62 protein-coding genes, 1 tRNA gene and 3 pseudogenes (1 of these 66 running past the window's edge) are annotated in these 54,020 nt (G+C 62.9%); 26 read left to right on the top strand and 40 right to left on the bottom strand.

The features are described from left to right. Both C486_RS05405 and C486_RS05410 read left to right on the top strand, forming a co-directional pair. Positions 1-277, top strand: a pseudogene (locus C486_RS05405) (MFS transporter); the annotation flags it as partial. Positions 278-359: 82 nt separating this feature from the next. Continuing rightward, the gene (locus C486_RS05410) at positions 360-1,445 is read left to right on the top strand and encodes an alpha/beta hydrolase (RefSeq protein WP_008453910.1); all 1,086 of its coding nucleotides are present in this window, start codon (positions 360-362) and stop codon (positions 1,443-1,445) included. A 39-nt stretch (positions 1,446-1,484) separates the two neighbouring features. Here C486_RS05410 and C486_RS05415 read toward each other — a convergent pair whose 3' ends face one another. From C486_RS05415 to C486_RS05450, 8 genes are all read right to left on the bottom strand, one after another. Further along, positions 1,485-2,309, bottom strand: a complete 825-nt coding sequence (locus C486_RS05415; RefSeq protein WP_008453912.1) for a hypothetical protein — start codon at positions 2,307-2,309, stop codon at positions 1,485-1,487. A gap of 77 nt (positions 2,310-2,386) precedes the next feature. Continuing rightward, on the bottom strand, positions 2,387-3,160 hold the full coding sequence (gene dph5, locus C486_RS05420; RefSeq protein WP_008453914.1) for a diphthine synthase: 774 nt from the start codon (positions 3,158-3,160) through the stop codon (positions 2,387-2,389). 70 nt (positions 3,161-3,230) lie between these two features. Continuing rightward, complete coding sequence (locus C486_RS05425; RefSeq protein ID WP_008453917.1) at positions 3,231-3,620, bottom strand: RidA family protein; 390 nt, start codon at positions 3,618-3,620, stop codon at positions 3,231-3,233. A gap of 81 nt (positions 3,621-3,701) precedes the next feature. Continuing rightward, entirely contained in the window at positions 3,702-4,169 is a 468-nt protein-coding gene (locus C486_RS05430) for a Rieske (2Fe-2S) protein (protein WP_008453919.1), read from the bottom strand. 94 nt (positions 4,170-4,263) lie between these two features. Next, positions 4,264-5,172: an FAD-dependent oxidoreductase gene (locus C486_RS05435; RefSeq protein WP_008453921.1), complete on the bottom strand. Its 909-nt coding sequence runs from the start codon at positions 5,170-5,172 to the stop codon at positions 4,264-4,266. Next, positions 5,169-6,347, bottom strand: a complete 1,179-nt coding sequence (locus tag C486_RS05440; RefSeq protein WP_008453923.1) for an ABC transporter substrate-binding protein — start codon at positions 6,345-6,347, stop codon at positions 5,169-5,171. Before C486_RS05440 ends, C486_RS05435 begins: the two co-directional genes overlap by 4 nt. Next, the gene (locus tag C486_RS05445; RefSeq protein ID WP_083866001.1) at positions 6,344-7,537 is read right to left on the bottom strand and encodes an ABC transporter substrate-binding protein; all 1,194 of its coding nucleotides are present in this window, start codon (positions 7,535-7,537) and stop codon (positions 6,344-6,346) included. Before C486_RS05445 ends, C486_RS05440 begins: the two co-directional genes overlap by 4 nt. Before the next feature lie 219 nt (positions 7,538-7,756). Next, positions 7,757-8,887: a FecCD family ABC transporter permease gene (locus tag C486_RS05450; RefSeq protein ID WP_008453926.1), complete on the bottom strand. Its 1,131-nt coding sequence runs from the start codon at positions 8,885-8,887 to the stop codon at positions 7,757-7,759. A gap of 509 nt (positions 8,888-9,396) precedes the next feature. Between C486_RS05450 and C486_RS05455 the strand changes: the two genes are divergently transcribed. Both C486_RS05455 and C486_RS05460 read left to right on the top strand, forming a co-directional pair. Beyond that, complete coding sequence (locus tag C486_RS05455) at positions 9,397-10,389, top strand: class I SAM-dependent methyltransferase (RefSeq protein WP_008453928.1); 993 nt, start codon at positions 9,397-9,399, stop codon at positions 10,387-10,389. Between the two features lie 109 nt (positions 10,390-10,498). Further along, positions 10,499-10,572, top strand: a tRNA-Thr gene (locus C486_RS05460). Between the two features lie 968 nt (positions 10,573-11,540). Here C486_RS05460 and C486_RS05465 read toward each other — a convergent pair. The 3 genes from C486_RS05465 to trxA all read right to left on the bottom strand — a co-directional run bounded on the left by C486_RS05465 (position 11,541) and on the right by trxA (position 13,584). Next, on the bottom strand, positions 11,541-11,834 hold the full coding sequence (locus C486_RS05465) for a PadR family transcriptional regulator (protein ID WP_008453932.1): 294 nt from the start codon (positions 11,832-11,834) through the stop codon (positions 11,541-11,543). 356 nt (positions 11,835-12,190) lie between these two features. After that, positions 12,191-13,228 carry an NAD(P)/FAD-dependent oxidoreductase gene (locus C486_RS05470; RefSeq protein WP_008453934.1) on the bottom strand — a complete coding sequence of 346 codons (1,038 nt, stop codon included), beginning with the start codon at positions 13,226-13,228 and terminating at the stop codon, positions 12,191-12,193. Beyond that, on the bottom strand, positions 13,225-13,584 hold the full coding sequence (gene trxA, locus C486_RS05475; protein WP_008453935.1) for a thioredoxin: 360 nt from the start codon (positions 13,582-13,584) through the stop codon (positions 13,225-13,227). The genes C486_RS05470 and trxA overlap by 4 nt, the downstream gene beginning before the upstream one ends. Positions 13,585-14,114: 530 nt before the next feature. On the opposite strand from trxA, the gene C486_RS05480 reads away from it, so the two are divergent. Then, complete coding sequence (locus C486_RS05480; RefSeq protein WP_008453937.1) at positions 14,115-14,498, top strand: DUF302 domain-containing protein; 384 nt, start codon at positions 14,115-14,117, stop codon at positions 14,496-14,498. Positions 14,499-14,564: 66 nt separating this feature from the next. Here C486_RS05480 and C486_RS05485 read toward each other — a convergent pair whose 3' ends face one another. Both C486_RS05485 and C486_RS05490 read right to left on the bottom strand, forming a co-directional pair. After that, positions 14,565-14,990 (bottom strand): universal stress protein, encoded by a 426-nt coding sequence (locus tag C486_RS05485; RefSeq protein WP_008453939.1) that lies wholly within the window; start codon positions 14,988-14,990, stop codon positions 14,565-14,567. A gap of 130 nt (positions 14,991-15,120) precedes the next feature. Further along, entirely contained in the window at positions 15,121-16,269 is a 1,149-nt protein-coding gene (locus C486_RS05490) for an MBL fold metallo-hydrolase (RefSeq protein WP_008453941.1), read from the bottom strand. Positions 16,270-16,583: 314 nt separating this feature from the next. Between C486_RS05490 and C486_RS05495 the strand changes: the two genes are divergently transcribed. Both C486_RS05495 and C486_RS05500 read left to right on the top strand, forming a co-directional pair. Continuing rightward, positions 16,584-16,874: a YgaP family membrane protein gene (locus tag C486_RS05495; RefSeq protein WP_008453943.1), complete on the top strand. Its 291-nt coding sequence runs from the start codon at positions 16,584-16,586 to the stop codon at positions 16,872-16,874. Between the two features lie 143 nt (positions 16,875-17,017). Continuing rightward, positions 17,018-17,467: a pyridoxamine 5'-phosphate oxidase family protein gene (locus C486_RS05500; RefSeq protein WP_008453944.1), complete on the top strand. Its 450-nt coding sequence runs from the start codon at positions 17,018-17,020 to the stop codon at positions 17,465-17,467. A 244-nt stretch (positions 17,468-17,711) separates the two neighbouring features. On the opposite strand, the gene C486_RS05505 is transcribed toward C486_RS05500, so the two are convergent. Next, complete coding sequence (locus tag C486_RS05505) at positions 17,712-17,900, bottom strand: hypothetical protein (RefSeq protein ID WP_049888512.1); 189 nt, start codon at positions 17,898-17,900, stop codon at positions 17,712-17,714. A gap of 227 nt (positions 17,901-18,127) precedes the next feature. Between C486_RS05505 and C486_RS05510 the strand changes: the two genes are divergently transcribed. Then, entirely contained in the window at positions 18,128-18,772 is a 645-nt protein-coding gene (locus C486_RS05510) for an SOUL family heme-binding protein (RefSeq protein ID WP_008453948.1), read from the top strand. 15 nt (positions 18,773-18,787) lie between these two features. On the opposite strand, the gene C486_RS05515 is transcribed toward C486_RS05510, so the two are convergent. From C486_RS05515 to C486_RS05525, 3 genes are all read right to left on the bottom strand, one after another. After that, positions 18,788-19,228 (bottom strand): universal stress protein, encoded by a 441-nt coding sequence (locus C486_RS05515; protein WP_049910190.1) that lies wholly within the window; start codon positions 19,226-19,228, stop codon positions 18,788-18,790. Positions 19,229-19,391: 163 nt separating this feature from the next. Next, complete coding sequence (locus C486_RS05520) at positions 19,392-19,811, bottom strand: universal stress protein (protein ID WP_008453953.1); 420 nt, start codon at positions 19,809-19,811, stop codon at positions 19,392-19,394. A 66-nt stretch (positions 19,812-19,877) separates the two neighbouring features. Next, positions 19,878-20,288 carry a universal stress protein gene (locus C486_RS05525; protein ID WP_008453955.1) on the bottom strand — a complete coding sequence of 137 codons (411 nt, stop codon included), beginning with the start codon at positions 20,286-20,288 and terminating at the stop codon, positions 19,878-19,880. A 195-nt stretch (positions 20,289-20,483) separates the two neighbouring features. Here C486_RS05525 and C486_RS05530 point away from each other — a divergent pair, with 195 nt between their 5' ends. Then, on the top strand, positions 20,484-21,365 hold the full coding sequence (locus tag C486_RS05530; protein WP_008453957.1) for a universal stress protein: 882 nt from the start codon (positions 20,484-20,486) through the stop codon (positions 21,363-21,365). A gap of 42 nt (positions 21,366-21,407) precedes the next feature. Here the strand turns inward: C486_RS05530 and C486_RS05535 are convergent, their stop codons facing one another. Continuing rightward, positions 21,408-21,965, bottom strand: coding sequence for a hypothetical protein (locus C486_RS05535; RefSeq protein WP_008453960.1), 558 nt, complete (start codon positions 21,963-21,965; stop codon positions 21,408-21,410). 162 nt (positions 21,966-22,127) lie between these two features. On the opposite strand from C486_RS05535, the gene C486_RS05540 reads away from it, so the two are divergent. The 3 genes from C486_RS05540 to C486_RS05550 all read left to right on the top strand — a co-directional run bounded on the left by C486_RS05540 (position 22,128) and on the right by C486_RS05550 (position 24,214). Further along, positions 22,128-23,048 carry a universal stress protein gene (locus C486_RS05540; protein ID WP_008453962.1) on the top strand — a complete coding sequence of 307 codons (921 nt, stop codon included), beginning with the start codon at positions 22,128-22,130 and terminating at the stop codon, positions 23,046-23,048. Positions 23,049-23,152: 104 nt separating this feature from the next. Beyond that, entirely contained in the window at positions 23,153-23,578 is a 426-nt protein-coding gene (locus C486_RS05545) for a universal stress protein (protein ID WP_008453965.1), read from the top strand. Between the two features lie 186 nt (positions 23,579-23,764). Then, a complete protein-coding gene (locus C486_RS05550; RefSeq protein ID WP_008453967.1) occupies positions 23,765-24,214 on the top strand; it encodes a universal stress protein in 450 nt (149 codons plus the stop codon). Positions 24,215-24,306: 92 nt separating this feature from the next. Here the strand turns inward: C486_RS05550 and C486_RS05555 are convergent, their stop codons facing one another. Continuing rightward, positions 24,307-24,903, bottom strand: coding sequence for a VIT1/CCC1 transporter family protein (locus C486_RS05555; RefSeq protein ID WP_008453969.1), 597 nt, complete (start codon positions 24,901-24,903; stop codon positions 24,307-24,309). After that, entirely contained in the window at positions 24,900-25,193 is a 294-nt protein-coding gene (locus C486_RS05560) for a DUF211 domain-containing protein (protein WP_008453971.1), read from the bottom strand. Before C486_RS05560 ends, C486_RS05555 begins: the two co-directional genes overlap by 4 nt. A gap of 288 nt (positions 25,194-25,481) precedes the next feature. On the opposite strand from C486_RS05560, the gene C486_RS05565 reads away from it, so the two are divergent. Continuing rightward, complete coding sequence (locus C486_RS05565) at positions 25,482-25,964, top strand: pyridoxamine 5'-phosphate oxidase family protein (RefSeq protein WP_008453973.1); 483 nt, start codon at positions 25,482-25,484, stop codon at positions 25,962-25,964. Between the two features lie 138 nt (positions 25,965-26,102). Here the strand turns inward: C486_RS05565 and C486_RS05570 are convergent, their stop codons facing one another. Beyond that, entirely contained in the window at positions 26,103-28,688 is a 2,586-nt protein-coding gene (locus C486_RS05570; RefSeq protein WP_008453975.1) for a calcium-translocating P-type ATPase, PMCA-type, read from the bottom strand. 153 nt (positions 28,689-28,841) lie between these two features. Here C486_RS05570 and C486_RS05575 point away from each other — a divergent pair, with 153 nt between their 5' ends. Together C486_RS05575 and C486_RS05580 are read left to right on the top strand one after the other, a co-directional pair. After that, complete coding sequence (locus tag C486_RS05575; protein WP_008453982.1) at positions 28,842-29,915, top strand: CNNM domain-containing protein; 1,074 nt, start codon at positions 28,842-28,844, stop codon at positions 29,913-29,915. Positions 29,916-30,060: 145 nt separating this feature from the next. Further along, entirely contained in the window at positions 30,061-31,620 is a 1,560-nt protein-coding gene (locus C486_RS05580) for an ABC1 kinase family protein (protein WP_008453985.1), read from the top strand. A 36-nt stretch (positions 31,621-31,656) separates the two neighbouring features. Here the strand turns inward: C486_RS05580 and C486_RS05585 are convergent, their stop codons facing one another. Further along, positions 31,657-32,916 (bottom strand): cation:proton antiporter, encoded by a 1,260-nt coding sequence (locus tag C486_RS05585; RefSeq protein WP_008453988.1) that lies wholly within the window; start codon positions 32,914-32,916, stop codon positions 31,657-31,659. Positions 32,917-33,092: 176 nt separating this feature from the next. Between C486_RS05585 and C486_RS05590 the strand changes: the two genes are divergently transcribed. Beyond that, a complete protein-coding gene (locus C486_RS05590; protein WP_241432468.1) occupies positions 33,093-33,458 on the top strand; it encodes a hypothetical protein in 366 nt (121 codons plus the stop codon). A gap of 11 nt (positions 33,459-33,469) precedes the next feature. On the opposite strand, the gene C486_RS05595 is transcribed toward C486_RS05590, so the two are convergent. The 4 genes from C486_RS05595 to C486_RS05610 all read right to left on the bottom strand — a co-directional run bounded on the left by C486_RS05595 (position 33,470) and on the right by C486_RS05610 (position 36,514). Next, entirely contained in the window at positions 33,470-34,378 is a 909-nt protein-coding gene (locus C486_RS05595) for a universal stress protein (RefSeq protein ID WP_008453992.1), read from the bottom strand. Positions 34,379-34,862: 484 nt separating this feature from the next. Next, positions 34,863-35,363 (bottom strand): hypothetical protein, encoded by a 501-nt coding sequence (locus C486_RS05600; RefSeq protein WP_008453994.1) that lies wholly within the window; start codon positions 35,361-35,363, stop codon positions 34,863-34,865. Beyond that, complete coding sequence (locus C486_RS05605) at positions 35,356-36,036, bottom strand: nucleotidyltransferase domain-containing protein (protein ID WP_008453995.1); 681 nt, start codon at positions 36,034-36,036, stop codon at positions 35,356-35,358. The genes C486_RS05600 and C486_RS05605 overlap by 8 nt, the downstream gene beginning before the upstream one ends. A gap of 259 nt (positions 36,037-36,295) precedes the next feature. Further along, on the bottom strand, positions 36,296-36,514 hold the full coding sequence (locus C486_RS05610) for a YgaP family membrane protein (RefSeq protein ID WP_049888216.1): 219 nt from the start codon (positions 36,512-36,514) through the stop codon (positions 36,296-36,298). A 346-nt stretch (positions 36,515-36,860) separates the two neighbouring features. On the opposite strand from C486_RS05610, the gene C486_RS05615 reads away from it, so the two are divergent. The 3 genes from C486_RS05615 to C486_RS05625 all read left to right on the top strand — a co-directional run bounded on the left by C486_RS05615 (position 36,861) and on the right by C486_RS05625 (position 38,294). Next, positions 36,861-37,121, top strand: coding sequence for a hypothetical protein (locus C486_RS05615; protein ID WP_049910191.1), 261 nt, complete (start codon positions 36,861-36,863; stop codon positions 37,119-37,121). A 169-nt stretch (positions 37,122-37,290) separates the two neighbouring features. Next, positions 37,291-37,731 carry a DUF302 domain-containing protein gene (locus C486_RS05620; RefSeq protein WP_008454001.1) on the top strand — a complete coding sequence of 147 codons (441 nt, stop codon included), beginning with the start codon at positions 37,291-37,293 and terminating at the stop codon, positions 37,729-37,731. A gap of 2 nt (positions 37,732-37,733) precedes the next feature. Continuing rightward, entirely contained in the window at positions 37,734-38,294 is a 561-nt protein-coding gene (locus tag C486_RS05625) for a class I SAM-dependent methyltransferase (RefSeq protein ID WP_008454002.1), read from the top strand. Positions 38,295-38,326: 32 nt separating this feature from the next. Here the strand turns inward: C486_RS05625 and C486_RS05630 are convergent, their stop codons facing one another. Then, positions 38,327-38,584, bottom strand: coding sequence for a hypothetical protein (locus C486_RS05630; protein WP_008454004.1), 258 nt, complete (start codon positions 38,582-38,584; stop codon positions 38,327-38,329). Positions 38,585-39,119: 535 nt separating this feature from the next. Between C486_RS05630 and C486_RS05635 the strand changes: the two genes are divergently transcribed. Continuing rightward, positions 39,120-40,148, top strand: coding sequence for a hypothetical protein (locus C486_RS05635; protein ID WP_206536968.1), 1,029 nt, complete (start codon positions 39,120-39,122; stop codon positions 40,146-40,148). Continuing rightward, the gene (locus tag C486_RS22765; protein ID WP_008454008.1) at positions 40,145-40,516 is read left to right on the top strand and encodes a type II toxin-antitoxin system PemK/MazF family toxin; all 372 of its coding nucleotides are present in this window, start codon (positions 40,145-40,147) and stop codon (positions 40,514-40,516) included. The genes C486_RS05635 and C486_RS22765 overlap by 4 nt, the downstream gene beginning before the upstream one ends. 386 nt (positions 40,517-40,902) lie before the next feature. Here the strand turns inward: C486_RS22765 and C486_RS05640 are convergent, their stop codons facing one another. After that, positions 40,903-41,169, bottom strand: a complete 267-nt coding sequence (locus C486_RS05640; protein ID WP_008454011.1) for a PhiH1 repressor-like protein — start codon at positions 41,167-41,169, stop codon at positions 40,903-40,905. 228 nt (positions 41,170-41,397) lie between these two features. Between C486_RS05640 and C486_RS05645 the strand changes: the two genes are divergently transcribed. Both C486_RS05645 and C486_RS05650 read left to right on the top strand, forming a co-directional pair. After that, on the top strand, positions 41,398-42,183 hold the full coding sequence (locus C486_RS05645; RefSeq protein WP_008454012.1) for a zinc ribbon domain-containing protein: 786 nt from the start codon (positions 41,398-41,400) through the stop codon (positions 42,181-42,183). A gap of 177 nt (positions 42,184-42,360) precedes the next feature. Then, positions 42,361-43,257: a hypothetical protein gene (locus C486_RS05650; RefSeq protein WP_008454014.1), complete on the top strand. Its 897-nt coding sequence runs from the start codon at positions 42,361-42,363 to the stop codon at positions 43,255-43,257. A 172-nt stretch (positions 43,258-43,429) separates the two neighbouring features. Here the strand turns inward: C486_RS05650 and C486_RS05655 are convergent, their stop codons facing one another. After that, the gene (locus C486_RS05655; protein WP_008454015.1) at positions 43,430-43,693 is read right to left on the bottom strand and encodes a hypothetical protein; all 264 of its coding nucleotides are present in this window, start codon (positions 43,691-43,693) and stop codon (positions 43,430-43,432) included. Between the two features lie 259 nt (positions 43,694-43,952). Here C486_RS05655 and C486_RS21895 point away from each other — a divergent pair. Continuing rightward, positions 43,953-44,166 (top strand): annotated as a pseudogene (locus C486_RS21895) (hypothetical protein); the annotation flags it as partial. A gap of 66 nt (positions 44,167-44,232) precedes the next feature. On the opposite strand, the gene C486_RS20045 reads toward C486_RS21895, so the two are convergent. Both C486_RS20045 and C486_RS20050 read right to left on the bottom strand, forming a co-directional pair. After that, positions 44,233-44,883 carry a LysE family transporter gene (locus C486_RS20045; protein WP_008454021.1) on the bottom strand — a complete coding sequence of 217 codons (651 nt, stop codon included), beginning with the start codon at positions 44,881-44,883 and terminating at the stop codon, positions 44,233-44,235. Next, positions 44,880-45,629 carry a YqcI/YcgG family protein gene (locus C486_RS20050; protein WP_008454023.1) on the bottom strand — a complete coding sequence of 250 codons (750 nt, stop codon included), beginning with the start codon at positions 45,627-45,629 and terminating at the stop codon, positions 44,880-44,882. The genes C486_RS20045 and C486_RS20050 overlap by 4 nt, the downstream gene beginning before the upstream one ends. Before the next feature lie 127 nt (positions 45,630-45,756). On the opposite strand from C486_RS20050, the pseudogene C486_RS22185 reads away from it, so the two are divergent. Further along, positions 45,757-46,086 (top strand): annotated as a pseudogene (locus C486_RS22185) (hypothetical protein); the annotation flags it as partial. Between the two features lie 376 nt (positions 46,087-46,462). Here the strand turns inward: C486_RS22185 and C486_RS05665 are convergent. The 3 genes from C486_RS05665 to C486_RS21590 form a co-directional block, all read right to left on the bottom strand. Beyond that, a complete protein-coding gene (locus C486_RS05665; protein ID WP_008454024.1) occupies positions 46,463-46,870 on the bottom strand; it encodes a helix-turn-helix domain-containing protein in 408 nt (135 codons plus the stop codon). Positions 46,871-46,972: 102 nt separating this feature from the next. Further along, positions 46,973-48,016 (bottom strand): sulfite exporter TauE/SafE family protein, encoded by a 1,044-nt coding sequence (locus C486_RS05670; RefSeq protein ID WP_008454026.1) that lies wholly within the window; start codon positions 48,014-48,016, stop codon positions 46,973-46,975. Then, positions 48,017-48,163 (bottom strand): DUF7512 family protein, encoded by a 147-nt coding sequence (locus tag C486_RS21590; protein WP_008454028.1) that lies wholly within the window; start codon positions 48,161-48,163, stop codon positions 48,017-48,019. It lies immediately after the preceding gene. 360 nt (positions 48,164-48,523) lie between these two features. On the opposite strand from C486_RS21590, the gene C486_RS05675 reads away from it, so the two are divergent. Continuing rightward, the gene (locus C486_RS05675; protein WP_008454029.1) at positions 48,524-49,369 is read left to right on the top strand and encodes a universal stress protein; all 846 of its coding nucleotides are present in this window, start codon (positions 48,524-48,526) and stop codon (positions 49,367-49,369) included. A gap of 118 nt (positions 49,370-49,487) precedes the next feature. Here the strand turns inward: C486_RS05675 and C486_RS21900 are convergent, their stop codons facing one another. From C486_RS21900 to C486_RS05705, 6 genes are all read right to left on the bottom strand, one after another. Beyond that, entirely contained in the window at positions 49,488-49,802 is a 315-nt protein-coding gene (locus tag C486_RS21900) for a hypothetical protein (RefSeq protein ID WP_049910195.1), read from the bottom strand. Next, the gene (locus tag C486_RS05685; protein WP_008454034.1) at positions 49,763-50,029 is read right to left on the bottom strand and encodes a hypothetical protein; all 267 of its coding nucleotides are present in this window, start codon (positions 50,027-50,029) and stop codon (positions 49,763-49,765) included. Before C486_RS05685 ends, C486_RS21900 begins: the two co-directional genes overlap by 40 nt. Next, positions 50,029-51,030 carry a cytochrome d ubiquinol oxidase subunit II gene (gene cydB / locus C486_RS05690; RefSeq protein ID WP_008454036.1) on the bottom strand — a complete coding sequence of 334 codons (1,002 nt, stop codon included), beginning with the start codon at positions 51,028-51,030 and terminating at the stop codon, positions 50,029-50,031. Before cydB ends, C486_RS05685 begins: the two co-directional genes overlap by 1 nt. After that, on the bottom strand, positions 51,023-52,444 hold the full coding sequence (locus C486_RS05695) for a cytochrome ubiquinol oxidase subunit I (protein WP_008454038.1): 1,422 nt from the start codon (positions 52,442-52,444) through the stop codon (positions 51,023-51,025). Before C486_RS05695 ends, cydB begins: the two co-directional genes overlap by 8 nt. Positions 52,445-52,637: 193 nt before the next feature. Continuing rightward, on the bottom strand, positions 52,638-53,810 hold the full coding sequence (locus C486_RS05700) for an inorganic phosphate transporter (RefSeq protein WP_008454040.1): 1,173 nt from the start codon (positions 53,808-53,810) through the stop codon (positions 52,638-52,640). A 44-nt stretch (positions 53,811-53,854) separates the two neighbouring features. Next, a protein-coding gene (locus tag C486_RS05705) for a YeeE/YedE family protein (protein WP_008454042.1) crosses the window boundary here: on the bottom strand, positions 53,855-54,020 show its 3' portion. The gene runs 293 nt beyond the window's last position; only the last 166 of its 459 coding nucleotides appear in the window; its start codon lies beyond the right edge, outside the window — the gene reads right to left on this strand; it ends in the stop codon at positions 53,855-53,857.

The following is a 54,020-nucleotide window of genomic DNA, read 5'->3' on the forward strand; positions in this document are numbered from 1 at the left end:
CCTCGCGCCATCAGAGATGTGTATAAGAGACAGGGAAGCGATCTCGGCGTACACGCCGGCCGACGCGAGGGGACTCTCCTTCGGCTACACGTACACCGCGATCTTCGGGGTCGGGGCGCTCGGATCGTCGCTCGCGGGGCTGCTTCTGACGCGATCGACGCCGACGGCGCTGTTCGCCGTCGTCGCCGCCTGCGCCGTGATCGCCGCCGTCATCGGCGGGACGCTCCGTCGCCGCTCCGCGCGGCGGCCTCGAGACGGCGTCACCGCGGACGATTGAGCCGTCGCAGTGGGTCGACCGACTGGCTCAGCCACCGAGCCTCGGCCCGGGAGTTATCAGGGGAGCCGTAGTACCGGCGGCCATGCCTCGAGACGACACCCTCGCCGGGGTCGACTCGCGAACCGTCGACACCGGCCGCCTCGACACGCACTTCCTCGAGTCGGGCGGTCACGGTCGAGCCACTGACGGTGGCCGGACGATCGTCTTTCTCCACGGCAACGTCTCGTCCTCGCGGTTCTTCGAGGACGTACTGGCGGCGCTCCCGGGGCGTCACCGCGCGATCGCGCCCGATCTACGAGGGTTCGGTGATTCGGAGCCGAAACCGGTCGACGCGACGAACGGGCTCGGCGACTTCGAAGCCGACGTTCGTGCGCTGGTCGCCGAACTCGGCCTCGAGAGGCCCGTCGTTCTCGTCGGCTGGTCCAACGGCGGCGGGGTCGCCATGCGGTACGCGATCGACCACCCGGCCGATGTCGCCGAGCTCGTGCTCGTCAATCCGCTCTCGCCGTACGGCTTCGGCGGGACGAAAGACACTGTGGGGACACCGTGTTTCGACGATTACGCCGGCTCCGGCGGCGGGCTCGGTAGCGACAGGTTCGTCGCGGGGCTGGCGAACCGCGACCGGAGCGAGGAGGGCCGCGCCGCGCCGCGAAAGGTACTGCGAACCTACTACGTCGATCCGACCTACGAGTTCGACGACAATCGGGAGGAATCGTATCTGACGGGGATGCTCGACACGGCGACCGGTGACGCGCACTATCCGGGCTCGTGGGAGTCGAGCGACAACTGGCCCGGCATCGCACCGGGTGAAACCGGCGTGAACAACGCCATCTCGCCCAAATACTGCGATCTCGAGGCGATTACCGAAATCGATCCCGACGAGAAACCGCCCGTGCTGTGGCTCCGCGGCGATTCGGACCAGATCGTCTCGAACGCCTCCCTGTTCGATCTCGGGACGCTGGGCCGAATGGGTGAACTACCCGATTGGCCCGGCGAGGACGTCTTCCCGCCCCAGCCGATGGTCGACCAGACCCGCGCCGTCCTCGAGACCTACGCGGATCGCGGCGGCGAGTTCGAGGAGGTCGTCTTCGGCAACACGGGCCACACACCGCATCTCGAGGTCCCTGGCGACTTCACCGACCGGCTCGAGGCCGTCCTGCACGGCTGAGGGGATTTGACACGCCCGTGTTCAGATTTCTGGCCGGCGCTACGGGCGGGCGTTTCGCGCCGGCGTCGCGTCCCGTTCTGCTTCCGCTTCTGCTTCGTCGGTCGCTCCCTCGCTGCGCATCGATCGCAGGGTCGACAGGCCGCCGTTTCGGGTCACCCCCTTCGAGATTCTGACGCCGTCGAACGTCCCCTCCCAGCGGCTGTCGCTCGCGCCGAGGTGATCCATGTAGTACGCGAACGCACTGAGCCACAGGAGGACGGCCGTGAGTGCGAGGAAGGCGATCCCCGAGACGATCGGGGACGGGCCGACCGCGCCGACCGCGATGCCGGCGACGACGTAGACGAACGCAGCGATCACCATGAGGACGGTGATCGTCGCGAACATGTCGTTGACGGCCGTCACCCGAGCGTTGTGCTCGATCCAGCGCCCGTAGCTGCGAAGCAGTCGCACTTCGAACCGATCCGCGTCGGCCGCGGGATCGGCTCGAGCCGTCGCGAGGGCGACATCGACCGCATCGCCGTCGATGCCGCCCCTGAGGTTCGAGGCAGTGTACGTCACGCCGGCGAGTCCAGTCGACGCAAGCAGGAGGAGCGCGCTGGCGATCGTAAAGAGGTTGATGAAGGGATCGACATCGAGTTGCGTCTGGACGACGATCGAACCGCCCGTGACGACCAGCCCGATCAACAGGAGGTTCGCCTTCAGGATCTCGATCGCTTTCTCGTCGATCTCTTGGATGCGCTCGACCTGATAGTCGAACGTGAGTCGAAGTTCTTCCCGGGCCAGCTCGAGGGGCTCTCGGTCGAGGTCATCCCCCGCCATCGGCGATCCGTTGGGATCGGGCTCCCCGTCGTCCCGACTATTCATCGGTCATCGTTTTTCACTCCGATGGTAAATAACCGCCTCCGATCCCGATCGAACCACCGCCGTCCGACGGATCGATTTCAGGCGATCTCGAGGGCGTCCCGATCGGCCCCCGCCAGTTCGACCAGTGCGTCGGCCTCGAGCAGGTGACACTCGCCTGGCACGACGAGCAGATGCAGCGGATCGCCGAACTCCCGAGTCGCCAGTTCGGACATCGTCCCGGCCTCGACGAGCGGCTCGGGACTGCCCGCACGGGCGACGACGACGCCCACGAGGTCGGGATAGTCGGTCGCGAGTAGTTCCGCACCGACATCGGCAGTCATGAACTCCCCGCGCTCCGCTTTGATGTCCAGATAGACGACCGTATGCAGGCCGTCGGCCCGGTTGTCGTCGATCGTCTCCGTCACGCTCGCGGGGAGGCCATCGGCCCCGTGGGCGTAGGGAAACGGCAGCGTCGTCGCCGGTCCGAAGCGGTAGTTCTGCAGGCCGGTCAGCGCGCTGGTAGCCGTCTGGGCGGTGACGCCGTTGATCACGCGGGTCTCGATCCCGCGGTCGTGGGCCCGCAGGCGGAGGTCGACGTGGGTCGTCGAGATCATCGTGTCGCCCGCGGTGAGGAACGCGACGTTCTCGCTCTCGGCCGCCTCGAGCATGTCGTCGGGGTGTTGTTCGACGCCAGCGCGGTCCCGGGTCTCGATCTCGATGTCGTGGTAGGACTCGAGGTCCTCGATGGTCGTTCCGATCAGTTTACTCGTGTAGAATTCGGCGTAGACGCGGTCGGCCGCCCGAAGCGCCTCCCGTCCCTCGACGGTGATCGAGCGCTCGTCGTAGAGACCGAGACCGATGAAGGTGAGCATAGGCGGTCGTACTGCCAGCACCCGGAATACCCTTTCGAGACGACTCACGATCCCCCGGCGTTCGGACTCGCTACTCGTCGACGGTTGCGACCGCTTCGATTTCGACCAGGTGTTCGGGATCGATCAACCGCTGTACCTCGACCATGCTACACGCCGGACGAACGTCCGCGAAGAACTCGCCGTGTGCCTCGCCGACCGCCTCCCAGTCCTCGATGTCGGTCACGTATATGCGCGTGCGGACGACATCCTCGAGCGTTGCACCCACCTCCTCGAGTGCGTCCTCGATGAGCTCGAGCGCACGGACGGTCTGGGCGTACGGATCCCCGGGAGCAACGACGGTACCGTCCTCGGCGGTCGCCGTCGTTCCCGAGACGTGTACCTGTGACTCGGTGCGGATAGCGCGGGAGTACCCGACTCGCGGTTCCCACTCGGTACCACTCGAGACCGTCTCTCTGTCCATGTGCTAATCTCGAGACAAAGCGTGAAAAACACCTGCCAGACGCCGTGGCCGCGCTCGTCCTCGATGGCCGGTTGGTTCGAGTCAGAAGCCGATGTGCGATGTCGATGCGGGACCGTCGTCGTTTCCGTCGTCCCCGTCGTCGATCCCGCCTGCGTGGGCGAACGTCAGGTCGTCGTCGGTCAGGTAGACGACGCCGTCATCGACGCTGATATCGACGGACGGCAGCGTCGTCTCGGCCGCCTCCCCGTTATCGCAGTAGCCCGAACACGCGTCGAACATCGAGCCGTGTTTCGGACAAATGAGGTGGCCGTCACGCATCGCGACGCCACGTCCCGTATCGAACCGCTGAGCTTCGTGGGTGCAGCGATTGATCCACGCTGCGACGCCGTCGTCCCCGGACCGACTGCTCGTCGAGTCGTGCTCGACACTGTCCTCGCAGGGGACGAGGACTGCTTCGTCCGGTTCACCGTACTGATCCCGAACCGTAAACAGCCACGATCGATTCTCGGAGACCGTCTCGACGGTCGTGAGTCGCGTCCGGTCGTTCATCTCGAGCGAACAGTATGGGCGTCGAATAGAAAACGCTCCCGGCGGCGTCACAATCACAGCACCCCCGGCCGGACGACGACCCCGTACCGATCGCTCACTCGCTCTCGATGTCCCGTGCCGCCTGGCGGATCAGGTCGTCGTCGATGTGCTCGAGCAGTCGTTTCTGCCCGCGCTCGGTCCGGCGCTCGATCTCGGCCGCGGAGAGATGCGTCGCGAGCCTGCGGTCGACCTCCCGCTCGCGGAGTGCGGCGAGTCGCGCCGCCTCGAGGCCGTGATCGTCGGGCAATCGCTCGTCGAAACGCTCGCCCACCTGCTCGCGGTCGCTCCGCTCGTCGTCGAACTCCGCCGCTCGACGCATCCAATCGTAGTGGTTCGCTATCGGGTCGGGATAGCCCCGCTCTCGTCGAACGGCCTCGACGACGGTGATTCCCACGCGCGTGCCGCGTCCGGCGGCCATACTCGCCTGGTAGCCGGTCTCGCCGTACGGTGACGCGACGAAGAGCCCGTCGACCGGCGTGGTCCCGTCGCTCTCGGCGTAGCGCTTGTCGAAGTGCTCGCGTTCCGCGCCGCCGTACTCGACCGTCTCGAACATCGCCGTCTCGTCGTCGAGTCCGCGCATGTACTCGCCGTCGTAGCGCGTTGCCGCGATCACCCGGCGAGCGGTGACCCCATCCCCGTCCTGCGTGCGAACGCGGAACCCCTGGTGATCCTCGGCGCGCTCGAGTGACTCGACGAGGTCGGCGACGATCTCACACCCCGCCTGCTCGGCGTGGTCGTGTATCAGTCCATACAGCGTCTCGATGTCGATCCCCGCCGGGAAGCCGAGGTAGTTCTCGAGGTAGGCACAGCGCCGAATCGAGGACCGCCCGCGGTCGAAGACGACCGTGTCCAGACCGTATCGAGCGGTGACGACGCCGGCTGCACAGCCCGCGGGACCGCCGCCGATCACGACGACGTCGTGATCTACCGCCTCCGCCGCATCGCCCGTCTCCGACGCCCTCATGGTTCGAACGCTCCGGTGACGATATCCGCGACCGCCTGGCGGTCGAACAGGTCGTTGTTACTGGTGACATCGCCGAACGTTTCCGGGTAGAGTTGTTTCGCCCCGCGTTCGGTCAGGAAGAGATTGTGGATCGGTCCCTGACGGAGATAGCCACCCCGATAGACGCGGCCGTTCCTGACGGCCGTCAGTTCAGTAGCGATGGGGTGGTCTCGCATGTACTCGAGGACCGTTTCGCGGAACGCCGACGCTGACTTTTGTTCGTGCCCGCGAACGAGGAGGACGTCGGGATCGATCTCGAGAAGGGTTTCGTAATCGAGCTCGCTGCGGTTCTCGGTGCTGAGATTCTCGATGCCGGTGCCGGTGAGCGCGTCCGCAACGCCGAGGTCGGTCCACTGTTTTTTGCTCGTTCCCCCATCGTTGAGTCGGTAGGGCGAGAACGTCTCCGGTTCGTCCGTTCCTTCGTACGTCAGCAGGACGTTCGGGCGCTCGTCCGCGGGCGGAATTCGCGACCGAATGTCGGCGATAAACTCGTCGTGAAGTCGTTTGAGGGCCTCGAACCGCTCTCTCTCCTGAAACAGTGTCGCCATCTTTTCGAACGCCTGGTACAGCGTGTAGTATCGGTACTCGTGCCAACTGTCGGACTGTCTGAAAATCATGTTCCCGACGAACGGGCCGACCGCGTCGCTGAGTTCGTCGATATCGGATCGCTCCCAATCGAACCAGTTGCGTAGCATTCCGGTATCGATGACGTGGACATCGCTGTCCATCTCGTAGAACAGTTCTTTGTCCATCCCCGCCTCGACCAAGTCGTTCGTCGCGATCCGCTCGCGATCGACGCTCACTCCCGGGAGTTCATCATAGATCTCGGTATAGTACTCACTGGCCTGACCGATCCCGGTCAGTCCGTCCGCCTGCCCCAGCGCAACACCCATATCGGCGTAATCCCCGCCGTATGGAACCCATTTCGTCGGGACGGATTTGAACGTCACCTCACCCATCGGTTCCATCGTTACCGAGTGCGAGCCGTTCGTGGTCGTGGATCGGGCAGGCTGTTCGCGCTGGCCAACGAGGTCCGAACAGCCTGCGAGGGACACGCCGGCCACGAGCGTCCCGCCGTATTTGAGTGCGTCTCTGCGCGTCGGTACCGCGGTCGTGTTAGTGCTTTCGTCGGTCATGCGTTGCTGTCTCCGGTGATGATGTCGGCAACCGCTTGTCGGTCGAACAACTGTTCGTCAGCGGGAATCTCGGGATACGGACCCTCGGAATAGGCCGGCCACTCGCCGAACTGTTCGGGATAGAGCTGTTTGGCCGTCATCTCGAGTTGGAACAGGTTCAGGATCGGCCCTTGATACCGCGCCCCCTGGGCGTAGACTCGATCGGCGTCGACCGCGGCGAGGTGCTGTCCGACAGCGTGGGACCGTAACCCCGCTCGGATCCCGGACATATCCGTTTCTGGGTGCATCCCGCCCAGTGTGAAGATGACGTCCGGATCCGCCTCGAGCAGCATCTCCATGTCGACTACGTCACCGGAGGAAACCTCGTCACCGAAGGCATCGGTCGGCGCGAGCGGACGGATGTGTGCGGTCAGGAAGCCGGGCGTATCAACAGTGTAAACGTACGGCCTCTCGATGTCGCTGAACCCAGCCAGCACCGCGGTCGGACGGTCGCGTTCCGGGGGCAGGTCTGCTTCGATCGTCTCCAGCAGGTTCGTGTGGATCGTCGAGAGCGCCTCGTACCGTGACTCCTCTCGGAATACTGTCGCGACCTTCTCGAACATCCCCCAGAGGGTATAATACTGGTAGCGGTCAACCCAGTCGGCTGGCGGCTGGGCACGTCTATCGCTGAATTTGTTCCCGAACCACGGTGCAATGCGTTCTCGTACCTCCTTGATGTCCGCGGCGTCCCAGCTACCCAGGGCGGTCACGCTCGCCGGGTCGGCGAGATGAATATCGCTGTCGAGTTGGTAGAGCGTCTCCTTGTCCGGTTCCCAGGACGAGTACAACCCGCTCCAATCCACCGTGACACCGGGAAGTCGGTCAGTGAATTGGGCCCACAATCGATCGTAGTACTCGGGTGCGTGCATCGCGTTCACGTCGTCCCCGCGTCCGAGGGCGAACGCCATCCCCGCCAGGTGGGTCAGACGCGTGAATATACTCACTGGTGGCGAGTCGAACTCGACGGCTCCCATCGGGGCCATTGTAACCGAATACGAACCGCCGCTGGACTGTCCCGCGGTCTCGTCTCCCTTGTCCTGACCGGCTAGATCCGAACATCCCGAGATGGTGACACCGGCTGTGAGCGTCATGCCGTATTTGAGTGCATCCCTGCGCGTCGGTGGCTCGCGTCTCGTTTCGCCTCCCATCATGGTTTAGGTTCGCCTAAAATCTAATAAACTCTCTGTTTTAGGCCATCCTAAATCAATGGGTCGCAATCGTCCGCTCCACGAGGGCGGATCGACGATCGTCTCGACTGTCTTGACAGTTCGCACGTTTTGGGCAAGCACCAGCGTCGTCCGGTCGGCGGGTTTCGAAGGGAGCCTCGGCCAGGTGATCCGTTGGTATGCTCGCCTGACACCCGTTCACCGTCAGATTTCACCCATGTTTTCCTGTTTTCGCATCAGATAGAGGAAGTACGGACCACCGAGGAGACCGGTGACGATGCCGACGGGGACCTGGGTGGGATTCAGTGCGAGTCGCGCGCCCACGTCGGCACTGACCATCAGCGCCGGACCGACGAACAGACAGCCGACGATCAGCTTCTTCGAGTCGCTTCCGACGAGGTTTCGCACCATGTGCGGGACGATGAGGCCGACGAAGCCGACGATGCCAGCGACCGCGATGCTCGCCGCCGCCGCGAGGACCGCGACGCCGGACAGCGCGAACCGGACCTTCTCGATCGACATCCCCAGCGATTTCGCCGTCCGTTCGCCAAGAAGGAGGACGTTCATCTGGCGCGACCCCGCGATGGAGAGCAAGACGACTACGACCGTCCACGGAAGCACGAGTCGGACCTGTTCCCAGTCCGTCCCGGTGAGCGACCCCGTGGTCCACGCGATGGCCGACTGGACGATGCCGATATCGTCCGCGAAGAAAAACAGCGCCGTCTGGAGCGAACCGAAGATCGTCCCGACGATGACCCCTGCGAGGACCAGCCGAACCGGGGAGGTGCCGTTCTTCCAGGCGATCACGTAGACGATGAGAAAGGCACCGGCTCCTCCCAGAGCGGCGATCAACGGAAGAAACGCCGTCAGACTCCCGAACACGACGAGCGTGAGTAGGATCAGCAATCCCGCACCGGAAGAGACACCGAGAATGAACGGGCTCGCGAGTTCGTTCCGAGTGACGGCCTGGAAAATCGCCCCGGAGACGCCGAGGTTCACTCCGACGAGGGCCCCAACCACGACCCGTGGAAGCCGAATGTTCCAGACGATGAGACTTTCCTGGCTCATCTCTGGCATCGCCTCCCCCAGCAAGAAAGCGTCCCAAGCCTGCGGATTGAACACGACATTCGGGTTGAATACCGCACGCCACGCATCGAGGAACGTCATCGAGTACGTACCGAAACTCACCTGGATCAACCCCCCGGCGACGACGATAGCGAGACTACCGAGCACCACCGAAAGGAGTGCCGGATCGAAGAGCCAACCGACCCGCGTCTCGTTTCGCGCCGATGTCGCGGTTCGATCCGTCTCGACGTGCGAGCGTTCCCCACTCATCGCGAATCCCCATCGAGTGGTTCGACTGGGATCGTGTGCGAGACTCGGTCTCGTCTTCGGTTTGCCGCCCCGTCGTCACCGGAAGACGCCGAACACCTCGAGAGCGACACGCCACCAAGGACTGGCGTGTCGTATTTTCGGTGGTGTCGACCAGCCGGTGTACTGATATCCCCGAATTCGATCATCGTGTTGGTTTTAGGCCAACCTAAAGAATAAAACCGTTCCGGTTTTAGGCCAGCCTAATACGGGTTTTCGCAGCGGGGACTACCGTATCGCGGCCACACTGACGATCCCGGCCGGAAGGGCACAGCCACACTGGGACATTCGTCGTCGGGTACGGTGCTCTCGTGGACGATTTCGTCGGTTCGGATCGACTCGGCCGTCCGAACTTGGCCGCCGCCGGCCGCGGGCCGATTTGGTCTCGCAGTAATTGATTTCTGCAGAGGGCTGTGCTCTTACAGTGCCGGCGCAAACGTCAGCGTTACGGCGACTCGCCGGTCAGTTCGGGTATGGATGTCCCGTGCGTTCGCGTCGCTCCCGAAGCTGGGGAAGCGACGCGTTCGACGCTCGCCGACGCGGATCTGATCGACGACGAATACGAGATCGCCGTCGACGACGGCTGGCTCTACGTCCCAGTCGTCGATCCCGACGCTGCCCGGACGACGCTCGCCGACGATGTCGAGATCGTTTCGCGGACGGTATCGGCCCGCGACCAGCAGACCATGCCCGCGGACCTCCTCGAGGTCGACCCCTCCTACGAGCGCCTCGGACGGGCTGCTCTCATCGACGAGGACGACGCCGACCGTGCGCGGGCGATCGCGGATGCGGTCCTCGAGTCGGACCTCCCCGTCGAGACGGTCCTGAACAAGGCCTCGAAGGTCAAAGGTGAGACTCGGGTTCGGGACTGGGAGTTGCTCGCGGGCGACAACACCGAAGTCGTCCACCGGGAGTACGGCTGTGAGTTCCTGTTGGACCTCGCCGCGGTGTACTTCTCGCCACGGCTCGCGACCGAACGACACCGCGTGGCCGAGCAGGTCGCCGCAAGCGAGCACGCCTTCGATCTGTTCGCCGGCGTGGGCCCCTTCGTGATTCCGTTCGCGAAACGCGGCGCGGAGTGTGTCGGCGTCGATATCAACGCGGACGCGATCGACTACCTCCGCGAGAACGCCCGCCGAAACGGCGTCGAGGACCGGGTGACCGCGATCAACGACGACGTCCGTGCCGTCGCCGCCGAGTACGAAGGCTGGGCCGACCGACTCGTGATGAACCTGCCCCACAGCGCCGACGCGTTCCTCGCGTCGGCCGTGACCCTGGCGGGCGACGACTGTACGCTCCACTATTACGACATTCAACACGAGGACGACCCCTTCGGACCGGGCGAACGCGCGATCCGTGCGGCCGCGGAACCGGCGTACGAGGTCAGCGTCGAAACCCGCCACACCGTCCGGTCGTACGCCCCACACGAACTGAACGTCTGTCTCGACGTTCGACTCGAGCGATAACGGGACGTTCCGGTCGCGGGCATCCGGACGCGTAACTCCGTCACACGACCGGATCGATTCGCAACCCTTATGCAGGGTATCGTCCCTACGAATAAACGCGAACGAGCGTGCCGGTGTAGCTCAGACTGGCAGAGCGAATCCTTCGTAAGGATTAGGTCGAGGGTTCAAATCCCTCCACCGGCTTACCTCCTCCATCTCAAAGTTTCTACCTGCAGGAATCTCAACTTCCGACGGTTCCGACACTGCTAACGATCTGAACGCGAGTTCGAAGACGCTTTTTGCGGCCCAAACGGGGTGTTGCAGCGTGAGTTCCGCGATCGACGGGTTCGGCCCTTCTGCGGAGCGCTCGGCTGCACGGACGATTCCGCCCTTGTCCACACTGAACGCGGCGAGGTGTACACCTGTGACGGCTGTGCTAAGGGCCACGAGGTGAATCCGGTATGTCCGCCTCGAGGACGGATATCTCGAGATCACGACCCACGACGAGCGTCCCCCAGAAGGCTCGAGTCCGAGTTCGGATGGGGTACCAGACGAGATTCCGTCTTGCAGTAACTAGTCAACTAACCCTCATCTCCCGTGTTGATAACGTTTCAGACAATTCACAATCGAAACTACTATACACGGAACATTGACTATATCTGGACATGTCTTCACCCTTTGACAGTCCAGTCGTTCGATACGGAATGGGCGCGAGTAGTGCTCTTATTCTGGTCTTTGTTGGGTTTTCGTTCCTTGACGGGTTAGCCCGATGGGTCGTACTTGGCTTTGCAGTTCTGGAGATCGTTGTCGCCCCGCAACTGATGAAATTGGCAACGTAGAATAACGTCTACGCGTTCTGAGGAGTTCTTGTAATCTCACTCAAGAGTACAATTTAGTAATGAGCGACCGCCGATGGCCCGGAGAAAGCTTGAACAGTTCGTACACTATTGCAACCGTCAGAGGCAACACCGAACGCTCGGTGGACAGACACCGCTCGAGGCGGTGCAGAACGAAACGGTGCCTGCCGATGGCCCGTCTCTTCTGGCTGACAATTGACCGCTAGAGTATAGGCGACATCCCCTGGCTCATCGAGAAAACCCGGAAGGACGGTCAGTCAACGGAGCAGACGGGTGAGACACGCTCAGTATTCGAGTCCCGGAGGGCTTGGTCGATCACTCCGAATCCGAAAACAACTCGCCGACGTACTGGTCTTCCCACTCCCGACGGGCCTCGAGTTCGCGCCGACCCCGAGCGGTGATCGTGTAGTAGTTCGTCCGCTGGTCGAGTTCGCCTTTCTCGACGAGGCCCTTGTCGACGATTTCGTCGAGATTCGGGTAGAGTCGTCCGTGGTGGATCTCCTTTTCGTAGTAATCCTCGAGTTCTTCCTTGATCGCGAGTCCGTGTGGATCATCCTGTCCCGCGATCGTGTACAACAGGTCGCGCTGAAAGCCGGTGAGATCGTACATATCGGACTTTCTGGTTACCGGCAGATAAGCATTCCGAGACCAGACGACAGAAAGAATATAGCGGATGGAACTCGCGTTCGGTCACGTATCGATGGGCGAAGAGCCGTCGAGACGGGGCCTCAAGCGGGGCTGTAAGCGCCATCCGTCACGAAGCAGCGTCCGCCCCGCTACCCGAACTGGTAGCGCGGACTGTCCGACGGAGTGATGGCGGTTCTGACGGCGTCGTGACTGTGTTACGGCTCGTGGGCTGCAGTACGGCTCACCGACCACACCCCGCTGTGATCGACCGATCGGTCAAGTACGTAACAGAGGCGTAATACCAGTCACAACAGCGAGTCCGAAGGGGCGAGAGACGGTTACGGCGAGCCCTCGACTGTGGCCGCGTCCGTGTGGGCGAGCGTTTCGAGATATGCCTCGGCATCCAACGCCGCCATACTCCCGGTGCCGGCGGCGGTAATCGCCTGCCGATACCGGGGGTCGGCTCCGTCTCCGGCGACGAAGACGCCCGCGACCTGCGTTTCGGTCGTCGCCCGGCCGGCGGCGTCCGATCGAGGCCGGAGATAGCCGCGCTCGTCCCGTTCCACGTCGGTTCCCGCGAGGAACTCGGTGTTCGGCGTGTGACCGATCGCATAGAACACGCCGCCGACGTCAACGGTTTCCCGCGCGAGATCGTCGTCGGCGTCGGCCTTGTCGCTGGGATGGCCGTCGGGGTGTGAAACGAGGGTCGCGCCGGTAACGCCCGCCTCCCGTGAGCCGTGAAGGGCCTCGAGCTCCGTGTTCCAGCGGAATTCGATGGCGTCGTGGTCGCGGGCGCGATCGGCCATGATCGCGGACGCGCGCAACTCCTCGCGGCGGTGAACGATCGTGACGCTGTCAGCGAACTTCGCGAGGAAGAGCGCCTCTTCCATCGCGCTGTCGCCGCCGCCGATGACGAGAACGTCGTCGCCGCGGTGGAACGCGCCGTCACAGGTCGCACACGTCGAGAGGCCGTAGCCCATCAGTTCGTCCTCGCCGTCGGCGCCGACCCAGCGAGCGCTCGCGCCGCTCGCAACGATCAGCGTCCGCGTTCGCAGGGTCGTCCCGTCGGAGAGTTCGAGTTCGAACGGGCGCTCCGCGAGCGTCGCGTTCTCGACCGTCCCGTGCGTGAATTCGGCCCCGAAACGCTCGGCCTGCTCCTTCCCGTTTCCGATTAGCTCCATCCCACCGATACCCTCGGGGAAGCCCAGGTAGTTCTCGATGTCGGTCGTCAGCGTCAGCTGGCCGCCCGGTTCGGGTCCCTCGAGCACCAGCGGCTCGAGGTCGGCTCGTGCGGCGTAGACGGCCGCCGAGAGGCCGGCGACGCCGGAGCCGACGATCACGACATCGTGCACAGTCGCGTCGGGTGGCCCACTCATTCAGTGTATCCCTCGATCAGGGTGCGGAGTCGGTCCGCCGGCAGCACGCCGGTGTGTTGTTCGACCTGCTCGCCGTCCGCAAAGAGGGCGAGCGTCGGGACGCCGCGAACGCCGAAGGCTCCCGCGAGCTGCTGGTGGTCGTCGACGTCGACTTTCGCGATCACGGCAGCCGTCTCGCCCGCCAGTCCCTCGAGAACCGGCTCGAGCATCTGACAGGGCCCACACCAGTCGGCGTAAAAGTCCACGAGGACGACATCGTGCGCTGCCGTGACGTCCTCGAGATGGGTCTCGCCCTCGATGGAGACCGGTTCGTCGATCGACTGTCCGGGAGTACCGCTGTCTGCATCAGTTGCCATCACGTCATCGTAGGAGCCAACGCCGTTTAAATGTTTTGTGCGTATTGCACAATACCACCACGAAGAGATAATCGAGTTCTCGACGAATAGCGGCCGGGATACGAGAGATGACCGTTCCATGCCGTTGACTCGAGTCACGTTCCCCGCGGCGATCAGAGCACGACTCACACAGTCGGGTGTGTGCTGTTCGCCAACTACTGGTTGCAAGATCCGGTCGACGCTCTCGAGGCGCGGACAGCACGGCAGAATACCCCGCCCGTGCTCCGACGTGATCGTCGGACGCGAGTCCCCGTCACCGGGAGTGCGGACACGGCAATGGGTTCGATCGCCACCGGAGCGCGTCTCCGCGTCCGGGGATCGCGGCGAGTCAGCGCGGGAAGGCGGCATTCGGACGGCGCGACGAGAAATCATGAGGATCGTCTTTCCTGCGGAGATGCGACGGTCTCGCCCCGACCCGATCGAACGGCCACTCGGTACGAACTTGCCGGTGTCGCCCCAACTATCTCCGTCGTTCGGAGTGACCTGACGGTATGTCGTATACGCTCCAGACGCGTGTCCACGGCGAGTTCGATGATGTCGTTTCGACGACGATCGACGCCCTCGAGGACGAGGGGTTCGGCGTTCTCTGTGACATCGACGTGCAGGAGACGCTACAGCAGAAACTCGACGAGAACTTCCGACAGTATCGGATCCTGGGCGCGTGCAATCCGGGGTTGGCCCACCAGGGACTCGAGGCCGACCTCGACCTCGGGACCTTACTCCCCTGCAACGTCGTCGTCTACGACGATGCCGACGATATCGTCGTCAGTGCGGTCGACCCGCAGCGGCTACTCGGTGTCGCTGACGACGACGCGCTCGACCCGATCGGTGCGGCTGCGTTCGAGCGCTTCGAGCGCGTTCTCGAGTCCCTGTAGCATCGCGGCCCGACCAGCGCACAGCAGACCGACCGCCGCTCGTGTCCGTTCCGCCCCCGGTCGCCACTACCGGACCACGAGGACGGAAACCGGTGAGCGGCGAACGACGGTTTCCGCGACGCTCCCGAGCAGAACGCGGGAGATACCCTCCTTTCCGTGGCTTCCGATGACGATCAGGTCGACTGATTCTTCCGCTGCCTGTGCGACGATGCGGTCATCCGGTTCACCCGTGACGACGTTCGTTTCGAGGCTGCGATCGTACTCGGTTGCGAGCTCCGTCGCTGTCTCGAGGATATCGGCCGCGTACTCCTCCACCTTCTCGGAAACGGGTAGCTGCAGTTCCGGACCGACGAGTTGTGCCCAGCGACCGTCCGGCATCTCGATGACGTATAGCGCGATGACGGTCGCGTCCGGGAATTCGTCGAAGGTCAACTCGAGGGCGTCCCTCGCCTGCGGTGTCCCATCGTACGGAACGAGAATTCGGTCGGCCATGACGAATGGATTCGACCACGCAGCATAAAATTGTCATCCTGATTTGACGGACGAAAAACCGAGTCCGATATCACGGAGTCGCCTGCCGACGCTGTTCGGGCAGTGGTCCCGTGTCCTCCTTTCGTCGGAGTCAAGCCGCGCAGTTGTTCGGGCCGAGTTCGAGGTCCGTCGCTTCGGACTCGTCTTCGGGCGGCTCCGTTCCCGTGTTGATTTCGATCACGCGCTCGTAGTTCGGCGGTTTGTCGGGGGCGTTCTCGACTACCCGCGCGACGAACTCGTCTTCGTCCAGTCCGAGCAGATCGAGGTCGTCGCGGAGGTCGCCCAGCCGAGCGCCGATCGGATCACCCGGCGAGCCGACCTCGTATCGGTTGTCCGCCGTGACCGACACGTGTCCCGGGAGGATTCGTGTCTCGTCCGGTACTTCGAGGATCGTCTCGTGGATCGAGTCGTAGAGCAGTTCGGCGCCATTCGTCGCCTCGTCATCGCCGAATTGAAGCTCCGTTCGGCCGACGGACTCGACGAACAGCGTGTCGCCGGTCAGCAGCGCCTCGCCGTTGACGCGGTAGTTGACCATCTCGGTCGTATGGCCCGGCGTGTGCAGCGTTTCGATCTCGATCGCGCCGATTTCGAGCGTCTCGCCGTCGGACAGCGGTTCGTAGTCGTACTCGACGCCCCTGTCGCTCGCCGTGGCGCCGAGATGGTAGGCGATGTCCAGCTCCGCCGCGAGTTTCGGGCCACCCGAGATGTGGTCGGCATGGACGTGCGTGTCGAGCACGCGCTCGATCGAGAGACCGGCCTCCTCGGCGACGATCTTGAACTGATCCGTTTGTCTGGTCGGATCGACGACGACTGCCGATCCGCCATGTTTCGATCCGACGACGTAGCCGAGACACCCCTTCGCCCGTCGCTGCAGTTGACGGACGATGAGGTCGTCGGGTTCGGTCTCGAGGGGTACGACCTCGTAGATCTTGCTCCAGTCTTCCATGCCGCCTTTCACGACGGACACGTCGTCGTAGCCGTGTTGCTCGAGTTCGAAGCTAAACGGCGTCGAGGTAAGCCCCTTGCCACAGATCGCGACGATCGGATCGCCGTCCCCGGCCGCCGCGATGCGCTCAAGGTCCGCGTCCGCGAGCTCGTCCCCCGGACGGAACGGGACGTTCTCGGCACCGTGGATCCGCCAGCCCTCGTAACTGTCCTCCGGGCGCGTATCGATGAGCGTGAACGGCTCGTTCGAATCGATCAGCTCGGCGAGCCGATCGGGATTAATCTGGTTCACCATTGGAATCGCCTTACAAGACTAGCTGGGACGAGGGCACCGATAGTTCTCCCGCCTGCACGAGCACCCCCAGCCACCGGCATCGGTTGCGATCGGCCTCGGAAAGACTGTTCGGTGGATGTATCGTGTGTTGCAGGACGCTCCGACGGCGGATCGAACGGAAGAAATCCGCCCGTCGATGGGTGCGGGACGTACTGGTTCACATCCCTTCGAAACCCCCGAGGCGAGTACCCGTTGCGACCGCTCGCAATATGTCTTCACATAGTAAAGAGACGCTATATACTCGGCCACCCTCTCTAGAGCTGGTGAACCGAATCATGCAAACGAACGTCGGCGGATTTGACCGCGGCGCACGGCTCGTCGTCGGCCCCCTCCTCGTCATCATCGGAATCGCGGCTCTCGGCGGAGTGGTCTCCCTGACGGCAGGGACGCTCGGACTCGCTCTCGCAACGATCGCGCTCGTCGCTGGCGCGGTGCTGACTACCACTGCAGTCACCCGGAAATGCCCCATGAACGCCCGCTTCGGTATCGACACGTCTCGAGACGGAGCCGAGTCCAGTGCTGAGCCCGAACGGGACGAAAACCGCAGGGCCGGGCGACTGAGCTGAGATCGAACACACGATTTTTGCAACGGGCTCCGAGCAGTGTCGCGACTATCGCGAACGGACGATCGGGCAGCATCGGTCTACCTGCTTGAACGTACGGTTCGCCGTAACAGGGTACTTTTTATGCCGCTACCGTCCGCGACAGTATGCAGGGCTTGCGCTGGCTGCGAATGAGTGAGGACGAAATGAACGACTTCCTCGGTCGAGGCGGAACAGGCGTCATTTCGTTCGCTACGGAACCGGACGAACCGCCCGTCTCCATCCCCGTCTCGTACGGGTTCAGTGCGGAGGTCGAGCGGTTCTACTTTCGTCTCTCCTTTCCACGGGAGAGCAGAAAAGATGACCTCATAGACCGGCACGTCTCCTTCGTTACGCACGGCGAGATCGACAATAGATGGCGAAGCGTCGTCGCCACTGGACAACTCTCAGACGTTTCCGATGCGCCGTACGAATCCGCCGAAATACAGGGGATGTGGTCGATCGAAATTCCGCTCGTCGACATTTTCGAGCGACCGCCGCGGGAAACGACGTTCCGGTATTTCAGCCTCGAGCCGGCGACCATGACGGGACGGAAAGAAACGAAGACCGACCCGTAGCGACGGGACACAGCGAGACGTCTGCCGGATTGAGGAGAGGCCTGACGACGGGAGCACCGATCGATATCGCACACGAACGCCGGCGTGTGCGGACGACCACGGACTCCCGATCGTCGACTCAGAATATGCGTTTCGGACGAGTCCGGGTATCCGTCGTGCGTGTCCCCGCCGTTGTCGTGCGAAGATGTCGACGATCAGAGGGCTACCTCGGATCGACGTCACCACTGTTCCGACGGACAGCGGCCTACTCCCAGAACGACGCGTTCCCCAGGCAGTAGAGAAACGCCACCCACCCGGTGAAGAGACCGGCGAGTATCACCAGGAAATCCGCCAACTTCGTCCCGAAAACGAAGTCGTATCCGATACCGATCGTCAGGAGACCCAACGCAATGCCGATCAAAATATGGCACCGACGTTCTGTCTGCGGTTCCATACACTGCTCTATCACGCTTCGCCACAAATAGTGTACTCGTTAACATGTTGTCTGTCAGTGATCCCATCACGATTCGAGGCGGCGTCTCCACCCCACGGAGAGAGCGTCGGCGGTCACGTCGCCGCCGCGGAATCAGACGACATGTGCATCGTTCGCCGTCCGGAATCGCCCGGACTCGAGGCTCTCGAACCCCACAGCGCTATTGCGTCGTGAGCTGTACGGGCCCTATGCGACCGATACGAACCCTGCTGCTCGGAGCTGGTGGCCTGCTTGCACTGTGGATCGGCTGGGGGGCGTACGTCAGCCACACGACCGAACGCGTTCCGTCGGAGACGCTGGCTCGCTTCGACGGCGTCGAGGTTCGTCGCTATCCACGGACGGTCCGCGCCGAAACGACGGCGCCGGACGATAGAACGGCGTTCAGACGACTCTTTTACTACCTCTCGGGCGCGAACGCGCGTGGCGAAGAGGTGGCGATGACCGCGCCGGTGACGACCCGCGGCGAGTCGATTTCGATGACCGCACCCGTCCGAACGGGGTCCGAGAGCGACGACGTGCGGATGGCCTTTTACCTCCCGTCGACGTACACGCCCGACACCGCCCCGACCCCGACTAACTCCGACGTTCGACTCGTCGTCGAACCGCCGCGAACGACCGCAGTGCGCCGCTTTTCGTGGTACGCGACGGACAAGCGCGTCGACCGGGAGCGGAGCCGACTGCTCGAGCACCTCTCACAGCGGGGCCTCGAGACGCGCGGCGAGCCGACGCTGCTCCAGTACAACGATCCGTGGACGCCGCCGTTCATGCGAACGAACGAGATCGAAGTCGCTCTCGAGGACGTTCCGGCGCGGGTTCGTCGTCCGACGCCGTAATCGGGGCCCGATCCGTCACCGAACGATCGTTACCGGGACCGGGGCTCGCCGTGCGACGGTTTCGGCCACGCTGCCGAGCAAAAGTCGGGCGACGCCGGAGCGGCCGTGGCTCCCCATGACGATGTGGTCGACGTCGTTCTCCGCGGCGAACTCGAGGATCGTTCGGGCGGTCGGGCCGGTGTCGACCGCGGTTTCGAGGACGGTGGTTTCGAGACCACCCGCGTCGTCGGCTCGGTCGCGGGCCCGCTCGCCGAGGGCTTTGCCGCGTTCGACGGCCCGGGCGTGGGTTTGCGCGTCGTAGTAGCCGCCGCCTCCGTAATCGCTGTACACCCCTTCCATCGGGTCGACGACGTGCAACGTCGTGATCGTCGCTCCGCCGTGATTCGAAACCGCGTGGTCGAATGCGGCCCAGGATTGGGGTGAGCCGTCGATCGGGACGAGGACGTGCATTCCCATACCGGAGGAACGTCCCGATCGGACAAGAACCTCGCCCGGACCCAGCGAGACGCTCGGTGCGCGACCGGACCGATAGTAGCAATTGAAACGAGTTATACACTGATCGCAACGCTGTCATGCGATCAGGTGTGCAATGACGTTCAGTTACTATGATAGTCCTCGCTCACGCGGTTAACACTGGCCGATCCGCCGATCGGACGATACGTTCGGCTGCGCTGCCGATCCGTTCGGTCCGCGCGTGGCTCTGTCCTTGATAGCCGATCACGATGAGATCGGCATCGAGTGCGTCAGCGGCACTGAGCGTTTCCTCCCAGGGACGACCGTGGCAGACATCCCACGTACACTCGATGCCGGCGTTGTCCGCGCGGTTGCCTAACTCTTTGAGCATCGCCTGCCCCTGTTCCTCGAGTTGGTTGAGCACGATCGCCGTACTACTCAACGCTGGCTCCCCGTACCGGTGAGTCTCTACGCAGTACAGCGCGTGCACGCGAGCGTCGTACCGATCTGCGAGCGCCAGGGCGTGTTCGACGGCGCGGTTCGCGGGATCGCTTCCGTCGGTCGGAACGAGAATCGTATCGTACATCGAACCACGCTGACGCACACCGGTGCCGGTGATATACCTTTCACCGCGACCGTTGACACGTTCCGATCAGGCCGTGATCACCGGCCGCCCAGTGTTCCGAACGACCCGTTCGGCGATACTGCCGAGCTGTTGGGCGGGGCCCGACCCCAATCCGCGGTTGCCGAGCACGACGAGATCCGCCTCGATAGCCGCGGCATAGGCGTCGATTTCCTCGTCCGGCCGTCCCCGTCGTATTTCGGACGAGACATCGATGTCCGATCGCGCGGCAACGTCGTCGAGAATCTCTTCGCCACGTTCCTCGAGGTCGTCGAGAGCACCATCGGATTCGGATAGGATCGCTTGCCCGTACCGCGTCGTATCGACGACGTAGATCGCGTGGAAGTCGGCGTCGAACGACGAGGCGAGATCGATCGCGTGGTCGATCGCGCGGTTTGCGGCGTCGCTTCCGTCCGTTGCTGCGAGGATCGTGTCGTACATCGTCGTACTGCCCTCACACCAGGGCCGGATATATAGCTTACAGCGGGCAACGACCGTCCACTCCCCATCCGTCCCTTCCGATGAGTGCACCGCACGGTTCGCTGGCTGACTCGAGCCCGGTCGGGTCGTTGCTGGCGACGGTCCCGTCTCGCCCGCTGGCGAAGAACGAAGACCGTGGGTATCGAAGGACGGGGCATGTACGATCGGATTCTGATCGCCGTCGACGGGAGTGACGAGGCCACGCGGGCGGCGGAACGCGGGCTCGCGTTCGCTCGTGCCGTCGACGCGACCGTCGACGTCTTGTACGTCGTCGAGCGGAAGTCGCTCCGTCTCTCGCGATCCGCCGACGAGAAGACGCGACTCCACGAACGCGGCGACGCCGCGCTCGCGGAAATCGAGACGCTCGCGTCTTCGATCGGCCAGCCAGTGACAACGACACTGATGGAGGGAACGCCCGCGGAGAAGATCGCCGACTCCGCGGCCGAGCGAGATGCGGACCTGATCGTCGTCGGCAGACAGGGGCTAACGGGGCTCGGCAAGCGACTCCTCGGCGGCGTCACGGAGCGACTGCTCCGCCGAAGCGACGTGCCCGTGTTCGTCGTCCCGACGGGTGCCGCGGACGCGACGACCGACTACTCGGACCTGCTCGTCCCCACCGACGGAAGCGATACCGCAACGCTCGCTACCGAACACGGTGCCGCGGTCGCACGGCAGTACGGATCGACCGTCCACGTCCTCAACGTCGTCGATCTGCAGGCTGCGGGCGGTGCGTTCGATGTCGGTGGGCTCGAGCGGGACTTCGTCGATCGACTCGAGGCGGACGGCGAGGCGGTCGTCGAGGACGCGGCGACGGAGATCGGTCCCGTCGCGCCTGCCGTCACGACCGATGTCGTGCGGACGACATCCTTCGACGGCGTCGCGGCCGGCATCCGCGAGTACGTCGCCGATGCCGATATCGACCTCATCGTCATGGGGGCACGCGGGCGGTCGAATCTCGGTCGCCGCGTCCTCGGCAGCGTCACCACGACGCTCGTTCGGAGCGTCGACGTTCCCATCCTGGTCGCGACGCAGTCGTAGTCCCCGACTCGCCGTGTCGTCCGTGCAATCGCCAGCCGATGCTCACGAGTCGGCCGCGAGATCGCCGAGTACCCGATCCCCGAACGCGAGTACCAGAAGCGCACCGACCAGATCGAAGCCGAGGTCGAGGGCGGTGTCTTTCGGCCCGTACGAGACGAGGACCGGCTCGAGCCCGAGCCGATTCGCCGCGGAGTGAACGGCGTACTCGAGGAGTTCCCAGAGGACCCCGGAACAGACGACGACGGCGACAACCCGGGGCCCGGGATCGCGACCGCGGTGGCGACTGAGCGCGAACACGGCACCAGCCAAGATCGACGATGAGTGGGTATGCGTGAGGTGGTCCCACCACCACACGTCGTCGTACGGACCGAGCATGCCGACGGCGTGGGTGACCATTCCGAGACGCACGTACAGACGCTGCCACGGACGGAGTTCGATATCGTACGCTCGTTCGGCGAGATCCGGCAGACACGTTCCGATCGCCGCGACGACGGCGTTTACGACCGCACCCGGGTCACGCCGTCGTACGCCGACGACGAACACCGCAAGCAACGTATACCGGAGGCCGCGCTGTGCCGTGCGCTCGGCCGATGCTGTCATCGTTTCAATTCGTAGTGGCTATGCGGTACACATAGGCGTATCGGCCTGTGACCCCGTCACGGTCGTGTCTCTTTGACGCGATGGTCGAGGCCGACCACGAACGGTCCCACGTGTCGGTCGTCACCCCCTACAGTTAATCAGCGAGCGGATGAAGGGACGGCTATGTCACCGGCGCTCGATGCGATCGATTCGGTTCTCCTGCCGACGGACGGCAGCGACGGCGCTCTCGCGGGGGCGAAACGCGGCGTCGATCTCGCCGCGATGGCCGATGCGACCGTTCACGTCCTTTCGGTCATCGAGACGTCGACGATCGATGGCGTCTCGTCCGCTCTCGAGTCGGCGTCGGCCGTCGACGAGAAGCGGGCCGCGCTCGAGGCCGATGCCGAGGCGGCCGTCGAGTCCGTCGCGGCGATGGCCCGGAACCGAAACCCGGGACTCGAGGTCACGACGACGACGGAACGGGGAACGCCGTTCCGGGTCATCCACCGCTACGTCGACGCGCGGGACATCGACGCGATCGCGATGGGGACGAAAGGCCGGACGGGGCTCACGCGCGTCGTTCTCGGGAGCGTCACCGAAAACGTCCTCCGGACCGTCGGCGTCCCGGTGCTCGTCGTACCGCCGGCGGCGGGTGAGTCGCGGCTTACCGAGAGCACCGTCGAGAACGTGCTCTTGCCGACGGACGGGAGCGACGGGGCGGCGGTCGCCGTCGACTGGGGGACCACGCTCGCGGCAGCCTTCGATGCGATGGTGCACGCGATTTACTCGGTCGAGACGAGTCGCTTCCCGCCGCAAATGAACCCCAGTGAGATGCTATCCGAACTCGAGCGACCTGGCGAGGAGGCGCTGCAGGAAGTCCGCGACCACACGCGAGAGCGCGGCGTCAGTCTCGCGGGCACCATCGCAACGGGGCCGCCGGCAAGGGCCATTCTGGACTACGCCGCCGACAACGAGATCGATCTCATCACGATGGGGACCCATGGCCGTTCCGGGTTCGAACGCCACTTCCTCGGAAGCGTAACGGAAACTGTCGTCCGGAACGCCGAGCGACCGGTCGTTTGCGTTCCGATGAGCGGCGAGTGAGAGACGCCATCCCGGAACTCGGCCGGCAGTACACGATCCCGTCGATAGCTTCCGGAGATTCACAGCCTCACGGTATTATGTCGCTGGATGGCGTGACACTGCATATGGGTGACCGCCTCCTCGTTCCGTACGATGGGTCCGAACCGGCGACCGACGCACTCGAGTACGCCCTCGAAACGTTCCCCGACGCGGATGTCGTCGCCCTGTACGTCGTCCCCGTTCCGGACGGGTACTGGGGAGCGTTTCAGGACGCCGACGAACGGGGTCCCGATGTCGACCAGGCCCACGATATCGGGCGCAATATCATCAATGAAGCAACCCAACTCGCCGCGGACCACGACCGCGATATCGAAACCGAAATCGAGACCGGGAAACCCGATCACGAGATCATCAAGCTGGCGGAGACGGAAGCGTACGAGGCGATCGTCATCGGAAGCCACGGCCGCGAGGGAATTTCACGTATCCTGCTCGGAAGTGTCGCCGAAAACGTCGTCCGCCGGTCGCCGATCCCCGTCACCATCGTCCGGTAGCGTCGATTCCGGTTCGGACGGCCGCCGGGGCGAGCGTGATCGAGGGATCGGGACCACGATGACGATCTCGACTGGCTGGCGATACCGTGTTACAGGCAACAGCCCTCATCTGCAGCGTTCATACGGCCCCGTTCGGCTCGAGGTGCCCGGATAGTATTTTGAGACTCCGCGAGGTATGCCAGTTCGATGACTCGGCACCTACTGGTTCCCGTTGACGGATCGCCGCTGTCCAAACGAGCACTGGAGTTCGCGTTCGAGGAATTCGACGCCGTCGCGATCGTCGCGTTCCACGTTCTCGATCCCACTGATCCCGGGTACAGTTCTCCGACCGATGTCACCGTCAAAACCGAACCGCCCCGTGGCTCCGACGAGTGGCACGAGCGGGCGACCGAAGAGGAAGAGCGGATCTTCGACGACGCGCGCGAACTGGCGAGCGACTACGGCGGCGAGTTCGAGACCGAAACCGCAGTCGGGGCGCCCGCTCGCGAAATCGTCGACTACGCCGACGAGAACGAGATCGATCACATCGTCATGGGCAGCCACGGACGAACGGGCACAACCCGACTGCTGCTCGGCAGCGTGGCCGAAATGGTCGTCCGCCGATCGCCGGTCTCCGTTACGGTCGTCCGCGACTGAACCAGTCGGCCGTCGTCGCCCGCCCAGCGATCGGTTTCTACGCCGCTCACGAGCCGCCGGCGATCGCTGTCGACGCCCTCCCGACCGTGGCGTCAGCCGGGCAAAAACAGGTTCAGAACCGCGACGACGAGTCCCGCAAGCCCCATCCTGACGCCGGCGATGATCCAGTTCTGTTTCGATATCGAGCCGAGATACGCACCGAACGTAAAGAGCACGGCGACGCCGACGCCGATGGCGAGCAGCGTCGCCTCGAGCATGGAGATAATGCCCTGACCGAGAAACGGTCCCAGCGGCAGGAGGATGCCGATGAGCGGGCCGATCCCGCTCGCGATCGCGTTGATCTTGCGAGCGCCCGCTCGCCGCCGCTGGACCGTCGTGTCCTCGAGATCGGTCAGCATCGCTCGCTCGAGCTCGAGCAGTTCGGCCTGTTTCTCGGCGCGTTCGATCTCCCAGACGCTCCAGACGCCCGACGTACCCAGTCCGACAGCCGCGCCGAGGCCGATCGTGATCACGGTGAGACCGTCGGTCACGCCCGACAGATACGCGCCGACGACGACGCCGATGCTCGTCAGCGTCCCGTCGAACCCGTTGGAAATGAAGTACCGCCGCGAGATCGATCTGACCTCCTCGTCCGCGAGGAGACCGCGGGTGGCATCGAGGCGGTCGCGGAGCGACGGCACGTCGCTCACCGATCCTGAGGCGTGCCGCGCTGTTCGACGAGACGCTCGCCGCAGACGACTTGGTCGATCGAGTGCACTGTCCCGCCGAGGTCGGTGATGGCCTCCTCGAGCGCGGCCACGTCGATCGCGTCGCCTTCGATCGTGAATTTGAGGTTTTGGACCTCACGGTCGGTCTCGACTAGCACGGCGTTGACGCCGGCAACACCCGCACAGTCGGCCGCTGCGTCGGCGAACTCGAGAACGTCCGGCTCCTGTGGCTTCATCACATCGAGGACGAGGCGTCTGATCGCGGCGGTCATGATGTGGTCGGTCGACGTCGACGGCCTTAGTGTCAGGGGACGGTTCCTGGACCGGGACACGATGTGGGCCACCACTGGCTCTCAAGCGGGTTCGCTCGAGCCTCGAGCCTTTCGACTCGGGAAACCGGTCCCGACCGCCTGGCACTCCGTTCGGGAGGTCGTGGCTGTAGCGCGACGGGGTGCCCGCGGTCACCGGGGACCTGCGGTTCGGCGGCTATCAGTGGCGCTGAATGACAGGCGAGGCCGATAGACGAATTATATCCCGTGGTGCTGTAGTCCGGCACACGGATGACGATCGATGAACTCGGCGGCTACGGCATGGAACAGATGGACGAGGAAGCGGTAACGAAATTCCTCACGCTCCAAAGCCATGGCGTTCTCGGACTCCCCACGGAGAACGGCCCCTATCTCCTTCCGATGTCGTATGGCTTTGACGGGGACTCGCGGCTCTACTTTTGGTACGTCGTCGGGTCCCAGAGCCGGAAAGCAGCCCTCTCCGATCAGGCGACGACCGCCAGCTTTCTCGTGTACAGAGCCGAGATGTTTCACTGGCGAAGCGTCCTCCTGACGGGAACGATTCGACGCCTCCCCGAAGAGGACCGGGAAACGCTACCGGAGTCACGAACCCCGGCTTGGCGGCCGGAAGTGATCGAAACGGCGAGCGAGACGGAAGCGACTCGCTTGTACGAGTTCCGAATCGACGACCGGACGGGCGTGAGACACGACCTGCAGGCACCGTCGTACGACCAGCGCTCGAGCAGGGACGAGTAAGAGTTGGTGGGACTCCGATTTCCGTCCCTTCCGAATGCCAGGTCCTGTCACATGGGGGGAGGGGTAAATCGTCCTTCGGCGGGTTCGCCGTTCGGTGGACACGAGATCGCCCTCGACGCTTTTGACGGTCGCGACGGGTCACCGATCCATCCGCCGGACGAGCACACCGATCGCGACGTACGCTGGGAGACACACGGCGACCACGAGGCCGATGAGTCCCCAGTCTGCTACCTCAAGCGGGACGGTCCCGAAGGACCGATTGAGCGGCGTGTAGAGTACGCCGAGTTGGAGGACGAGCGAACTCGCGACGGCGGCTGCGAGCCACGGGTTCGACAGCGTCGGCGTTTCGCGCAGCCAGCGAACGACGTAGAGTTTCACGAACTCGAGGCAGACGAACGCCGTAAAGACCATCGTCAGTGCGTACGCCGTCACCGCGGGAGCGCCAGCGAGCGTGTAGAACATCAGCGCGAGGACGACGACTGTCGTGACGGCTCCGGTGCCGCCGATCAGCCCGAGCATCGGTCGATCGATGATGTCCCGATCTGGATCGCGCGGCGGTCGCTCCATCACGTCGTCGCTCACCGGATCGGCACCCAGCGCCAGCGCCGGCAACCCGTCGGTCAGGAGGTTGATCCACAGCAACTGTACGGCCGGCAGGATGAGATAGCCGGACAGCGAGGCGAGGAAGACGATCGCAACCTCGGCGACGTTCGCGCTCAGGAGGTAGGCGACGAACTTCCAGATGTTGTCGAAGATCCCCCGTCCGCGTTCGACGGCGCGTTCGATCGTCGCGTAGTCGTCGTCCAACAGGACGATGTCCGACGCCTGTCTGGCGACCTCCGTCCCGCGAACCCCCATCGCCACACCGACGTCGGCGTTTTTCAGCGCCGGCGCGTCGTTGACGCCGTCGCCCGTCATCGCGACGTCGTTCCCCCGCTGCTGTAACGCCTGGAGGATTCGCACCTTGTGCTCCGGCGACGTTCGCGCGAACACGTCGACGGAGTCGACCCGATCCCGGAGCGTGTCGTCGTCCAGTCGTTCGATCTCTCCGCCCTCGAGGACGGTGGTCCCGATCCCCAGCGCGTCGGCGATCGCCCGCGCGGTCCGGACGTTGTCGCCGGTGACCATCTTCACGCCGATCCCCGCGTGCTTCGTCCGGGCGATCGCGTCGGCGACCTCCTCGCGGGGCGGATCGATCATCCCGGTCAGTCCCACGAACGTCAGTCCGTCGGCGAGGTCGTCGGCGTCGGCGACCGCCTCGCGGTACGCCATCGCCAGCACCCGGAGCGCGTCGTCGCCGAACGTCCGAACCGTCGTCTCGACGCGCTCGCGGCGCTCGTCGGTCAGTGGTTTCGGCCCGTCCGCGGTCAGAATCCGATCGCAGTGCTCGACGACGACTTCCGGCGCGCCCTTGACATAGCCGACGTCGTCGTGGACGGTCCCCATCCACTTCCGTTCCGAGGAGAACGGCACCTCGTCGGTCCGCGGGTTCGATTCCCGCAGCCCGTCGACATCGAGTCCGCGGCGCTCCGCGGCCGCGAGCAGCGCCTGCTCGGTCGGGTCGCCATCCTCGAGCGTCGAGTCGTTACAGAGCGCACCGATCTCGAGGAGGAGCGCCTCTCGGTCGCCGATGTCGTCTCTCTCGACCGCGTCCCCGTCGGTCTCCCTCGAGTCGAGGGCGACGACCGCATCGTTGACCCACAGTCTGCTGACGGTCATCTGCCCCTGGGTGAGCGTGCCCGTCTTGTCGGTACAGACGACGTCGACGGCACCCAGCGCTTCGACCGCGGGAAGCCGCCGGACGAGTGCGTTCTCAGCGGACATCTTCCGGACGCCGAGCGCGAGCGTGAGCGTGACCACGGCCGGCAACCCCTCCGGAATCGCCGCGACGGCCAGTGAGACCGCGGTCAATGCGGCCTGGATCGCGGCCGTCCCGCGGAGAAGCAACAGCGGCGCGACCAGCGCTGAGAGGATGATGACCCCGAGTCCGAGGGTCCGACCCAGGTCGTCGAGTTCGTCCTGCAACGGCGTCCGCGTCGTCTCGGTCGCGGCGAGTTCCCGAGCGATTTCGCCGACTTCGGTTGCCATTCCCGTCCCGGTAACGATCGCGACACCCTTCCCGCGGGTGACGCTCGTCCCCTTGTAGACCATATTCGCCCGCTCTGCGAGCGGAGTCGCCGACTCGACCGGCGATGGCGACTTCGAAACCGGAACGCTCTCCCCCGTCAACGACGCCTCGTCGACCTCGAGATCGGTCGCCTCGAGAAGCCGCCCATCCGCGGGGACGACGTCGCCGCCGCGCAGGACGACGATGTCGCCCGGGACGAGCCCCGTCGCATCGATCGGTCGCTCCTCGCCGTCGCGTCGAACCGTCGCGGTCGGCGCGGCCAATTCCCTGAGCGACTCGAGGCTGCGTTCGGCGCGGTAGTCCTGAACGAAGCCGAAGACCCCGTTCGCGACGACGATGACCGCGATCAGGATCGCGTCGACTGTGTGGCCCGCCCAGATCGAGAGGCCGGCCGCGGCCAGCAACACCCAGATCAGGGCGCTGTTGAACTGTGCGACGAAGATGTCGACCGGCGATCGGCCGCCGCCCCGAACGATGTCGTTCTCGCCGTGAGCCTCGCGCCGCCGCCGCACCTCGTCGCCGGTCAGTCCGTCGGTTCGGGACTCGAGTGACGAAACGACGCGATCGGCTGGGAGTTCGTATGGCTGTTCGGACACTATCCGAAATTCAGTCCGGAGCCCTATAGCTGTACACGCCGGCCCGAGCCACTGAACCGACGGATACCGCGGCGACGACGGTGGCGGCTGCAGTTCTATCCCAGTGGGACGTTACAGCGTATTTATACGACCCGCGGGCGAACCGTCGAGCGAATGGTTCCCCTCGAAATCGGGCTCCGGTTGGTCGCCGGCATCGGGCTCATCCTGGCGAACGCCTTCTTCGTCGCGATCGAGTTCGCGCTCACCCGTGTCCGTCAGTATCCCGAGTCGGCGTTCGACGAACCGGGGCTGCGCCGGGCGTGGGAGATGACCAACGAACTCGAGATCTACCTGACCAGCTGTCAGGTGGGAATCAGCGGAACGAGTATCGCAGTCGGCATCGTCGCCGAACCGGCCCTTGCGACGATTATCCGGCCCCTCTTCGAGAGCACCGCACTCGCCGCCGCGGGTGCAGGTGCCGTCGTCGCGTTCGTCATTATCAACCTCCTCCATCTCACCCACGGCGAACAGACGCCGACCTACCTTGGCGTCGAGCGAACGAAGTTCGTCGCCAGGTACGGAGCCACGCCGCTGTACTGGTTTGCGAAACTCCTCTCGCCGGTGATCTGGTTCGGAGACGCCGTCGCGAAGTGGACGCTGCGCCGGTTCGGGGTCGAGATGACTGGTGCGTGGCTCGAGACTGAAACCGAAATCATCGAGACGCGGGCCCAACTCCGGAATCGACTCGCGTCGGTCCTCGAACGGGGCGACGTCCCCGACGACCGCCGTGAAGAGATCATCAACGCGTTGACCGTCGGCGAGCGGCCGGTTGCAGACGAGATGACCCCCGTCGAGGACGTCACGTTTCTCTCGACGACCGCGTCGGTCGAGGAGAACGTCGACCGGATCGGCTCGAGTCCCCATACTCGGTTTCCGCTGATCGAGGGGACGCCCACGGCGTTCGTCGGGATCGTCTATGCACCGACCGTCGTCGACCGCATCGACGATCTGCGGGACGGAGCCGTCTCGTTTACCGACATCGCGACGCCGCCGATGACGATTCCCGCGGCGATGCACGTCAGCGACGCGATCGACGAACTGCAGGCGGCACAGCAGGAACTCGCGCTCGTCGAAGCCGACGGTGATGTCGTCGGCCTGCTGACGGCGACCGATGCCCTCGAGGCGCTGGTCGGTGATTTCGACGATCCACTCGAGGGAAACGACAACCTGTCGGAGGGACGACAGTGACACCACAGTCACCGCCCTCGACAGGCGGGCGCGTCGAGCGCCGTCCGATTCCCGGTCCCGTCAGCCGAGTCACCGCCATATTTGTGGCCGGTGTTCGAAGGCGAGGTATGGACGCGCAATCGATCCCGTGTCGAGTTGCCGATCTATGACGGGCTACTATCTTCGCTACCTGCAGGTTCTCCTTCGGTTCTTCCCCATCGCCATCGCGTTTCTCAGGGACCGCCGGCGGTTCCTGCTGTTCGGGCCGTCCCGGCACGTCTCGGCCGATGTCCACCGCGCCCGCGCCGAGCGGCTCACCGAGACGATGCTCGAGCTCGGCCCGGCGTTCATCAAGGTCGGGCAGGTGCTGTCGACGCGGCCCGATATCGTCCCTCCGACGTACGTCGAGGCGTTCGCCACGTTACAGGACGAGGTCCCGGAGGACGCGGGCGGGGAGCCGTTGACCGTCGTCGAATCGGCACTCGGCGACGACCTCGATCTCGATACCCTCGAGCCGGTCGCCGGCGGATCGCTCGCGTTCGTCTACACTGTCGACTACGAGGGCGAGCGAATCGCCCTGAAGGTCCAACGTCCCGGTCTCGCCGCGGTGATCGAGCGGGATCTGCGGGTCATCAGGGGGCTCGTCCCGTTGCTCGTGACGTTCGCCGACGAGCGCCAGCGGTATTCGATCGAGAACGTCGCCGACGACTTCGAGGAGATCATTCTCGAGGAACTGGACTTCGAGCGCGAGGCGTCGATCATGGCGACGATCAAGGACAACTTCGCGGACGACGAGCGGATCGTCGTCCCCGCGACGTACCCGGAACTCTGCTCGGAGCGCATCGTCGCGATGGAGCACGTCGACGGCGAGAAGATCACCGACGAGGACGTGCTCGCCGATGTCGGTCTCGAACCGACGGAGATGGCGACGCTGATCGCCCGCACGTACCTGCAGATGGGCCTCGTCGACGGCGTCTTCCACGCGGACCCACACCCGGGCAACCTCGCGGTGACCGACGACGGCCGGCTCGTCATCTACGATTACGGGATGAGCCAGCGTCTCACGCAGCAGGAACAGGACGATATCACGAGTCTCTATCGGACCCTCGTCCGCCGCGACGTCGACGGCCTGTTGAACACGCTGATCGCACTCGACGTGCTCGATCGGTCGGTCGACCGGGTCGCCGTCCGGCGGGTCCTCGAGTTGGTCATCGAGAACCTCGAAGGAAAGGCGGACGTCTCCTGGCGGGAAATCATCACGGAGCTGTTCGCGACGCTCCACGAGTTTCCGTTTCGGATTCCGCCGAACGTCATGTTGCTCGTGCGAGTCGGGACGGTCGGCGAAGGCGTCTGTCGAACCCTCGATCCGGAGTTCGATTTCATCGCCGTCACGCGGTCGTTCCTCGTCGAACAGGGCGTCATCGAGAGCGAAATCGAAGCGCTGCTCGATGACGTCCGGACCGACCTGCAAGACTCAGCGCCCGCGTTGGCGCGTGCCCCGGCGCGGTTCGATACCGTCTTCGGCCAACTCGAGCGGGGTGAACTCGTCGTCAGGACCGACCCCATCGAGCCGACCAATGGTGGGGTCGCCGCGGCTGGGGACGCGATCATCGCCGGTGCCCTGATCGTCGCGACCGCCGTCCTGACGTTTCACGACCAGCCACTCGAGGTCGCGAGCGCGGTGCTGGCGGTCGCGTTCCTCGGGCGATACGTCGTCCGTCGGTAGCGGCGCGACGCTCGTCCGTCCACGCACTGAACGGCGCTACGGGCCGTCCCCGTCACGACGCGACGACGGTCCCGCGACTCCCGTCGCGCGGTCTCCGAGTCCGATGGCTCGCAGGAGAGACGGTAACAGCGTCCCCTGGACGAGCGCACCGATGATCGCGACGCCGAAGACGACCGCCTGCACGAACTCGCGGTGGGGGATCCACGGCGGGAGCCCGAGCGCCAGCGCGATCGGGACCACGGTGTGTAACCCGCCCGAGACGAGGACGTGCTGGTAGCTACGGGGCAGCGGCCTCGAGATGATCCCGTTGACCGCCCCGACGAGGACGTAGACGATCACGGCCCGGACGAGCAACACGAACGCGGCGACGAGCAGCGCCGCCGGCAGGTAGACGGTGAGCGTGTCGATCGGAACTTGGGCCCCAATAAGTACGTAGACGACCGTCGACAGCAAGAACGCGCCGCCCGCCCAGATATCGCGCACGAACTCGAGTGCGTCGCGGCCGATCCCCTCGTCGGCGTCCAGGTCCACGAACACTCCCGCTCCGACCGTCGCGAGGATGCCGCTCACGCCGACGCTCTCGGCGAGGACGTAGCTTCCGTACGCGACCAACACCGTGACCAGCAGGAGCGCCATTCGCTCGGGCAGTCGGTGAACGAACCGCGTGGCCCCGTATCCGAGACCACACCCGAGGAGGAACCCGCCGAGGCCGACGACGAGGAGGTCCGTGAGAACGAACTCGGCGATCTCGAGCCCCGACATCGGCTCCGGCCCCGCGGCGAGGAGCGCGAGTATCACGTTGACGATGACGATCGCGACGCCGTCGTTGAACAGGCTCTCACTGTCGATGACGATTTTCAACCGCTCGGGCGCGTCCAACTCCTCGAACACTGAGAGGACGGCGACCGGGTCGGTCGGGACGAGGATCGCGGCGAGCAACAGCGACACCCCGATCGATAGCCCGAACGCGAGGTCGATGAGCGGTCCCAGGAGCACGACTGCCAGCGGGATTCCGAGGACGACCAGCGTGAGTGGCACGGCCAGGTTCTCGCGCAGCGCCGTTCGATCCAGTTCGACGACCCCCTCGAACAGGATCGGCGGCAGGACCAGTCCCATGATGATGTCCGTCGAGAGCCGAATGCCGACGTCGATGCGCAGCACCGAGATCACGACCCCGACCAGAACGAGAAGCACCGCGTACGGGATGTCGAGCCACGCGTCAACGACGACTCTGACCGCCAGCGCGAGCGCGAGCAGGGCACACACCTGGACGAGGAATGCGAGCACAGCAGTCATGGACTAGCACTCGCAAACCGGACCGAGACTACCTGACGCGGCGTGGAGCGAGTCGTACCGCTCTCTCCTCGGCTTGGTTCGTCGTCTTCCGGTCTCCCCTCGGCTCCTCACGCTGTACTGCGAACTGTCGTTGTGGACACACATTGTTTTATCCTCGTCTCTGGTACCGTGTCTCGATGACGTCGTACTCTGGTCGAGTGTCGGTTCGATCGGTTCGCTTCGCGGGTCTGATTTGCGTCGCGGTGGTCTCGTTTTTCTTCGCCATTCAGTTGTTGAGCGCGGCGCTGCAGCCGCTCTCGTCGGTTGTCCGGCCGATCCTAACCGGGCAGATGGCCCCGATTTCGTACGTCGGGACCAGCTGGCTCTCCGCGTACGTGCTGTTGAACGGATCGCTCGTCGCAGCGATCACGCTCTCGGTCTACGATGCCTACTACGCGTTTCTCGAGGGCGTTCAGAACACCCTCCTCGAGAGCGACCGTGCGTTTGCGGTGTTCATCGTGCTGCTCATCGCCGTTCCGTTCGTGTTGATGGTCGGGCCCTGAGACGAACGCGACTACGAGTCCGTCGCGATCGGCTTGCGAACCGTTAGCACCGGGACCGGGGCCGTTCGGACGAGGTGCTCGGTGATGCTGCCGAGTACGTACCGATCGAAGCCCGTCCGGCCGTGGGTCCCGACGACCACGAGGTCGATGTCGTGGGCCTCGATATGCGACTGGATCTCCTCGGTCACCGACGACCCGTACGCGATCGTTTCGGCGGCCGGCTCGACGCCGCGGGTTTCCGCGATCGACGACGCCTCGTCGAGGATCTCGTCCGCGGCCGCTTCCAGCATCGCCGTCTTGATCTCCGAGCGGACGTCAACGCCGACGCTGACCGCGTCGACGACCGTCAGGAGGTGCAACGCCGCGCCAGTCGTGTCCGCGATGTCGACGCTCATCTCGACTGCGTCTCGCGCACACTCGCTGCCGTCGGCCGGGGCCAGCACGTGTCGGTACGGGTACGTGATCGCGGTCTCAGCGTCCGGCCGAATCGTCAGTACGGGGCCGTCCGCGCGTCTGACGACTCGCTCGGTCGTACTGCCCAGCAGGAACCGCTCGAGGCCGCGGCGTCCGTGCGTTGGCATGACGGTGAGGTCGATATCATGTGCCCCTGTGTAGTCGATAATCTCCTGATACGGGTCGCCGGATACGACCTCGGTGACCGTCTCGACTCCACGGTCCGCCGCGCGGTCGGCGGCATCGCGGACGATCCGATCGCCCTCCTGCTCGAGGGCGTCGACAACGGCACCCTCCCGCTGAAACGGGCTGTACAGCGCCATATCGATCACGGTGAGGACGTGAACCGTAGACTCGTGTTCGGCGGCGATATCGAGGACGTGATCGAGCGCGGCGGCCGCACCCTCGCTGCCGTCGGTCGGAAAGAGGAGGTGATCGAACCTCGTGTCCGTCGCGGACGCGGTCATGCTCGGTCATCCTCCGTCCCGTTCCGGAGGTCGCGTCCGATTCCTGCCCGTCCCGCTCGTCCGTCAGTCTCACAGCGTTCCATGCGTGTCCGATACGTGGGAGTCCGGAATAAACGGCAGGGGAGCATCGAAAACACGGAGCGGCCGGCGTCTCGACGCTCCGATAGCCGACCGTTCGTGGCTCGAGGGCCTCGGCGATATCTCGATCGATGTAGAGGAAGCCCCTGCCCTACAGTCTCACAGCCACTTGTAGCCGGCGGCGGCGACCACATACATTGGGTTCGCAGTCCGAGAACCGACCGATAGACGCGGTCCAACGAGCCCCCATCGTCGAAAGCGTATCCGCGTTCCTATTTCGAACTGGCTGTCGACGAAGCAGTCGATTCCCTCGGAGCGGTTCGTGATGTCCCCGAGCGACTATGAAACACCTCAGTGCAAAACGTCCGCAGGCTCTCGTCCGAATAGGGTCGCTCGAGTGCGCGTGCTACGGATTGAGGTCGGCACACAAACACTCGTGGCTCTGCGAAGAGCGACCGATGATGAAGGCGTGGATTTCGCTGGCAAGCTCGTACATGGTCTGGGCCCGTTCCGCCGAGGCGAGACCGTCCTGATAGTACGTTTTCGCTCGATGATCGCGCCAGAGGTCGGCGAGATCCTCAGCTATAGATTCGGCAACGATGCCGACTGCAGCTGCCTCTCGGTATACGCCCGGATGCGTTCCAGGTAGATCGTTCGGTTCCATCGTTCCACGCTCGAGGAGTCGGAACTCGACTGTCCGCTCGATCGCGACAAACGAGGCTTCGATGACGAGCGTGTAGTACCCGGCGTCGTGTAGGGCTTTGGCACCGGCGAGCAACCGACAGGCCTTCCGTAACTGAAGGAGCGCTGCGTCTTCCACCTCGAGTCCGGGTTCGATGTCCGCCGGGCGCCGGTCGAACGCCGCCTGTGCGTTGTCGATGAGATGTTCGATTCGCGTACTACTCATCGGTGATCACGGCCTTCCGGATGGATTGGAGTCGATCACCGCCGTACACCGTCACGCCCTCCGTGAAGATTTCACAAAGCTTCGGGCCCGCCCGCCGTGCACTCTCCGCGGATTCGACGTACGGCTCGAACTCGAACCGATCGCCGTCGAATCGCTTCTCGCTGAGGTCGGCGACAATGTCCGTGACGGCGCGTCGGGCACTCGTCCGGTCACCGTCGACGACGACGAACAGATCGATGTCACTCCGCCGGTCGGCGTCGCCTCGAGCGACGCTTCCGAATACGACGACGCCGAGCACGTCGTCGATGTCGTCCGCTTCTTTCTCTTCCTCTCGGACGTGGGTGACGAAGGATCGAATCGGCTCACGGAACTCGGACTGCTCGATGGCGAGTATCGGATCGTCTTTTCGTAGTCGGTCCGGGTTAATCGAGACGTAGTTTCGTTGTGGGGTCTCTCGGATCCGAACGGCTCCGATACTCTCGAGGAGGTCGACCGCCCGCCACACCGTCGATCGAGTGACGTCCGTCGCATCGACGAGTTCGGGGATCGTAAACTCGGTCTCGTGGGCGTCCACCAGAAGGCGGAGGATGTCGTCTGCGACGCCGATGCGGAAGACGTCCGTCTCTGCGCTTGGATAGGCGTCGATGCAGACCGCTATTTCTCGTTTCGGCATTTCAGACACTGTCTGATTTTGCGCAACAACAAATAAATAACTAGCGGCGGCTGCCAGAGCACTGTCGCACGCTCGTTCAATCGTCTCCTCGAGCGCGTATTTTCGGGGAGACACGACGGTTCCGGCTGCTTCGTTGAAACGGGAGTTTGTCGAATGGATTTGATTTTGATTTTAGAGTCCAGAATACCAGACCCAGGGCGGGTCAGCCGAGGAAAATACAGCGATGCTACCGGGCAACGGAATGTCACACCCAAAACCGCTACGCAGATTCGGACGTATCGATGCCCAGGATCCGGTACAAGAGGCAGGTTCGGACGAGTGCAGTCCCGAGGAAAACGATGCCGATCACCAGCGCGACGCCACCGAGCGTGGTCCCGAACTCGAGTGCGCCGCCGCGTATCACGATGCCGACGGCGGCCAGCACTGCGCCGACGACCGCGCGGACGATCCGGTCTGTCGAGCCCATATTGTGTTTCATGCCCACAAATACACACAACCAGGAGTTAAGCGTTTTCCGAATTCCGAGTTCCTGGGAGTTATCTGGATGGGGCCGACCCGCCGACTGCGGCCGCCCACAGGTCGGGGAGGCGTGCGTATCTCGTCGCGTTTCCGACGAGTAGCGACCGATGTCGGTATCGGTCACTCGCGGTCACCAGTTCGGAACGCGTTCGATACCTGTCTCTCCCAATCCGTGGCGGGACGAACGGACACAGTCCGACCGGAATCGGAACAGTAACTCGGCACCGACCGGTGCCGTGACATTCACGGCGAGAACGATCGCCCTACTTTTGAAGCCAACGGTAGTGGGTAGTAGTGAGATACCAATGGGAGCGGCAACTGATTCGGACATGGGATTCGGCACGCGTCTCGTACGGGTGATCGTCTCGATCGTCGTCCTGACCGGCGTGACCGTCGTTCTCGGATACGGCGGCTGGATCGTCTTGTCGCTCACTGCCACAATCGGCGGGTACGATCCGAAAACAGCCGACGGCGAGTTGCTTCGGGAGCGATTGCTGGAGTGGCCCGACCGCAACAGGGAGGTCATGCGCTCGAACGGGAGGACCAGCCTGCCGTTGCGACCGTAGCGACTGCCTGCCCCACACCGGTCGTGATGCCGTCGGACCGAGCGATGTCGGGTCTGTGAGACCTCGAGGGTTCGGGTCGTCGACTCCGCCTCGGAACGACACGCCGGCACGCGGTGCCGGCGTCGAAATCCGGAAGCTCTTTTCGTTGTGGGCACAATACTGTGCACGAATGACGTTGCCTATCGATCCCACTCAGCTCGACCCGGACGACATCGGTGCGAAACAGACGACCCTCGAGATGGCCCACGAGGAGGCGATCGAACACGTCCGCGAGGTGTTCACCGACGCCGGCTTCGGCGTCCCCGTCGAGTTCTCCCCGTCGGAACTGCTGAACGAAAAGGTGGATGCGGACCGCGACCCCTACTACGTGCTCGGCGCGTGTAACCCGGCCGTGGCCGACCGAGCGCTCGAGGCCAGCGACGGGAAACTCGGCGCGCTGTTCCCGTGTAACGTGGTCGTCTGGGAGGAAGCACCCGGCCGCCAGCGCGTCTACCACGTCTCGATCATGCGGATCGCGCGGCTCGTCGGGGTGGCACCGGACGACGAGGAGATGGCGGATATCGTCGCCGAAACGGGCGACCTCGTCGACGCCGCGTTCGAGGAGCTGTAGCCATGGGCTACCACACGTTCGACGCCGAGCGAGCGGACAAGCTCGAACGGGCCGGACGACGGTATCGCTTCGTCTCGGCCGAGGAACTGCTGTGGGCGCTCTCGCTCTCGGCTGACGACACCGTCGCCGATCTCGGCAGCGGGACCGGCTTCTTCACCGACGACATCGCTCCGCATGCCGGCACGGTCTACGCGGTCGACATTCAGGCGGAGATGCAGGAGTACTACCGGGAGAAGGGCGTCCCGGAAAACGTCGAACTCGTAACCAGCGACGTGAACGATTTGCCGTTCGACGACGGCGAGGTCGACGCCGCGTTTTCGACGATGACCTACCACGAGTTCGCGAGCGACGCCGCGCTCGCGGAGATTCGACGGGTCCTCGCGCCCGCTGGCCGACTCGTCATCGTCGACTGGGCGGCGACCGGCTCCGACGACCACGGCCCGCCGGTCGACGAGCGCTACAGCGCCGCCGAAGCGACGGCGGCGCTCCGCGATGCCGGCTTCGCGATCGACCACGAGGCCGTTCGTCCGGAGACGTTCCTGGTGATCGCGACGCTCGAGTAAGGACGCGGCCACCCCGTTCCGGTTTTTGCGATCTAGAACCTGTTGAGCATACGCGGTGGAATCGCTAGGAGGACGACGGCAACGATCGCGATCAGGCCCAGCGCGGCGAGCAGGCCGACCAACAGGTCGGACTGAACCCCCTGGTCGATGTGCTCGAGGCCGGGAAAGAGGGCGATCGCGGTGCCCAGAACGGCCAGCGTCGCGCCGACCATCGTCACTTCGCGGGACCGGAACGCGAGGAGGTTGGTGACGAACTGTTCGATGTCGACTGTCGATTCGGGGGCACTCATCCGATTTCGAAGGTGAATGGAGACGACGCAACGCCGCCGTTTCGATGCCGTTGCCACGGCCGACGGATGGCCCTGCGCACAGCGGCGAAACTCCTCCCGTCTCGAGTCGCCTCGGGTCTCGCAGACCGACGAGTGAGACGCGCTCGCGGCGACCGTGTCGATTGACTCGACAAACCGATGCGTCACAGATAGGAGTAATAGTATCCGGGATTCGGCGGCGTACGGCAGTTGTCGTTCACGGCTCGGCGGTTGCGGGTAGAAAACGGAGCTGTCGAACTGTGTGATGAGGTGGGTTCTGGATTGGTTGTGGGGTGTGGCTAAAGGTACACATCACAATACACCGCATTGCTCCGCGGCAGCAGAGTAGAAAGTTATTTGTGGTTCTATAAATAATAAAATCATAGGGAATAAGCTCCAGACGAAGAAGCAACTGCAACAAGAGAAACGGGCAAAATTAGAGGCAAAGACATTCGAGCGCTTCAATTAGACAGATGAAGTACGATGAAAGAGATAAAGTACTCCGGTACTAAGACATATGCACATGCTCACTCCTGGGGATGAGGAATCCCTCCTTATGGACATAAAAGAGGGAATTCAGTATGCCCTTTATCTTGGCAAGCAAGAGGGACGGTTCACAGAGGATGAGATTCGGCTTGACAGGATTCGTCTGAATAAACTTCAGTACATCGTGAATGAAGATCGGGATTTAGGGCTAACATTTGGATGGTTCAAATATGGACCTGCCCCAGAAGACGTTACTACGGACGCTGGAATAGAACTTGGTCCTCGGCAGGGAGATGAAATTGATCATCTGGAGGAAACGAGACTTCCCAGCAGAGATTTCCTTACCACGGAAGCATTTGCATATTATTTCCTTGAGAATTTGAATGGCGAATTTAATGAAATTGTGACTACAGAAGGGACTAAGACTTATTTGGAGGACTTCTACAAAAAATATGCACCAAATGACGAGTATGCTGCTAGGTTTACTGATCTGTATATAGAAAGTGCCCGACTCCAACAAACGCTTGATATAATCGGAAACAACAAGGAATGGCATGATAATTCGACAGAATATTACTACGAACTGAATAGAAAGTTTGTACCGGTTAGTGAGGAACTATCCAAGCACGAATCTTTAGAACATACTCGAGAACCTCTAGAAGAGTACCGAAAATTATTGACTAGTATTATTTCAGAAGCAGATGCAAAAGAGGAGTTGTCAACACCCCAACAGGCATTCATCAATAATGCTATTCGTAAATTCTACAACACGATTTGGGATTTTGTAGCTCAGGAGTTATCTCTCCGGACCATGCGTGGCGATAACGTAGGCGAGTTGCGTCCAGATGTGGAAACAAACGCCGAGAAATACCGAGACGGTCTGTGGAAAAAAGAATTGAGATCTCTCAAGGAAAGAAGACATTCTGTGGATCTAGAACCCGACTTAGAGGACATTGAGGAACTAGATTCAGAGGGAAATCCGGGAAATGACGGACAGACTCTCAGCGGAGAACTGATTGAACAAGTCTCTACTATGGGATCAGAGGTGATCAAGGAGTGAGTTTCCCTAATTATGGAGACCTCATCCACGTCAATTTTAGACCAAGTCATCAATCTGACCCCGGTGAGTTTGAGGATCCACATCCTGCAGTTGTGATTCAATATACCTGTGATAACGATAGAGCAGTAGTGGTGGCCCCAATTTCGTCACGCGATCAGCAGAGTAGATCACGCGAAGTGAAATTACCTGGGACAGTTGATGGACTAGATAATGACTCGGTAGCTATTTTAAATCTGATTACTACTGTATCTTTTGAGGGCCGGATAAGAGCAGACGGAGATGACTCTGCTTCTTGGCGTCTTGGTCAAGTTCCTCCAAGAAAAATGGAAGAGATACAGGAGAAGTTAGAACGTCTCTTCCTAATATAGTTGTTCTCGAGATAGCGTATTATCCTTACTGCACTCGATGTCGATGGATGAATATGATTGAAGACTTATATGTGGGCCAGTAGGGTATTGATTCTATTGGATCCCCTCAGATATAACCTACTTTCGTCTTGGTAGTACCTTCAGAAGACAAACCCACTGCTTCTCCACTATATACTGCACGCCGACAAAAATCCGTCTTCCGGATATGCACACGAACGGGGATTGACCGTGTGTATAACCGAAATCAATCGTAGAGGCTTACATAATTACTGTATGCTATCCCTCCCAAATTCTGTAACTCAAAATCGATATTCGACAGCATGAGATCGGAAGCTTGTATTCACCAACAGAGTAACCGCGTCCTGAGGAGGAGACTAAAGACACCTTTAATTTGTGTCTTCAGTTGGCTCGAGTTCGCTCGCATCGAGTTTTTCAGCGAGATATGCTTCACCATCGTCGGTAATTCCATAGAGGCCACGCGAGATTCGGTCAAGCAGGCCGTACTCGGCAAGCACAGGACACCGGTTTCGAGCGTGGCCGGCACTGGGGCCGCCGAGATCTTCGATTGCTGTTGGAGTCAGGTTCCCGTACTCGCGGATAAGTTCGAGAATTTTGTCGTCCGATGGAACCATCCACTCGGCTTCCTGGCGCATTTCACTCGAGAGATTGGAAGCAATGGACATACGCATACTGGTTGTGGGTTTTTTCTGGCTACTAGTCCATAAGTAATTGTATTAGACAATCATCTACTGACGAGTCGTCAGTAAGTTATATTAGCAGTCGGTGATAATTAGCTGTTGATCCGCCCCTTCTGGACTGCGAAGGTCCAGCGTGCTGGAGACACGCCGGGGTCGGGTCAGCCTCTGCACGAGGGTCCGACCATGCGAAACGAACGCTCGAGGGGCAATGAATATTGCTCCACAGACGACGGTATCACCGGCCAGTCGACTGGCCGCGAGAACAGCCCAGCCGCCACCGGTCCCGCCGACCGCACCGCGATCGGCGTCGACCTCGGGGAGCACAACCTCTACACCGCGTGTCCGTCGCCCATGCCGGACTGGAAGGGTGCCTACGCGATCCCCGGCGACGACCTCTGCGCTCGCCTCGACGCGCTTCGCGACCGCGTCGCCGCGCTGCTTGCCGACGCCGACCGCGAGACGATCGTCGCACACGTCCGCCACCGTCGGGCGGCCCTGCTCGAAACGCTCGACGACGCGGCGCGGGAACTCTGTGACTACGCGAGCGCGTACGACCACCCCGTGCTCGTCACCGAGGACAGCCACTACGGGCCGGACCTGTGGGCGTGGCTGACCGACCCCGATGCCCACCGCGGCACGGCGTGGCTGCTCCCGACGGCCCATCTGCGCCTGCGGACGGTCGCCGCCGAGTACGGCATCGAAGTCGCGACGGTGCCCGTCGCCTACTCCTCCCAGGAGTGTCACGGCTGCGGGACCATCGGCGACCGACGGCTCCACCAGACGTTCCGCTGTACCAACCCGGACTGTCACGTCGAAACGGTCTACGCCGATTACAACGCCGCGAAGGTCCTCGCACAGCGGTACTACCCCAACCAGCGGTGTGCGTACCGCCCCCCGCGCTCGACCGACGAGCGAGCGGCGCTCGTCGCCGACGGCGGGCCGCCGCGGTCCCACCAGGACGGCGCGTAACGCCCGCCGCCTGCGGGTCGCCGCTCGAGCCGGGGGCCGGGCGACCTCGAGTCGATGCCGTGGAGCCGCGTACCAGTTGCTCGTCCGCCGCTCCCCGTCCGTCCTCCGACTCCGTATGACCACCACGCGCCGGCTGTATCGGCTTGCCAACCACCCCCTCCCACGACTCACGACGACATGAGCACGAACGCCGACCACTCCGACCCGACCGCATCGACCGTCCAGACGCTGGCATCCGAACTCGAGGCGCTCCGCGAGCGGATCGATACGCTCGAAGCCAGCCTCGCGCGGAAGACCGATCGCCTCGACCGCCTCGCGTCCGCACTCGAACGGGAGCGGGCGGCAAACGAGCGTCTCGAAGCCCGGCTCGAGGAACTCGAGGGCGCGCACGCGCCGCTCGAAGCGCGACTCGACGCCCACGAAAAGAAACTGAACGCGAACAAGGACCGCGTCGGCGAACTCCAGGCCCGCGAACTCGAGAAGGGTGCCCATCTGCTCGCGGCGAACGTCGACGAGAGCGAGCTCGACGTCGCCGGCGGTCGCCTCGAGCGAGTTCGCAAGGACGACGGCGAGCAGTACTTCCGACTGCCCGATAGCGACGACCCCCTCGAGCGCGGCGGCGATGTCGCGTTAGCACACGGCGACCTCCTGCCGATTCAGCAACTCGCGAAAATGGACGATGACGGCCTCCGTGCAACCACGTCCTCGCTCCCCTCGCGGCTCGCTGCGACGCTCTGGAAGGCGCGCACCGATCCGAGTGTCGGAGACGACCCGTGGAAGAACGGGTGCAAGACCGTCCGGGAGTACGTTACGGCAAGCGATATGAAACACTGGATCCGCCGTCAGGAGACGGGGATCAGCGACGACTACGCGAAGAAACTCGTCTCGCGGACGATCGACGCGTTGCTCGACCTCTCGAAGCACCGACTGGCGGTCGAACGGAGACGCCAGCGCAAGAACGGCCTCGAGTACACCGAGCGCCGCGTCGTGCTGATGGCGGATGCGGATGTCCCCGGCGACCGCCCGAGCGCAACCGAAGGGGACAGTCCGGAGACAGCTGACGTCGACGGCTGACGCTGTCCCCGGATCTCCACCCCCACCCTGAGAGGGCGGTTAACTCTCCCCGACGAACGAACCCCCACACTGATTGTGGTCGTGTACGCGTCCGCGTAGTCGTCCATCCGTCCCGCGATCGGTCGGCGACGGTCGAGGCTCACCGACTGCTCGAGCCGGGTCACCGAAGACGTCAGCTGTCACCGGAGCGAGTGGTGGTCCAGCCGTGAACGCGGTCCCGGATCGATTCGGCAGTCGTCCGGTGACGTGTCGGTTTGTCTTCTCCCATTTCGGCCTCGGGGTCGAGCGCCTCGAGAGTGCGGACACCACCGCGGAGCGTGCGATCGACACTGCTCTCGAGGAGTCCCCTGCCGTTCGCCAGGAGTTGCCATTGATCGATGTCGATCTCGGTGTGCGCGATGAAACGGTCGTGGGACGGTCGACTGAAGACGGTCAAACGGTGACCGAACCCGAGACTGGCACTGTACGGTCAGCGGGTGGCTCGGAGCCCGATGCACTCCACTTCTATCTCGCGGGCTCGCGCCAGTTGTGTGCGCGGTGTAATCCCGGCGGTTCGGCGACGTCTGGACGCGCGACCTCGAGAAGCATCCCGTGTCCAACCGATGAGCGGCCGACCGGTCGTCGACGTGAGGCAGGCGTGGCTCACATTGGACACACGACAACCGCTGAGTGGACTGGCTCACAATGTACACATGATGAGAAGCGACAAAAAGCGCGTTCAGTTTCGGGCACCCCACCGACTCATCGACCGGACCGATGCACTCGCGGATGTCCTCGAGGAGGACCGGACGAATGTCCTCGTGACTGCGCTATGAGGCGACGCACGACGACGCGCTCATGCAGGAAATCGCGGCCGCCTACGACGACGGGATCCCTTTCGAGCAACTTAAGTCGCTCGTCGGTGCCGACTATTTTCATCACAACAACCCCTCAAGCATGACACGGCCAAAGGACAGTCAGTTAGAGAAATGAATGTTATAGGAAGATCGCATCAATCGCGTAGTAAGCGAACATCATACCAAAGCCGATCAGTAGAAGACCTGCACCGATGGAAAAATACCGAAGTAGTTTCGCTGTTACAAATCGTCGTCCATAGTGGATTGCTGTTGCGAGCCCAAGATCCCAGAAAGTAATGCCAACGAAAATAGACGCACTATACAATAGTGCTACCTCTATTCCTACCTGATTAACTGTCGTAGCTAATACTGATCCATAGATTCCAATCCAGAATACGATATTCAATGGGTTTGAGATAGCAATTAAAAAGCCAGATAAGAACGAACGGGACAGAGGTTCTTGACGACCGCCATCGGATTTTAACCCAGTTTCGAAATTGGTTGTGTTTTGGGAATCCATGATCGACTCGTAGCCCAGATAACTGAGAACTACAGCGCCAAATACCCACATAACTGCTTGTGCTAATGTTGTTGTGAGTTTTTCAGACAATCCAAAGTATATTAAAAACATCAATACAAGATCAGCTGTCATTCCGCCAACACCGACAAGCCATGAATTCCAAAATCCATCTTTTAGACCTTGGTTCACTATTTTGATATTGATTGGACCAATCGGTATTGACAGAGCGAAACCAAGAAGAATGTACTGAAACGCTTCGGTGGCAATCATTTTGGATCTATTTCAAAGGGGAATTCATGGATGGATTCATCGTTCGTATCTGGAAGGAAATATTGTTTCCATTCACGTGTGTTAGAGTTACCGTAATCGCCAATATCTGGATGAGGCGGTATCTCGTCGTATTCCTGAAGTCCTGCTCGAATAATCTCTCTCGCCTTTTTTCCTTTCTCTGTATCTCCTGTGATATCGTTGAGAGTCCCGCGCGGCTGGACAGTAATTTCGAGTCCATGTGGTGCGTATCGACTGAGCCGTCGTTCATAACATGGTGCACGCGCTACGAGGAACATTGGTTCACCTCCGAAGCAGAACTCCCATTTTGGATCGTCTGGGTCAACTGGAATTTCATCTGGCCATGGTTCAGGGTCGTGTTTGTTCAAGAATTCAAGCAGATCCCAAAAACAATTCCTAAATTCAGACTCGTTTAGTTTTTTCTGTTGTGGCTTAAAAAATATTGCCAATGTAGTTCGTTTTGCGATTTCTTCATACATATTAATATACTCATGGAGTCCATCTCGAAGTTTCATCAGATCATTATCATTCGACTTCGATTCGACGAATAAATATCGAGCGTTTCCCTGACGTTGAGCCTTACTACCAAAGTGACATGGATACGAATCTCCATTAACAAGTGAATCACGAAATCCTTCATAGCAGGCTTTCTTCCATTCTTTGAGCTTCCTTTCTTTTATCCTCATTTCGATTTCTTCTTTGGTATATATCTTATCGGTCTTCCTCATATAGCATTTAGCTATTTCTAATAGCAACTATATTTATCTTTCTATTTTTCCACCCCCATAATTGTGAATGAAATATGCGCCTATTGAATATAGACATCCGTACGATATAATATGGTATTTACAGTATGTTCGCAATTGGGTGAACGATGCCGATCTCACGCGGACATTCATCCACGAGCACGCGCATGCAATACTCAACTTCAACGTCCACGACACTGAACGATCGAGACGCGAGGTCAAGGCCGAAGCCATCGCGTACGTTGTCGGCCGGTACTGTGGGCTTGCCACCAATGGGTCAGCGTTCTACCTGGCTGCGTGGGAGATGGACGATCCAGAGGTAGTTTGCGACCGACTCGATCGAATCAGTCGGACAATAGAAGAACTCACCGCGGTTCTCGATAACGGACTATCTCACAAAATTCCAGCGAGACATATTGCACGTGATCGCCGGCTATAGTAGCAACTAAACGTCATTGCACACCTGATCGCACGATAGCGTTGCGATCAGTGTGTCACTCGTTTCAATTGCTACTCTAGGACGAACCGTATGGACTCGCGATCAAAGCTGTTTGTCCAACCGCTCCTCGAGATCGAGGCGAAGCGAGCCGCTGTCTCGTCCTCGTCGAGACGCCGATTGAAATCCGCCGAGCGGAAATTAGTATTGCTCAATAGACCCACGTCACGGCGATAGCGCTACGTTCGACGGTCAGGTCCACGTCCAGTCGATGTGAACGGTCTCGACGACGAATACGGACCCGGTACGAGAGAGGCGATAGTCGAACCGAAGTCCGGAGGTCGTGGTGGCAAGCGAGGGGGAGCCGAGAGATGGTCCCTTAGCTCTGAGCGGGGAGTTCGGTGTCGGCTTCGGCGTGTTCGTACTTGTCCTCGAACTCCTGGATGAGTTGCCCCATCTTCGCGTACCAGTCGTTGAGCATCCGCTGCATATCGTTCGCGATCTGGGTCGGGTCGGTCGGGTAGTAGACGTGGTAGTAGCCGCCCTGATCGTAGTTGATCTGCTCTTTCTGGATGAACCCGCTCTGGAGCAGTCGCTGAATCGATCGGTACGCGGTCGAGCGTTCGCGGTCGACCCGCTCGGCGACTTCGTCGATCGTCAGTGCCTCCTCGCTGTCGACCAGCGCACGGAAACACTCCTTGTCGAGTTGCTTGAGTCCGTGGATACACTCCAGGAGCCCCTCACATTCCATGTCCTGTTGTAGTTGTTCTGCCATCGAGTTAGCCATGGTACTGTCTCGAGGTAGGGACCGCGGCGGTATAAGGGTTGTGTGAATATTGTACAATGTCGATGAGCCGAGGCCGGAACGGGGCAAGCGGCGTCGTCGATGTCAGTCCGCAGTCGTCGCGGACGCGTTCGACCGCGCTCGCATCGTCGTGATCGTGCTGTAGATCACGGCCCCGCTGACCATGAACGCCGAGAGCATGATCAGGATGAACCCGATCGTGTCGAGGACGGGCATGCCGAGGTAGCCGGCCGACTGCTGGAAGGCGACGGCGACCGAGCCACCCAGGAGCATCAGCCCGAAGTAGATCTTGATGTCGTCCTCGTTGACGACGCTGGTCGCTGCCGAGCCGATACGGGCACCGAGTGCGCTCCCGGCCAGCAGCGGGACGACGATCGAGAGATCGACGCCACCGTTGAGTCCGTAGGTGTACGCGCCGAAGCCCCCCGAGATGACGATCTCGAACAGGTCCGTCCCGACCGCGATCGGCACCGGGACGCCGATCAGGTAGAACAGAGCAGGCATGCGGATGAAGCCGCCGCCGACGCCGAGGAAACCCGAGAGGAGCCCCGTGGCGAACGCGACGCCGAGGATCATCCACAGCGACACCTGAATGCCCCCGGAGAGGGTCATCATCGGCGGGACCCGGTAGGACTGGATCTGCTTTGCGATGTCCGGGATGTCGTCCGGGTCGATGTCCTGGTTTGCGACCTCGTGGTGGCCGCCACCGCCGCTGTCGTCGGATCCGTCGGACCGCAGCGCGTTGTAGCTGACGAACACCCCGATACCGCCCAGCAGGAAGACGTACGTGACGCCGATGACGCCGCCTGCCAGTCCGAGTGCTTCGAGGGAGTACACGAGGTGACTCCCGACTTCGATACCTGCGGTCGTTCCGACGACCATCAGGCCGCCGAGTTTGTAGTCGACCTGCCCGAGGTCGCGGTGTTTCAGCGTCGCGATAACGGCCGTCCCGAAGACGAAGGCCATGCCGCTCCCGACGGCGACGCGGGTGGGGTACCCCATCACGAGTAACGCGGGCGTGACGAGGAACGACCCGCCCATGCCGAAGAAGCCGAACAATACCCCGACCATGAAGCCGAAGCTCACGAACAACGCGAGCATCGCCGGCGCGATTCCGAAGGGTTCCATCTATGTGTGAGTGATGCGTTCGACGAGTGGTTGTGCGACCTGCTCTACGGCACCGTACCCCACGTAGAGGGCGACCGCCTCGAGGAGGATGGTGCCGACGAGTGCGCCTGCCTGTACCGCCGGTGAAGACGCTGCGAGGTCGATCATCGGGATCGCCCTCCGCCGTGCAGTTGTGTTCGAATCATGGATTTCTGCTCAGTATCATCTACCTGGAGGACAGCTATAACGCTTTTGGGAATAGCGTGCAATATTACTGCCGTCAATCTCACGGCTATCCAACGAGAATATTCGAATACGTTATACCGATATGGATCGGTCCACGGCGTCCGGCTCTGCGTCTGGGGCGCGAATGGAACGAATAGCTGACAGTATTGCCACGAGACAACGGGAGAACTACACCGATCCGATCGATCATCGGCCGCATTGATCGGCTCACCCGCACCCGACGGACCGGAGTTAGTATTGACTAGCCCAAACAACATTATGCTGTCGCGTCCTACGAGCGGTATGAAAGCGATCTGTGCGACCGATCTCTCCGCCGCCAGCGAGGCGACGATCGAGAACGAGACGTGTCTCGCGTCTCTCGGTCGAATCGGCGTCGAGGAGATCCACCTCGTGACCGTGATCCCGTCGAACGTCCACGCGGGCATGCCCGGCATCGATTTCGAGGAACGCCGCGAGCAGGCGCTGGCTCGCTACCGGCGCGTCATCGACAACGCCGGCTTCGATACCGAGGCACACGTCGTCCGCGGCACGCCCCATCGGCGGATCAACGGGATCGCCGACACGATCGGTGCCAGCCTCACGGTCGTCGGCTCGCGCGGACAGAGCCCGCTCGAGAACCGTGTCATCGGCTCGACAGCGCGTAACCTCGCGCGGACGACGGTCGTGCCGCTGCTCGTCAATCGGATCGAACGCGAGGCCGATGCGCCGGCCGTCGTCCGGGAACACCTGTTCCAGCGTCTGCTGTACGCGACGGATTTCTCCGAGAACGCCGACCGGACGTTCGAGGCGTTCTCGTACCTGCGCCACGCCACGCAGGAGGCGACGCTCGTCCACGTCGAGACGCCGACGGACCCAGGGCTCCCCGAAGACGAGGACCCGAACGCGCGACTCGAATCGCTGGCCGCCCAACTCGAGGACTGGGGGATCGAGACGCGAACCGTCGTCCGGCAGGGTGATCCCGCCGCCGAGATACTCGCCGCGGAGGTCGAGTACGAGCCGACGACGATTCTCGTCGGTTCGCGCGGTCGCAGCAGGCTCCGCCGCCTGTTGCTCGGGAGCGTCTCCGAAGACATCGTCGCACGGGCGGACGGGAACGTCATGCTCGTCCCGCCGAACCGAATGGCCTGACACCGGCGGCGAACGGACGCAGTCGACGTGTTGCGAGCCGGCTTCGTCCGATCCGTCTCCTGTTATGCAATTCGCGATGCGCACCGGGCATCAGAAGATCCACGCGATCGCACTACTGTCACAGCGCTCGGACGGATCGATCGCCGATCGTCGACACCGTCGTCCGCGACGAGGCGTTGACGCGCTTCCGATTCGGCGTGCCGGGATTACATCGACCGACCGGACTCACCTTCGGAGCTCGTGGACGAGGCTCGAGAACGACCTCGAGGAGTTGCGAACCGCCGCTCGTGGCGATTTCACCGACGAGGAGGTCGAGCAACGGCGTGAACGCCTGCGAGGTGAGCAGAAGCGGTTGACGTGGCTCCACCGCCAGCGAGCCCCGTCGATCGGCACTCACTCGATCGCGTTCCCGTTCTGCGAGGCTCGGAGCCATGCTTTGACGAGTTCGTTGACGTTGTGAAAGACGATGCCGACGGTGAGCAGGGTCGTCGTCAGGTAGAGCACGAACCCGGGCGGGCCGCCGACCGTCGCACCGAGGAGGCCGCCGGTGATGCCGACGATCGTGAGTTCCAGCCACGTCACCAGGATTCGGGACCCCAGCCGTGGCGGCGACGGTTCGGTCCCCGACCCGCTCGGCGGTCGATCGTCCTCGGAGCCCATCAGTACGACTCACCCGCCTCGATCGGGCCGCTGAACGCGGAGTAGAGGATCACAAAGTAGCCGAATATGAGCGGCAGCAGGATCGCCGCTCCGATCGACAGGAGGTTGAGCGGCAGCGTCGAGACGATGGCCGTCTCGACCGTCAACCCGCCGGCGCGGTCGATGGCCGGATACATCAGACCGGCGACGATGCCGACCAGCGCGAAGACGAGGCCCGCGGCGGCACCGAACGCCACGTAGTAGCGGTCGGCCCGCGTCGCCGCCGCGTACACTCCCGCAAACACGAGCGTGGCGAGGACGAGCACGCCGACCGGCGCGGAAAACAGGGCCGCTCGCATGGCGGGAACCGCTCCGTAGACGTATCCAAGCGTCACCACGATCAGGACGAGATACGCCACGAGCGCACGGTACCCGTCAGTCCGGAGGGTCTCGCGCAGGTCGCCGCGCGTCTTCAGTCGGAGGAACGCCACGCCGTCGACGACGGTCAGCGCCACGACGGCCAGGCCAACGACGAGTCCAGGGAGCGTGACGATCGTCGTCGTGCCGAGCAGCCAGTTCGCCGTGAACATTCCGAGAAAGAACGGCGCGGTGAGGCTGCCGATGACGAACGCCCGCCCCCACCACCGTTGCCACGCCTCGTCGTGGCGCTGTTCGTACATCTCGGGGGCGAGCCCACGAAGAATGAGCGCACCCAGGATCGCGAACAGCAGCAGGTAGTGGCGACTGAACAGGTTGGCGTAGACGGCCGGGAACGCCGCGAACATCGCGCCGCCGAAGACGACGAGCCACACCTCGTTGCCGTCCCAGAACGGTCCGATGGCGGACAGTAACTGCTCGCGTTCGTCGGCGTCCTCGCGCGTCGCGAACAGTGCGCCGACCCCGAAGTCGAAGCCATCGAGGAACAGGAACGTCGCGAAGATGAAGAACAGCAGCCCGAACCAGAGGTCCGCGAGCGGGAGCCCGAACAGGGGATCGGTCGCGAGCGAGGCCGGATCAGTCATCGGCCTGCACCTCCGACGCGGGCGTCCCCGCACCGTCCAGTTCGGGACCGTCCACGGTCGGCGGTCCGGTCCGAATGATCCGGACGACGACGTACGCATAGAGCGCGAGCAGTCCGAGGTAGACGACGGCGAACCCGGCGAGCGTCGTCGTCGCTTCGACACCCGTCAGTCCCGTCGAGACGCCCTCGCTCGTTCGCAAGACGCCCTGGATGAGCCACGGCTGGCGACCGACTTCGGTGACGACCCAGCCGAGTTCGACCGCGACAATCCCCAGCGGCATCGAGAGCATCAGGGCCTTCTGGAGGAGGTCGTCCGAGAGGAGTTCGCCCCGCCACCAGCGGTAGCCGCCCCAGACGGCGAGCAGGATGAACCAGAAGCCAAGCGCGACCATGAGCCGGAACGCCCAGAAGACGATCGCGACCGGCGGCTGCGGGCCCTCGAACTCCTCGAGCCCCTGGATGGTTGCCTGCGGATCGCCGCCGCTGGCGAGCCACGACGCCCCGCCGGGGATGCCGATGCCGAAGATGTCCTTGGCCCGTGGATCGAAGAGATCCTGGATGCTCGTCGGGAACGCGACGATGTACTCGGGGACGTAGGAGTCGGTCTCCCAGACCGCTTCCATCGCGGCGAACTTCTGTGGCTGCGTTTCGACGACATGTCGCGCATACAGATCGCCGTGGAGCACCTGCAACGGCGCGGTGATGAGCAACGCGAGGAGGCCGAACTTGAGCGTCGTCTCCCAAAACCCGATGTTCTCGACCGGATACCCCCACACGTAGTGTCTGAAAACGAAGTAGGCTCCGAGCCCGGCCATGAACAGCGCGACTGACTCGACGGCGGCGTTTTGCATGTGGACGAACATCCAGGGGAACCGCGGATTGGCGTAGGCGGCGACCGGATCGACCAACTGCACGATCGTTTGTCCGTTTTCCGTGGCCAGTTCGTAGCCCCGCGGGGTCTGCATCCACGAGTTGGCGATCAGGATCCAGAGCGCCGAAAGCCACGTGCCGAGCCCGACGGCGATCGCCGAAAGCATGTACAACACGTTGCCGACGCGCTTGCGACCGAACACGAAAATCCCGAGAAACGTCGCCTCCAGCATGAACGCCATCATCCCCTCGAGCGCGAGCGGGCCGCCGAACAGTTCGCCGGCAGTCGTCGAAAACGCCGCGAAGTTGGTGCCGAACTCGAACTCGAGGACGATTCCGGTCACGGTGCCGACGACGAAGCTGACCGCAAAGATTTGCGTCCAGAACCGTCGCAACTGTTCGTAGACCGGTTTTCCGGTACGGATGTCTTTCCACGTGAAGTAGACGAGGAAGGGTGCAAGCCCCATGCTCATCACGGGAAAGATGATGTGGACGATGGTGGTAAGTGCGAACTGTAACCTGCTTGCGAAGACCGGATCAATCATGGTGTGTCATGGGGAACGCGTGAACCGCGATTCGTCAACCGGTGCTTTTCGATCCGAACGAGTCGCCCTAGTTGTGTCTGAGAGAGGGCAACGCGGTAGTATTTGTGGTCGGTGCGTCGAAAGCGACGGTGGCCTCGCACTGACGGGGCCGCGATTCGAATCCGCCCGGGCCGGACCGGTGTCTCGTCCGTCGCTACGGGCCGACGAGAGACATCGAGCCGTAGCCCAGCCCGAACGCGAGCACGAGCGAGCCGAGCCAGGCGGCGACGGTGAGCCCCAGTTTGCGAGGGCTGACGCCGGCCCCACCGGCGACCGCGAGTCCGCTGCCGACGATGGCGCTCACCACGACCTCGTTGAACGAGATCGGCACCCCGAGCAGGACCGCGGTCTGGGCGATGAGAAACGAGGGAACGAGCGTCGCGATCGAACGGCGCGGACCCAGCGACGCGTACTCCTGTGAGATCGACTTGATCATCCGCGGTGCACTCGTCCAGGACCCGACGAGAATCCCGACGCCCCCACCGAGCAACACCGCGATCGGCGACACCATCGGCATATCCGCGAGCAGCGGGAACAGCGGTCCGACGGCCAGTCCGACCTGGCTCGCACCCGCCGAGAACGCCACGAGCGCGCCGAGCGAGAGCAGGAACCGGCGCAGGCCGCCGGCCTGATCGCGGCCGATATCCCAGCGGACGGCGGCCGCGACGACGACTCCGATACCGAGCGAGATCGCGGCCGTTACAGCGATCCCGTCCGCCGGGACCGCAGCGCTCCCAGCGGCGGCGAGCGTGCCACCGGCCGACGAGAGGACGACGAACTCGAGGTTCGCGACAACGGTGCCGACGATCCCGGCGAGGAGCGGCACGCTGACGGCCTCGGGCACGTCCGGCCGCGGGAGGACGCTGGCGATCCCGTAGGCGATACCCCCGCCGACGAACGGCGTGAGTACCCACACCCCGCCGATTTCGGCGTACTTGCCCCAGGCCGGATCGCCGCCGAGCGCGACGCCGACGCCGATGACCGAGCCGGTCACGGTAAACGCGGTCGCGATCGGATACCCGGTGGCGATGCCGATCGCCATCAATCCGGCACCGATCAACAGGACGACGATGACGCCGCCGACCGGGAGCGTGACCCCCTCGACGAGACCGGTGCCGACGGCTTCCGAAACGCGTGCGCCCTGCGTTACCGCCCCGGTGAAGCCGAGGATGCCGACGAGAAACGCCGCGCGCATCGTCGGAATCGCGTTCGCGCCGACGGCCGGCGCGAAGGGAGTCGCACCGCTCGAGCCGGCCCCGATCACCCAGGCCATGAACAGGCTCGCGACGGCCGCAGTGGCGAACAGCAGTATCGTTGTGAGTTCCATCAGTGTGTGAAGGCCGTGTGTCGGTTCTCGAGACTCGAGAGGCGTCAGTCGGCATCCGATGCGGCGAGTTCGGTCGTGGCGCGCGTGCTCCGCCAGACACCCTGTAGATAGGCCCCGACGAACATGCCGGCGAGGGCCCACAGGATGGTGACGTTGCCGACGCCGAGGCTGGCGTAGGCCGCCCCGGGACAGATTCCCGAGAGGCCCCAG

Origin of the sequence: Natrinema gari JCM 14663 (assembly GCF_000337175.1) — an archaeon.
Lineage (GTDB): Archaea > Halobacteriota > Halobacteria > Halobacteriales > Natrialbaceae > Natrinema > Natrinema gari.

Bases quoted from the DNA above. Each gene is read 5' to 3' on its own strand.
- C486_RS05440 (WP_008453923.1), bottom strand. From the start codon at position 6,347: ATGACCGACGAAAGCACTAACACGACCGCGGTACCGACGCGCAGAGAC.
- C486_RS05605 (WP_008453995.1), bottom strand. From the start codon at position 36,036: ATGCCGAAACGAGAAATAGCGGTCTGCATCGACGCCTATCCAAGCGCA.
- C486_RS05535 (WP_008453960.1), bottom strand. From the start codon at position 21,965: ATGACAGCATCGGCCGAGCGCACGGCACAGCGCGGCCTCCGGTATACG.
- C486_RS05595 (WP_008453992.1), bottom strand. From the start codon at position 34,378: ATGACCGCGTCCGCGACGGACACGAGGTTCGATCACCTCCTCTTTCCG.
- C486_RS05470 (WP_008453934.1), bottom strand. From the start codon at position 13,228: ATGAGTGGGCCACCCGACGCGACTGTGCACGATGTCGTGATCGTCGGC.
- C486_RS05635 (WP_206536968.1), top strand. From the start codon at position 39,120: ATGCACATGCTCACTCCTGGGGATGAGGAATCCCTCCTTATGGACATA.
- C486_RS05530 (WP_008453957.1), top strand. From the start codon at position 20,484: ATGTACGATCGGATTCTGATCGCCGTCGACGGGAGTGACGAGGCCACG.
- C486_RS05590 (WP_241432468.1), top strand. From the start codon at position 33,093: ATGACGTCGTACTCTGGTCGAGTGTCGGTTCGATCGGTTCGCTTCGCG.
- C486_RS05645 (WP_008454012.1), top strand. From the start codon at position 41,398: ATGCGAAACGAACGCTCGAGGGGCAATGAATATTGCTCCACAGACGAC.
- C486_RS05695 (WP_008454038.1), bottom strand. From the start codon at position 52,444: ATGATTGATCCGGTCTTCGCAAGCAGGTTACAGTTCGCACTTACCACC.
- C486_RS05435 (WP_008453921.1), bottom strand. From the start codon at position 5,172: ATGAGGGCGTCGGAGACGGGCGATGCGGCGGAGGCGGTAGATCACGAC.
- C486_RS05505 (WP_049888512.1), bottom strand. From the start codon at position 17,900: ATGGAACCGCAGACAGAACGTCGGTGCCATATTTTGATCGGCATTGCG.
- C486_RS05520 (WP_008453953.1), bottom strand. From the start codon at position 19,811: ATGTACGATACGATTCTCGTTCCGACCGACGGAAGCGATCCCGCGAAC.
- C486_RS05620 (WP_008454001.1), top strand. From the start codon at position 37,291: ATGACGTTGCCTATCGATCCCACTCAGCTCGACCCGGACGACATCGGT.
- C486_RS05495 (WP_008453943.1), top strand. From the start codon at position 16,584: ATGCAAACGAACGTCGGCGGATTTGACCGCGGCGCACGGCTCGTCGTC.
- C486_RS05585 (WP_008453988.1), bottom strand. From the start codon at position 32,916: ATGACTGCTGTGCTCGCATTCCTCGTCCAGGTGTGTGCCCTGCTCGCG.
- cydB (WP_008454036.1), bottom strand. From the start codon at position 51,030: ATGACTGATCCGGCCTCGCTCGCGACCGATCCCCTGTTCGGGCTCCCG.
- C486_RS05410 (WP_008453910.1), top strand. From the start codon at position 360: ATGCCTCGAGACGACACCCTCGCCGGGGTCGACTCGCGAACCGTCGAC.
- C486_RS05700 (WP_008454040.1), bottom strand. From the start codon at position 53,810: ATGGAACTCACAACGATACTGCTGTTCGCCACTGCGGCCGTCGCGAGC.
- C486_RS20045 (WP_008454021.1), bottom strand. From the start codon at position 44,883: ATGATTGCCACCGAAGCGTTTCAGTACATTCTTCTTGGTTTCGCTCTG.
- C486_RS05485 (WP_008453939.1), bottom strand. From the start codon at position 14,990: ATGGCCGACCGAATTCTCGTTCCGTACGATGGGACACCGCAGGCGAGG.
- C486_RS05670 (WP_008454026.1), bottom strand. From the start codon at position 48,016: ATGGAACCCTTCGGAATCGCGCCGGCGATGCTCGCGTTGTTCGTGAGC.
- C486_RS05480 (WP_008453937.1), top strand. From the start codon at position 14,115: ATGTCGTATACGCTCCAGACGCGTGTCCACGGCGAGTTCGATGATGTC.
- C486_RS05675 (WP_008454029.1), top strand. From the start codon at position 48,524: ATGAAAGCGATCTGTGCGACCGATCTCTCCGCCGCCAGCGAGGCGACG.
- C486_RS05560 (WP_008453971.1), bottom strand. From the start codon at position 25,193: ATGACCGCCGCGATCAGACGCCTCGTCCTCGATGTGATGAAGCCACAG.
- C486_RS05650 (WP_008454014.1), top strand. From the start codon at position 42,361: ATGAGCACGAACGCCGACCACTCCGACCCGACCGCATCGACCGTCCAG.
- C486_RS05600 (WP_008453994.1), bottom strand. From the start codon at position 35,363: ATGAGTAGTACGCGAATCGAACATCTCATCGACAACGCACAGGCGGCG.
- C486_RS05545 (WP_008453965.1), top strand. From the start codon at position 23,153: ATGGGTGACCGCCTCCTCGTTCCGTACGATGGGTCCGAACCGGCGACC.
- C486_RS05430 (WP_008453919.1), bottom strand. From the start codon at position 4,169: ATGAACGACCGGACGCGACTCACGACCGTCGAGACGGTCTCCGAGAAT.
- C486_RS05425 (WP_008453917.1), bottom strand. From the start codon at position 3,620: ATGGACAGAGAGACGGTCTCGAGTGGTACCGAGTGGGAACCGCGAGTC.
- dph5 (WP_008453914.1), bottom strand. From the start codon at position 3,160: ATGCTCACCTTCATCGGTCTCGGTCTCTACGACGAGCGCTCGATCACC.
- C486_RS05640 (WP_008454011.1), bottom strand. From the start codon at position 41,169: ATGCGCCAGGAAGCCGAGTGGATGGTTCCATCGGACGACAAAATTCTC.
- C486_RS20050 (WP_008454023.1), bottom strand. From the start codon at position 45,629: ATGAGGAAGACCGATAAGATATATACCAAAGAAGAAATCGAAATGAGG.
- C486_RS05625 (WP_008454002.1), top strand. From the start codon at position 37,734: ATGGGCTACCACACGTTCGACGCCGAGCGAGCGGACAAGCTCGAACGG.
- C486_RS05540 (WP_008453962.1), top strand. From the start codon at position 22,128: ATGTCACCGGCGCTCGATGCGATCGATTCGGTTCTCCTGCCGACGGAC.
- C486_RS05525 (WP_008453955.1), bottom strand. From the start codon at position 20,288: ATGTACGACACGATCCTCGCAGCAACGGACGGAAGCGACGCCGCAAAC.
- C486_RS05610 (WP_049888216.1), bottom strand. From the start codon at position 36,514: ATGAAACACAATATGGGCTCGACAGACCGGATCGTCCGCGCGGTCGTC.
- C486_RS21590 (WP_008454028.1), bottom strand. From the start codon at position 48,163: ATGATCGACCTCGCAGCGTCTTCACCGGCGGTACAGGCAGGCGCACTC.
- C486_RS05615 (WP_049910191.1), top strand. From the start codon at position 36,861: ATGGGAGCGGCAACTGATTCGGACATGGGATTCGGCACGCGTCTCGTA.
- C486_RS05550 (WP_008453967.1), top strand. From the start codon at position 23,765: ATGACTCGGCACCTACTGGTTCCCGTTGACGGATCGCCGCTGTCCAAA.
- C486_RS05580 (WP_008453985.1), top strand. From the start codon at position 30,061: ATGACGGGCTACTATCTTCGCTACCTGCAGGTTCTCCTTCGGTTCTTC.
- C486_RS21900 (WP_049910195.1), bottom strand. From the start codon at position 49,802: ATGGCTCCGAGCCTCGCAGAACGGGAACGCGATCGAGTGAGTGCCGAT.
- C486_RS05455 (WP_008453928.1), top strand. From the start codon at position 9,397: ATGGATGTCCCGTGCGTTCGCGTCGCTCCCGAAGCTGGGGAAGCGACG.
- C486_RS05465 (WP_008453932.1), bottom strand. From the start codon at position 11,834: ATGTACGATCTCACCGGCTTTCAGCGCGACCTGTTGTACACGATCGCG.
- trxA (WP_008453935.1), bottom strand. From the start codon at position 13,584: ATGGCAACTGATGCAGACAGCGGTACTCCCGGACAGTCGATCGACGAA.
- C486_RS05510 (WP_008453948.1), top strand. From the start codon at position 18,128: ATGCGACCGATACGAACCCTGCTGCTCGGAGCTGGTGGCCTGCTTGCA.
- C486_RS05445 (WP_083866001.1), bottom strand. From the start codon at position 7,537: ATGATGGGAGGCGAAACGAGACGCGAGCCACCGACGCGCAGGGATGCA.
- C486_RS05415 (WP_008453912.1), bottom strand. From the start codon at position 2,309: ATGAATAGTCGGGACGACGGGGAGCCCGATCCCAACGGATCGCCGATG.
- C486_RS05665 (WP_008454024.1), bottom strand. From the start codon at position 46,870: ATGGCTAACTCGATGGCAGAACAACTACAACAGGACATGGAATGTGAG.
- C486_RS05565 (WP_008453973.1), top strand. From the start codon at position 25,482: ATGACGATCGATGAACTCGGCGGCTACGGCATGGAACAGATGGACGAG.
- C486_RS05450 (WP_008453926.1), bottom strand. From the start codon at position 8,887: ATGAGTGGGGAACGCTCGCACGTCGAGACGGATCGAACCGCGACATCG.
- C486_RS05515 (WP_049910190.1), bottom strand. From the start codon at position 19,228: ATGGGAATGCACGTCCTCGTCCCGATCGACGGCTCACCCCAATCCTGG.
- C486_RS05685 (WP_008454034.1), bottom strand. From the start codon at position 50,029: ATGGGCTCCGAGGACGATCGACCGCCGAGCGGGTCGGGGACCGAACCG.
- C486_RS05630 (WP_008454004.1), bottom strand. From the start codon at position 38,584: ATGAGTGCCCCCGAATCGACAGTCGACATCGAACAGTTCGTCACCAAC.
- C486_RS05575 (WP_008453982.1), top strand. From the start codon at position 28,842: ATGGTTCCCCTCGAAATCGGGCTCCGGTTGGTCGCCGGCATCGGGCTC.
- C486_RS05490 (WP_008453941.1), bottom strand. From the start codon at position 16,269: ATGGTGAACCAGATTAATCCCGATCGGCTCGCCGAGCTGATCGATTCG.
- C486_RS05500 (WP_008453944.1), top strand. From the start codon at position 17,018: ATGCAGGGCTTGCGCTGGCTGCGAATGAGTGAGGACGAAATGAACGAC.